The sequence below is a fragment of the Deltaproteobacteria bacterium PRO3 genome, assembly GCA_030263375.1.
Taxonomy (GTDB): Bacteria; UBA10199; UBA10199; order DSSB01; family DSSB01; genus DSSB01.
Map to the genome: position 1 here is coordinate 57,672 of SZOV01000001.1, position 43,929 is coordinate 101,600.

A 43,929-nucleotide genomic window follows, 5' to 3' on the forward strand; every position below is an offset into this window, starting at 1 on the left:
AGGCGATTATTCGCATCGTCCCAGAATATCTGCGCGGCGTCCTGCGTGAGAAAACCGTTTACGTCACCGAACACCAGGCCGCCGGCGGCAAAGTCCGACGTGGGCCCCGTGAGCGGCCCGAGCTTGCGCCATACCCAGGTCAAGAACTCGTCCAGCCTTTTATTCGCGGTCTCCGGCGGAGTGGGCATCTTAGGCAACTCGCACCTCCGGCTGATAGCCCAGGCCGGTTATGCCTGGGATATACTCTTCGATGCTCATCAGGTAGCCGTTGATGTTCTGGAATTTGAACTGGAAGTACCGTCCGGTCAGGCACTCGACGCCGCTTTGCGTGGCGAGTTCAACCTGCGTGAAAGACGTTCCACCGCCACCATATTTTACCTGGCCGTAAATTGAGCCAGTGCCGTAGAGCGTGCCGGAAGAATTTATCTGCTGGTCTTTTTGTCCGGTGTTTTTGTCCGTGGTGACGGTGACCCGGATCTGCCCGGCGCTCCCGGCCGTGGTAATGTGGAGGTCGTTCAACTGCTTCTGCAGGACCGCATTGCCGAAGGCTTCCTTCTTGGACTCCCAATAGGCGTCGATCTTCGCTTCTTTGCGGGCGATGCCGTTTCCGGAGCTGGCGTTGCTCGCGGTCTGGGCGTAAGTGAAGGTCGTCGAGGTCGGCGCCGTCGCCACGGTGAAGGTGCCGTTAAAGCTCGAATCGGTCACGCCGGAGACAATTACCTCATCGCCGACCGCGAAGCCGTGGGGGGCCGATGTCGTGATCGTCACAACGTTCGAGGTCCGCGATGCGCCGGAGCCCGTGATCTGCGAGGCCTTCACCACGTCCCGGTTTCCGGTATCGAGGCGCACCACCCAGCCATCGACCGTCCCTCCGAAGGGCTCTTCTTTGTTCGAGTGGTCCATGATCGCCATGCAATTCAACGCCTGGCCCTTGTGGAGGAGCATGGTCGACTCGAACTTTCCGTCGGGAGCGGGGTCCACGCCATCCAGGAAGTAGTCGTAGGCGATCAGCCGATCGTGCGCCGACCCGGATCCCGAGGTATGCGTCACCATGTAATGGTTGTAGTTTTTCAGCACGACGCCCGAGGTATAGGGAGCACGGGCCGAGTTGTAGGTCTCGAGCAGGTTGTCGATGGGGTCTGAGATCCGGATCAGGTCCTTGGTGCCGTTGAATCCGATCAGCTCGCCGCGGCGGTTCATACCGATCAAGATATTTCCGTAGCGCCTCGAGATAACCTCGCGCACCGAATATCCCGAAGCGAATCCCTCGCCAGTGGCGATGCTCTGGACATACCCATCCAGGGCCGACTCGCCGCTAAACAAGAAGAACATATCCTCTTTGCTGATAACGAGAGTATCCCCGAGGGTGCCAAGGAAAGTGATGTCGTTGGTCGAAATCCCACGAGACTTGAACTTTAGGACCCAATTCAGGGAGTCCCAGCTCTCGCCGTTCAGCAATCCGGAATGGTAAACGAACTCGCCTACGCTGCCCCATAACCTGTTTTTATGGAGTAGGAGGTATTTGAAATTGCCTGGAGGTGTCCCTCCCAGCGCAGCGATGTTGCCTGTGCCGGTCCACTTCCAATTTCCGTTGACGCCATTCCCTCCGACCAGAATGTCGTTGTTGCTGCCATCTTTGATCGTGGCGAAGCTGTAGAGATTGTTCGCGCTGTCGGTGACCGTGAAGGCTCCTGTGATGTCGGAAAGGACCCCGCCGGCGGTCATGGAATAGACCTTCGTCCCGCCGGTGACGACCCGGACCACCGTGGTCCCCAGGACGGCCTGGATGATGCCGGTCACAGCCTTGGCGGCCCCTCCTTCAATGAGTTGCGTCGTGGAGTGCAGCACGTCCCCGAGCCGGCAGTCGATGCGCTCCTGGGTGAGGATGACGTTTTGGAGGTCGGCGGCCTCACGCTGAGCGAGCGAGATCTTGCTGAGCTTCGTATTGAGCCCGCGAAACGAGGAGAAGCTGATCGGATTGATGAACTGTTCCTGCATCACTCCCTCGGGTAGTTGCCCGGTAAATCGTCGTCGTCCAAAAGGCCGCTCGGGTGGTAGTCCCGCATCACGGTTTGCATCTCGGGCCCGGCGTCGTCCTCGACGGCCTGGGCTACGACCTCGTAAAACTCCGCCTTGGCCGATGCCGCGCTCTGATAGTCCTTCTTGAGCCTGAAGCCCCGCCACTCACAAAAAAGCTCGATGGCCTCGTGGTAGGCCTCGGGCATCAAAGAAAAATCGTTATCTGCCACGAGCGGCGGCAGAGCCATATAGCCGTCGTAGTAGATCGTCTCGACCCCGCTCGGCGTCGGGTAGAAGGTGAAGACCGGGAACATGCCCTGGCGGTTCCTTGGGCTGTAGACCGCGTTGGTCACTGCCCCGCCGTTGGAGGTCATGGTGATCGTGCCGGCCGTGAAGCCGCTGAATCCCACCCCCAGGATCTTCGAGTAGGTGAGCGAGGTCGCGACGACGTTCGTCCCGTTGAGCGCCTTCTCCTCGCTCTGCAAGACGCCCGAGGCGCTCAAGCCCTCGATCTTGACGGTCGCTGTATCGCCAGCGCTGGTGGAGACGAGGGATAGGAGGCTCGCCGAGGTCGGCTGGTACTGCACCGGCCAGAAGCCCATCAGGCAGGCAATGGTCGGGAGCCCTGTGCTCAAGGTTGGGTCCTGGATGCGCTCCAGAAATTCCTGGCGCGGCAAAACCCGGATGACCCGGACGTTGCCCCCGCGGACCGTGAACTTGATCGTCTTGGCCAGGTCCAGGAGCGGAGACATGGCGTATTCGCCGGCGTTGGCGGCGGTCGCAAAGGTCAGGTTGCTCAGGCGCAGCCAAGAGAACCTATGATCCGCGGCGCGGATAAAGGTCTTCTGCGCCCGGTTCGCCCAGCGCTTAAACAGGGTGTCGATGTTGGTGGCTGGGTTGACCGTCGCTTTGACGTTAGCCACGATCTCCGACAGGTTCATCTAAGCCCCTCTTTTTGCCCTTCTTGGGCTCCTCGGGTTTCGGTTGAGAGGCGGCCTCCAGCTGGGCCTTGGTCGCCTCGAAATCGGCCTTATCCTGGGCGAGCTTGGCGCGGTCGGCCTCGAGCTTTTCCAGGGTGTCTTCCTCCTTGGCCTCGACGGGCGGCTTCCAGAAATCGCACCTAGGCGGCATCGAAGCTATATCGGGCGGAGGGTCTTTCATGAAGTCGATGGGCATTTTGTACCTCTGGTTTAGGAATGGGGGCCCGAAGGCCCCCTTCCCGGTTCACGATTGGGGGAGAATTACGCCGAAGCCCCGAGCTGGAACGCCATGCCGCAGAAGAGCTTCATGGGCACCTTTCTGCGCACGGTGTCGGAGGTCACGCCGTGGACGGCATACCCGAGCCGCAGCTCGGCCGCCGAGGTCGAGCCGTCGGTGACGAGGTTCGTCCCGGCGATGAGCGACTTGCCGGCCGTGATAGCGGTACCGGCGGCGACGCAGGTCACGCCGGGATGGTAGCCCGCGAACTGGACCCAACCGTAGTAGTACTGCGGTTGAGCCACAATCGAGACGCCAGCCACCAAGGCCGCCGTGTTGCCCGCCGCGGTATCGACCACCGACCAAGGCAGTTCTACCCGGAAGGTATCGCTGGAAGCGGTCGCCACACTGAACGGCGAAGCCGGATCCAAGGTGATGACCGTGGCCGAGTTCTTGGCGATCAGACCGACCTCGCCCTCGGGAGCCGCACCGGCGGCGCCGGCGTCGTCCAAGCAGCGGATGATCCCGCCGGCGAGGACGCCGTTCCCGGTGTATTCGCCGGTGGCGAAGCCTGAGCCGTTGACGGTGTTGACCGTCCCGTTGCTCGTGGCCGAGACCGAGACGAGCCCGCGGAACGCCACGGGGTTATCCGCACCCGCTCCGCCGGACTGGTCGAAGCGGCAGTACATGAACCACCGAGGCCCGAGCACTTCGTCGTGGGTGACCCGGATCGCCCCTTTCTTCTCTTTTGGAGTAGCATCGGAGGCGTCCAGGGTGGTGTTCCAGTTTTGCATCCCGACGTTGGGAGGGCTGTAAAGGATGATGTTTGCGAGACTCATATTTTTTCCTTTCCTTGAGATTCTTGGCTTTCGGTTGCCCGATTAGGCCGAGAAACCTCCCAACACGCCCTGCAAGGCGCAGTTGCTGACGGTGAGCTGCATCGCGGTCCGGATCTTCGCGACGATCTTGTCCTCGTCGGCCGGCTCGATGAATTTCCCCGTCACGAAGTTGCGGTCCTTGTGGATGCGGATTTTCAGGTAGTTGTGGTTGAGCACGTACTTGCGATCGTCGGGACACTGCGAATCGAAGATGTAGTCGATACCGTCGATTTTCAGAGCCTTGAAGCCGAGGCCGGCCAGCTCCGGGTTGTTGAACTGAGCCCGGCCGTTGGCGCGGCTCAGCGCATACCCGAAGATGGTGGATCCCGAGACGATCAGGGTCGGCATGTCCGTGCCGCGGGTGCAGTTGCGGATCATGGTCTCGACCGCCTCGAGGCCGCCCGTGGCGTAGGACCCGACGGAGGCATTGACCTTGTTTCTCCAGAAGGAGAAATTTGCCCGGTTGATGCCGCCGAGGATGCCCGTGGTGGGCGCGATGTCGACGATGGCCTGCAAGCCGAGGATCGCCTTGCCGCCCGAGCCGGTGCCGTCTCCGAAGATCGCGGCGCCCGCCTTGTTCTGCATGGTGATCTCGGCCTGTTTGGTCCGAGCCTCGAGGATCGACTGCTGCTTCTCCGGTCCCGAGTTGCGCACCTCTTCGGCGCCATCGATGACGACGGTCGAGTAGAGGTACTTCCAGTTGAACTCGGCGGCCGAAAGTCCTTCCGGCTTGGCCGTGTTCATCTTGTCGGTCGCGGGGTCGTAGAAGTCGCCGTTCCCTTCGGCGTACATCAGCTCTTCGAGGATCGTGTCCCCGCCGCTGATTTTTTCCATCCCCTTCAGCTTCATGAATTTCCAGAAGGGAATGTGGGTACTGACGTTGTCCGCGAACTTGCCGCGGTAGTTTTTGAGCGTGGTCGATGCCACCGCATCAAAACTGGAATTTGCTGAGGCCATTTTTAAGCTCCTTCAGGAGCCGGACCCGTTAAGCAGTGTGTTCCTGGAGCGCGGCGTTGTAGGCGTCCGAGAAGGATTTGATGGGGGTTTGGCCTTGCTGCGGGGCGGGACCGCCAGGTTGGGCGACCTGAGCCGCCTCCTTGGTCTGCTGGGCCTGGTAGGCCGCGTCCTTGCCTCGCTGGAAGGCTTTTTCCCCCGTCACCGCGTACCAGGCCTTTTCGAGAGGCATCCCGTACTTGGTGACGAGCTCCATCGTCTCCTTGCCGTGGTCCTTCCATTCGTCGCCGAAAGTCTCCTTCCCCTTGGCAGCCAGGTGGTTGAACAACGTCATGGCTTGCGTCTGGTTCAGGAGGGCTTGCGCTTGTTGGAATTCCTGCTGGACAGGTCCGGCTAGTGCGTTGAAGGCGGCCATGATTTCGTTCGCACCCTCTTGGCCGAATTGCTCAACGAGCTTTCCGTAGTTGGGCGGGGGCATGAAGCCTTGGGCCGGCTGCATCCCAGGGACTTGGGGACCTCCTACAAAACCCCCTGGGGCCTGCCCGGGGACAAACCCCTGCGGCGGTCCGTATTGGTTTTGCGGTGTGGAATTCTGCCCGTATCTCTGGGGGTAGGCTTGGCGTTCGGCTTCAAAGGCCCTTCGCTCTTCCTCGAGGGCGCGGCGTTCTGCCGCCAGTTGCTGGGTTTTGTTGTAGTAGTCGGACTGCTGACTAGGCGTCATGCCGCCCGGGCTACTGGCCTCAGCTGGCTTCCCCGACCCGTTAGGTCCCGCAGCACTAGCGGGCTGACTACTGGCGGTCGGATTAAGTTCGTCGGCCATTGGTTCGCTCCTTAATTAGGCAAAGCCCCTTCCGGGGCGGGTGAAGGTACCGGCGGGGGCGAAACGGCCCGACCGGGTTGCGGACCTCCAGGGAGAGGCGCATTGCTCCCCTGGGGAAGTCCGCTGACTGCTTGACCAAGAATCCCGGACGGTCCCTGGGCGCCTGAATTGGGCGCGGCGCCGACCATCGAGGACTTTTGGATGAAACTTTCGAGAAGCTTGTGCGCCATGAGGTGCGCGAGGAAGGCCGGAGTGTTGTTGTTCTCCAGCTGGTGCGCGGCGATATGCGAGGCGTGGTCCTCGCCAAGCATCGGCATGACGGGGATCCCGCGCTTAAGGAGCGCGTTCTCCTGCTCGGGGCTCTTTGGGTCGATGATGATCCGCTTGTTGTCCAAGTGGAGGAGCTTGGCGAACTCCTTGAGGGCCTCTTTGGGGTCGAGGGCTGCGGCAATGGTCTGGTTTTTCCCGGCGGCCTCGAAGAGCTGAAGCATCTCCTCCTTGCGCTGGCCCTCGTTGACCGGCATCGCCGAGCCGGCCTTGATCCGGACCTTCATCTGTCCGACAAGATCCGTCCCGACGAAGGAAAGGAACGGCTTGGCCGCGGTGCCCATGACCGAAGAGTTTTCCAGGCCCTTCACCTTGTCCTTGAAGCCCAGGAACTCCGCCTCTTCCATGCCGGTCATGGCGATGACGCGGGTCGCGTCGTAGAAGTGCTGGATGAGCCAGATGCACTTCTGCAAAATCCTTCCGATGAAATCCTCGACGATCCCCGCGCGGTAGGACACCACGTCCTGGGCCTCTTGGTAGATCGCCATCGCCTCGCGGGCCGTCTTCTGGGCTTGGGGGAGGCCCTGCTTCTGCTCGTTTAAGCCGCTGATGACCGCCTGGTCTTGGCGGGTCGACTGCTCGCTCGCGTAGACCTCCTGACCAAGCTGGGCGTGCTGGAAGGGGGTGACGGTCGTCCCGGGCTGCAACTCGACAACGATCCCGTCCTTGTAGGACGTGAGGTCGTTCTTCTGCTTCTCGGTGAGCTTCTTGCCCTGCGAGATGTACTTCGAGTTCAGCTTTCGGCGGTGGTTGGCCTGCTGGGTCTTAATCTCGGCCAACTCGAGGAGCTGCTTGCGCCAGAAGTGCACGTCCGGCTTGGTGTCGAGCTTGCCGGGGATGTCGTTCCACTCAAGCTCCTCGTACATGGAGTGGAAGCCGTAGCGCATCTCGTAGGGCTTCACAGCGAAGCGGTCCACGCCCTCGATGATCACCATGAGCTTGTGGTTTAGGCGGTCCTCGATCTCGTGATAGGTCCCGTACTGGAAGTCCTCCTTCTCTTCTTCCTCGAGGTTCTCTGGCTGGCAGGTGTCCTCGATGACCGTGGGCTTGTCGTCTTCCCGGAGGTTGAACTTCTCGCGGATCTCGGCGATGGGCGCCGTGACCATGTGCGAGACCCACCGCGCGGCGCGGAAGCTCCTGGCGTTGGGCTCCACGATCAGGTGCTCGCGGTCCACGAAGTCGATTGAGATCTCGTTGGTGGGCCGCTCCCCGACGTACTGCCGGGCGATCTTGTCCTTGTCGAAGACGAAGGAGATCTTTGCGTAGGATCGGCCTTTGAGCTTGGTGCCCTTCACGCAGGCGCAGGCCGTGGACTCCAGGTTCCAGGGGCCGTTGATCTGGGTGTTGACGACGCGCTCGAGGACTTCGGCTTTCAGGTCGGCTTCTGGGGTCTCTGGGTCGATGAAGGCGTAGGGGTTTTGGGAGTAGAGCTTGGGGACGGAGGAGCGGACATCAACGTACTGGAGATTGACGCTGACGAGTTGTTCCGAGAAGTCCGACTTTTTGGGGTTTAGGATCTTTCCTTCGTAGAAGTCCTCGCTCTCCTTCCAGTCCAGAGCCTGATCTTGGAGGCGCTTCTTGCCGGCCAAGACTCGGTTTTTCCACAGGCGGTATTGGTCCTGAAGGGATTGCTTGGGCACCCCGCGAGTTTACGAGGGCCTCGAATTTTTCAGCAGACGGCGTTATAGGTTCATCTCGGGTCAACCAAGATTTCCCCGAGCCATTGGTAGAAGGCCATGCGCGGGATGACGACCTTCCCCTGTTTCTTCTCCGTGGTCTTCTGGAATGGGATCCGCTTTCGCTTTCGGTGGTACCGCTTCAGAGTCGAAACGCTCAACCCGGACTCCAGGGACAGCATGTCCCAACCGATCAACAAAATTCTCACCATAAATCTACACCCTCCCCGGCCTCGCGCTCTGCTTGCGCCTCGGCGGCTTCGTAGTTGTCCCGATACTTCGGGGTTGTCGTCGTGAAAATCGGCGCCCTGGACTGCAGGCCGAGCCGCAGCGCGTCGGCCGGGTGGTCCTCGGCCCCGTCGGCCACGTCCTCCACCTTGATGTCGTCGTGGACCAGGGCCGGAAGCGTGCGGATCAAATTCTTGCAGTCCCGGGAAATGTGGAGCATCGCGCTTTGGGCGCCGCGGTATTCGATGGGCCGGAGGTACTCCCGGACTTGTCCCCATCCCGGCACGCGCTTATTGTCGCCTTTAATGATCGTGAATCCCTGGGGCCCTTCGGCATAGATCTCCCAGCGCTCAGCGAAGGGGCGCGAAGAGAAGCCCTGGAGGCTGTCGGCTGGGATGCGGTTCCAGAAGCTGATCGGGTCTCCAACGGTGTACTCGATCTCCTCCTGGGTCCCGTCTGGGTAGACGGAGAGGCTCGCCACTTGGTCCCGGTACTCGGTGTCGGTGAGCCGGTTGCGGTAGAACTCGCGGTACACCCAGACATGGTTATCGGGCCCCACCGCGAACCACAGGCAGCAAAAGTGATCCGAGTATCCCCAGTCGATGGCCCGGAAGCGGCGCCACTCCCGGGGAATGGGAAAGGGCTCGTAGACATGGATCGCCTCGTTCCAGGCGTCGAAGAACTGCCCCTCGAAAACATCCCAGTTGCCTTCGAGCCAGGCGGCGCGGAGCTTGGGCGGCAAGCCACGCAGCCAATTAACATAGGTCGGATCGCGCTGCATCAGGGTCGGATTATCGTCGACCCGGGCCGGGATGTAGACCCGCCACCGGCCCGTGGTCGGGTCCCGATAGGGTTTCATGGCGCCATGCTTCACGAAGCGATTTTTGACCCAGATATGGCCGGCGTTGCCCGGGTTGGTGGTGGCGAAGACCTGCGGGGTAAGGCCAGGGACGGTGCTGCGACAGCTCGATACCAGCTTTTCGTAGGACTCCTCGGATGGGATGAGGGTCATTTCCTCGATCAAGATTTTTTGGTACTCGTGGCCGATGTACTGCTCGAAGGCGTTCTTATCCTTGAGGTTGCCGGTGCGGCCCACGGCTCCCGACGGAAATCGGATCTCGCGGCCGATGACCTCCGCCTTGAGCGGCGAATACATCCAGCGGGCCCGGTCCAGCCAATCGTCGAGGTCTTTGGCGTTCTTCCGGACGACCAAAAAACGATAGCGCGGGTTGAAGACGTACTTCGGCTCGATCATCACGACCAGGCCGCACTCGGTCTTCCCGCCCCCGCGGGCCCCGCCGTAGAGGATCTCGAACTCACTCCGCCGGAGGGCTTCCGTCTGCGGTCCCGGGTGGGCTTGCCAGAAGATCTTCTGCGCTGCTGCTGTTTGCAATGGGTATCTGCTCCAGGTGTTTTCTCAGGTCCTCGATTTTTTTAGCGATGATGTCCGTCGAATAAAACCAGCCGTCGGCGGGGCTGATAATCTTTTGAATGCCGAACTCGGTGCGGTTCCTCGACCCTACCTCCCTAGCGATGCGTTCAGCGACCTGAAGCGCTTGGATGGCCGCCGTTTTCATATCCTCAGAAATGAATTGCACGTTTAAACCTTCTATTACGTTCACGCCTCACCTTCCTTTTTCTTTTCTGGGTACATGATTACGCCAGGGAATGGGTTGTCCGGGTCATTCCCGAGCTTTAGGCTTTCGCCGTACTTCTTCGGCTTGAGTTTTCCAGCGATCCACTTCCTGGTGTCGACACGGAGCCGGGAGCGGGCGATGTGCTCGTGGTCGACCTTATGCTCCCCATCGTCGTCTTCGTAACAGTCTCGGGTCGAGTCGTCGGCGATTTCCAGGATCTCTTCGGCCAGGTAGTCGGCCTGTTCCTCCTTTGCCTTCGCGTACTTCTGCCGAAACTCTTCGTTTTTTCGAAGCGCTGCCATGACGTTGGTATAGGTTGGGTACCTGCTGGGGTTGCGCTTCAATATGCCTACCAAAGACTTGCCCTGGGCAATCTGCGCGCAGATCTCGTCCATTTTTTGAGAGTTTAATTTTGATGGTCTTCCGATCTTCTTTACCATAATCAACTCTAAGATTAATGAACCTCTTGACTCTCCTCAAGGCTCTCCGCGTCAAGAAAGCTCTTGATGATCCTCCCGGCGATCATGCCCGAGTAGTTGGCGGTCTTGAGCTTGGAGACGATCCAAGAGTAGATGTCGTCCCGGAGCTCGAGCCGCTCAGCCTCTTTCTGCGCGTCGAGGACTTGCCGGATCTCCTCGGCCTTGAGCTGAAAGTCGAAGCTGCTGCTCTCTGGGTGCTGGGCCAAGATGGCCTTGAGAATGACGAGGGTCCCCGAGCGACCTTCAAGGCCCTCGGAGGCGGGTACGATGTTGACGATCTTCATTGTTCCTCCCGGTAGGCCAAGACGTGCTCGGCCTTAAGAATTAGGTAGTAGTTTCCGGCCATCTTGACCGAGTGGCCGCTGAATTTGTTATGAAAAACCTTGGCGCCGACACCGAATGGCCAGGGCTGCTCCCGATCTCGCTCAATGGGCGGATCTCCCAGGGCCATTACCTCACTCTCGGTAGGCAGTGGTTTGGAGCGGTCGAGCAGGACAATCCCGCCCGAAGTCTTCTCGGGGGCCTCAATGACCTTGACGAAGAGCTGGCCGCGCAGGGGTTTTACTTTTCGGTGTTCGTCGTATTGCATAGAGTCCTTAATGGTAAAGCTGCTCTTTCCCCATCGTACCGCAATAGCTGCACTTGAAAGTCGCCCTCTCAGGAAGTCTGGTAAAGCCGCCGCATTGTGCGCATTTTCTGTCGACCTCGGGGCCCAGTGAAGTGCTAGCAAGTGTCACGTATGGTGGCGGAACGAGTCCAAGTATAGGCGGAGCGCACATTACTCCACCTCCTCAAGCTCGACTTCCTCGACCACCTCCACGTCATCATGTCCAACGTATGGGCTCTCGACCCAGCGATGTAGTTTAAATCTCTTCCTCTTCGACTCCTGCTTAACCTCTCTCGCGGCCCCGCAGATCAGGCAGAGCTTGATCTTCCCCATGCCGCCCATTTCGATCTCCTCGAATTCGTGCTCGCCTGGGCATATCGATGGAAATCCTTTCGCAGGTCTAGGCATCTCCACCTGCTCCGCCGGGAGTTCGAGGGTTATCTCGTCCCACAGGGGGTGAACACGGTTTAATACCTTCTGAAGCTGCTCCCTCTTCACCGTGACTTTGACTGTTTTCATTTCTCTACCCCGTTGAGGATTTTTTCGATTACTCCAAGAATGTGCTCTTTGTTGTGTCCGGTGTAAGATTCCATGATAGCTTTAATTATCTCCACCGCCCTCGGGAGTTCGGTGAGGGCCTTAAAACAAAGCCCACGTGTTTGCTCGTCAATCAGCCAACACATAGATATATCGCGTTCGTGGGCCTCAAACAGGAGACCGTCTTTCGCCTCCTTATCAAGCCGTTCCATTTCGGAGAGCCATTCGTTCAGTGTCTTCGCCACAATTCACCCCATCAAAGTTGAAATTCTAAGATCACCCCACCGCCGAGAAGAGGTTGTTCTGGGTTTTTTCGGCGGACTCGATTGACTCGGCCATACTCAGGTTTTTTATCGCCTGTCGGAAATAACTGGTTTTCAATTCCACCCCGATCCCCTTTCGACCCGCCATAACCGCTGCGTAAACCTCTGACCCAACCCCCATGAATGGGGTCAAAATCGTCTCACCGGGATTGGATCGGAGCGCTATAACCCTGTCGATTACGTCCAGCTGTAGGGGGTGCACATGTTTCTCGTCGTCTGGGTCTTTACAGTCCTGGAACGGAAGCACGCGATCCATCCGAACATCATCCCAAATACAAGATGCATACCGCCGCCAAATCCAATGAGAAAAGCGGTTCTCAATCTGCTTCCCCTTCCAGGCTTTATACTTTTCCAGGTCCTCTGGGATGGGGCTTTCTCCGGCGTAGGAATGAAGTCCGGTAGGGTGAGAAATCGGCACCTTGTTTCCTCCGCGCTTCCGAAACACTAGGAGATAATCCCCCGAGGCGACGCCGGCGAAGGCCGAATCGTCCACGATGGTCTTGTGGGCAAGGTTTTTCGCAAGGGTCCTATTGCGCACCCAAAGCGGCTCTTTCCATATCGTATGCCGGGCGATGAATTTAAAACCTTCCCGCTCATGAAGGCGGATGATGTCTCCGGGGAAGTCGGTCAGGTGGTCGGATCCGCTGTTGCCGGATGGGATGTCGGTACAATGGACCGCCGTAATCCGCCCCGAGAGTGTTAGCCGATATAGCTCCCGAACCACGAAAGCATAGTGCTCGAAGAATTCCTCGTAACCTGAGCAATTTGAAAGGTCCCGCTCACTCGACGAGTAATGATACAGTCCGCCGAATGGTGGGGAGTAAATCGAAAGGTGGACCTTATCCGCTGGGAGGCTTTGCATTACCTCTACGCAATCTCCGTTATAAATTGCATATTTTTCGGTGATGATCTGATCTTTCACAGCCACGACGGAACCTCCTCGGTCTTGGGAAAACGCTCCTTAATTTTAATAGCCAGCGATTCGTTCATTTCCTGAACTAAATTTGAAAACATCTTGTCGGCCGCCATGGCCTTTCGCCGCAGATTTTGCATGACTCTTTTCTCTCCTTCAGTGAGGACGAGATCGACCACCACCGGGCGCTCTTGGCCGAATCTCCAACATCGCCTTATTCCTTGGTAGTATTGCTCATAAGAATGACTTGGGAATGAGACAACATGGGCGCAGCGTTGGAAGTTTAGACCCCAAGCACCGATTTTCGGTTTTGTGACGAGCACCCGGATTTTCCCATCTGCGAAACCCAGGAAGCGCTCTTCCTTCGCCTCATCGCTATCGGACCCGCTCACCTGGACTGCGCCGGGGATGATCTCCTCTAGGAGGTCCCCCTCCTCGTTGAGCTGGCACCATACGAGAACTTGATCTTTTCCGCTCGCCAACGCCGCTGCCTTTTCGCATCGCTCCCGGATGGTCCGCTTTTTCTCCTCGCGCTGCTCCCGGAGCGTGACGGCAGGCATGTTGAAAAGCATCCCCTCGGGTGGCCTGGTCGCTCCGACAATGTGCTCCCTTTCGATGAGCTCCGGGAGTTTAAATCGCCCATCATCGAATCCAAGATCGCTCGGCTTCCTACATGCCCGCGCCCAGGAAACCACCCAGCGCCAAAATGGGGTTTCGGCATGACCTTTAAATCTCCACTTCGGGGCCTCGCCAAAATGCCGCTTAAGCGAGGTATTGTTATTGTCGTTCTTGAAAAACCTGTTGAGCATGTCGATATGCCCGAGATACCCAAGGGCCTCACTTGAGGTGCCAAGCTCGATATAGTCATTCGGCGCGGCTGTCGCCGTGGCTAACAGGCGATAAGGCACCTTGCGCATAAAGTCGGTGATTTCCTGGCGCCGCGCTCCATCGAAGCTCTTAAGTATCGAAGACTCGTCACAGATCACCCCGGAAAATTCCGAGGGCGAGAATTTCTCAAGCCGCTCGTAATTGGTCACAACGATCCGGCCCTTAACCGATCCGTCCTGGGACCTAACGGCCTCAATCCCAAATTTCTCCCCCTCTCGGATGGTCTGGGAAGAGACGGCCAAAGGGGTGAGGAGTAGCACCGGCCTCCCTGTGGTACGGGCGATATTGTCGCCCCATGCGAGTTGAATCAGCGATTTTCCAAGCCCACAATCGGCGAAAATGGCAGCTCGCCCCTTTTTGACTGCCCATTCGGTCAAGGCCTTCTGGAAGTCGAACATCTGCGAGGGTAAATCGGCATCGGTGAAACCGAATCCAGCACCCTTATGGGTTTTTGATTCTAAAAATTCCTGGTATTCCATTCTTCCCAAACCTTCTCGAAAAGATAGTAAACAGCAGAGCAATACGGGATCAGAAACAAGGCAAAAGGGGTAACGTGCCAATCACCAAACCAGACCCGAGCCGCGAAAAGGGTTGAGGCGAAGCTGACGCAACGGAAGATAACCGTTTTCCGAACCACCCTCACGCCGCCCCCTTGAGCCCGTTGGAGAACAGGAGGGTCTCTTTCCGCTTCTCCGGCCTCTTCTGTTGCATCGCCTTAAGTCTGTTAATCTCCGCAATCAGCTTCCGAATGCACCGCGCCCGGAAGCTGATGCCTTGGCCTAAAGTCTTTTCGATGTGCTTTAAATCTTCTTCGCTCAAACAAGCGCCCTCTTAACCTGCTTCAGGATCCACGCCTTCGAGATGGCGGTGTTATTCTCCACGCACTCGCAGACGACGTTATAAATATCGTGAGCGATGGAGCGATAGATGTCGCGCTCCCTGTTCGCTCTGTTGCGGTCCTGCTCAAGGTCTTTAATCCTTTGCCGGTAGCGGTACTCGGTTTCTTTTTTCACGAGGTCTTCTCCTCCTCCCCCTGCGCGCGGATGGCCTTTAGTATTCCAGTTAAAATTCTATCTAAGTGCAGCATCGACTGAGTCTTGGTTTTATCCGCCAAAGTCAAATCCCCTGTAGTCGGGCGGCGAGCCTCTAACATAGCTTCGACCCTATCCCTCTGCTCCTCCCGCCCGGCTGCGCGGGCCAGATGGATCAGTTCAATCCAAGAATCTCCGGCGCATTCTACCCAAACATTTTCAGGATCGCTGATGATGCCTCCATTAGTACGTCTCCACTCTTCGAAGATCTCTTCATCCGTCGGGATTTTATTTTGAGTCATGTTAGTGCCCTTCCATATAACATCGCCTGCAAACGTCGCCACATTCCAAACAAAAATATCGTTCCCAAATCGGGAACACTTCGCCGCAACCATTACAAATAAAATTATTATAGATGTCCGCCCATTCACTCATTTGCGCCGCCCCACCTCTTTGTTGCTCCAGAACTTCCATTCTTCACCGTCCGCGCCGCCAACGGGGTTAAGTTACTTTCTCCTCGTCTTTAATCACTCCAATCTCTCGCAAATCTTTTTCTCCGACAACCTTCGCCCGGAAGAGCCGAAATTTCCCATCGGTTCCTATAGGAATGGCCGCTATGTCCTTAGCGGTAAATTCGAGAACTAGGATTCGCCAGCCTTTCTTGTAATTCTTGATGCACCAGTCTAGGGTGGCTACGTTGATTCCGGCCGCGCAATGTTCAGTTTCGTCCGTGTTTGCGTCCGCGACCTCGTAACTTTTGCCGACTTCATAAATAATGCCCCCGTTGAACGGGGCGAGCCCGTTCTCCTTTACCAGCTTGTAAGCGCGGATCGGGCCTGTCTGGTCCAAAAGCATCATCAGCGGCGTCGAGCGGTAACGGTCGACGCCGCGCGCCCCGTAGAGGTTCGCCCCGGAGAGGTCCGCCCTGTAGAGGTCCGCCCCGTAGAGGTTCGCCCCGTAGAGGTTCGCCCCGGAGAGGTCCGCCCTGGAGAGGTCCGCCCCGTAGAGGTTCGCCCCGGAGAGGTCCGCCCTGGAGAGGTCCGCCCCGTAGAGGTTCGCCCTGGAGAGGTCCGCCCCGGAGAGGTTCGCCCCGGAGAGGTCCGCCCCGGAGAGGTCCGCCCCGGACTTGACGGCGGCCTCAACTGCGAGGCGCAGGCTACCGATCTCGATCTCGAATAGGACCTCTCCAGTCCAGCGGTGCTTGATCTCGAATTTAGCCATTCATTCCTCCTTAAGGTTTTTGAAAACTCGCGTGCCGTCCGGTGCGATAAGCGTCGGTGCTCCGGCAAGGGATTGCTCATGCTGCCTAAGCATCGTCAGGATCATCTTCAGCACCCCATTGCCGGGCCCTTCGAGCGGGACGCTCCAATTCACGTTCATCTTGTCGCCGGCCATAGTGACATCGAGTTGAATACCTAGCCCGGCCAGGAGCGCCTGGAGCAGCCTCGCGTTGTTCATGAGACCTGATGAGAATTTATTGAATTCCTTCTCCAGGCTCTCGATCCGTTGGGAAATGTCTTCGCTCAAGCCTCACCTCCAAAATATTGTTCAACCGAACCCCTGAAATATCGTTCGACCACGCCTCGAAATTCGTCGAAGGTTTTGCAGACCTCCACGTGGTAACCCTTGGCGCGAAGCACCTCGATCATTCCCCGCTGGTGCTTGGTAGGTCGCCCGTCCTCCCGCTTCATCTCCACCCAAAGCCCGGGGCGACCACGAAACGGCTCGGGGATGAAGAGATCCGGTATCCCAGCCAGGACCCCTTGGGCTTTGAGCCTCACGGCCTCCAGGACGTTTCGCTTGCCGCCGTTGGGTATCGCGAAGATCAGGCGCCCCGGGTAGCGCAGGCGAAACCATTGGACGCATGTCGTTTGCAGCGACTCCTCGATGTGGCGGGGGCGACGTCGTGGCTTCACAAGGTTCATGAGGCCCCCTCGTATATCTCCCCGGCACCCAAGGACTTCCGGTCCGTCGCATCGGGCCACGGCTCCCTTCTCTGCTCCTCGAGGTTCTCGAACAACCCGAACTCGTTGAAAAACCTGAGACGCGCCGTCCCGAGGGGGCCGTTGCGCTGCTTGCCGATGATGATTTCGGCGACGCCCTCGTCTTCGGAATTTCGGCGATAAACCTCGTCGCGGTACAGGAAGAGAACGAGGTCCGCATCCTGCTCAATACTCCCGCTTTCGCGCAGGTCTGAGAGCTTGGGGCGCTTGTCGTCGCGGGACTCGAGGTTGCGGTTGAGCTGGGAGAGGGCCACCACCGGGAGGTCAAGCTCCTTGGCGAGCGATTTAAGCGAGCGGCTAATGTCGCCGATCTCCCTCTCTCGGTTTTCCCAGCGCGCGCTTTCACCGCGCATCAGCTGGAGGTAATCGACGATCACCATCCCAACCTTGTGCTTCTTGACGATCCGGCGAGCCCGGGCGCGGAGCTCGAGCGGGGAAAGGCTGCTCGACTCGTCGCAGACTATGTTCGCCTTAGAGAGTGCCGAGGTCGCCTTTACCAGGGCTTGCCAATCCCGGCCGTCGCAAGATCCGGTCCGGATCCTCCCGAGGCTAACCCTGGACATGGCGGCCAGCATCCGGAGCGCCAGGGAGTCGTTGCTCATCTCTAGGCTGAATATTGCCGTCCCCTCCTGGGAGAGCTTGGCGACGTTCAGCGCGAGGTTGAGTGCGAAGGCGGTCTTGCCCATCGAGGGACGGCCCGCGACTATGACCAGGTCTTTGCGCTGTAACCCCGCCGTGAGGCGGTTGAGATCGGTGAACCCGGTATCAAACCCCACCAGGCCCTTCGAGGTCTTGAGCGACTCGATTTTGTCGAGAGCCCTCTTCGCGAGGCTCTTGACGCTCTCCGTGGCCTCCTGAGCGTTTTCGTCCCCGAGTTGGTGGATCAGGCCTTCCGCCCGGTCGAGCACCTCGCCAGCGCCATCCTCGCAAGCCAAGGCGGCGTTTCTGATCTCCTCCGCAGTCGCGATTATCCGCCGGCGCAAGGCCTTGTCGCGGATGATAGCCGAGAGGGTCGCGGCGTTGACGCTCGTGCCGGCAGCCGAGGCTATGTCGGCGAGCACGCCATCTTCGACCTTCTCGCCCTGCCGCTTGAGTTCCTCGGCAAGGGTAATTACGTCGATGGGCTCCGATTTTTCGTACAGTCCGAGGGCAGCGCGGTAAATCCGACTGTGCTCGGGCCGGTAGAAATCCTCGGGCCTAAGCCGCGGCTCGAGGTCGGTGATGAGGTCGTCGCCGAAAAATAAGCTCCCCAGGAAGGCGCGTTCGGCTTCGATGGCGTTGGGCATCATTGGCCAAGACCCTCCGCGACCATGCGAGCCAGTACTTGCCGGATCGGCACGGGCTCCCCGTCTCTTTTTTCTTTTTTATTTTTTTCTTTTTTATTTGAAGATGAAGATGAAGAGGAAGATGAAGAGCCAGGCATTTCCAAATTTTCGCCAGGCGTTTCGCCAGGCGTTTGCCAGGCATCTTTCCAATTTATTCGTTCAGCGCCCTTGGAAGAATTGCAGTAATTACAAAGTGGTTGGATGTTTTCAATGCTATCGCTTCCACCTTGATAAATCGGGACGATATGGTCTTTGACTATCCTTCTTCCCGAGGTTTTGCAACGCGGGCACACCCCACCGAAGGACAGTTTTAACGCCTCCCATTCATCTTTGGTGTGTGTGCCTTTTGCCCTAGCCTCCTGCAGTCGCTGACTTCTTTTAAGCCCGCTTATATTTCCGTTATTCATCCATTTGCTTTTTGCTCCTTCCTGCCCGGAGGCTGATTTGGACTTTTTTATTGCCAGTCTATTTTCGGCGTCACGGACCATGCGTCTGCTGTAGATAGCACCTCTGCGGGTGCGACCGGGAACCCCGGCGTCTTCAAGCTCTTTAAACAACCGCTCAAACTCCGCCGGATCGCAACCGCACTGCCGCGCGATCACGTCGTTTGGAATTGTTTTGCCGTTGCGCTCTAACACGCCATAGGGCTCGCAGTCGTGCGCAAGGATCATCATACGCAGCCACAATCCTTGGGCCGCCAGGGAACACCCAGCCACGTTGTCTCGCAGCCAGTCACCCGGATAGAATTGGAAGCTAGGATTTTTCACCTTCACTCCACTTCAAAATCATCTGAATCGTCTCCCCGATGCACCGCTGAGGCTCATGATAGACCTCGCTTCCGGTGAAACGGACCACGTGAAAACCTTCCCTCTCGATGGCACGTTCACGTTGACGGTCCTTTTTGACCTGCTCCTTGGTCTTCTCGTGCCAATGCCCGTCGATCTCGACGACGATCTTTGTCCCGTCGATGAGGAAATCGACGAAATATTTTCCGATCTGAAACTGGGGTAAAAGTTCGTGGTGCTTGTCGGCGCGCAGGTATTTCCACCAGGCGAAGAAGAGTTGTTCGACAGGACTCTCGATCCCTAGGCGTTGGAAGTCGAGGATCAAGTGAGTAACCCAGAAGGCGGCTTTTACCTGGCCGATCTGATTGAGCTTCTGCAGTACGCCGGCGGCAACATCCTGGTTTTGCTCTTCCTCGATCTTTGGGCTCATAAATTCCTTAAAGAGGCCCTATCCCTGCCGTGGCTGGCCTTGTCACAGCCCTTTGGACTCGGCGTGGAAAGGTGGCATCGTCTTTTCGGTCGGAAGCAGGAGGACCGCGCCCTAAGGCCGCCTGTACCGCTTAGTCACCGACTTAATCTTCCGGAGCCACCCTTTTCGGGCCAATTTTTACTGCTTCCCCAGGTCCAGCGGGGGAGGATTGTTGCGGAGGCCAGGGTCGAACTGGCGACCTCCACCTTATCAGGGTGGCGCGATACCGCTTCGCTACTCCGCAGGTTTCGTTCGCGGCACCCGCCGCAGGCGCTTCCTCATCGGCGACTCGCTCAAGCCGTCGCCGTGGCGCACATAAGAGCGCGAGTGCAGAATGCTCCCGGCCCAATTCCCGGGACGCTCGGGGTGACACTTGCTCTTGCGGAAGTGAGCCGAGCTGCGCTGCTCGCCGCAGTACGTGCAAAATCTCTTCATCCCTGAGCCTTTCTCGTCGGGCCCACAGGCACGATCACGACGCTCTTCAAGGTCAAATCGCTCACCACCCACCACCGCCCCTTAAGGGGGAACTTCTCGCCGAGACGGAAGACCGCGCGCTGCATCTCTTCCTCGGTTAGGCGGCGGTCGTCAGCACCGCCCGGAGTTTTTTTACGGATGAGATTTTTCAGCTTATTGAAAATGTTCATAATAATCCCGGGCCGCTGCCTTCCAACCTACGGCCCGGGTTACCCGGAACGGCTTGAAGTTTACGTTTAGTTGTCAGGCGGACTGCGCTTCTCGCAGGTCCGCTTTCAGTTCATCAATTCTTTCGTTGAGACGCTCGATTTCCGCTTCGGCTTCCTCGACCTTTTCATGTTCACGGTCGAGCTTAGCTAAGGCGTCACAAGCCGGGCACTCGTCTTGATCGTTGTAGACACACTCGTCATGCCCCTGATCTTCGCATTTTTTCATTCACCCACCGCCTTCCCGGCCTCGGCCAGTCCCTTGCCCGAAATACCCTTGAGGAAGTTGACGCGCCACGCATTGAGGTCGCGGTTTTTCAGCTGGTCGAGCCCAGCTTGTAGGTCTTCAAGCCGCAGCGTGGTCACCTCTTCCCAACTCTTGGTTCCGAAGACTTCCTCGAGCAGGGCGATGCGGGCCTTTTTCGCCGGGATCCCAGTACCGTCCAGATCAGCCTCGACGAACTCGCTTTTGATGAGATCGAGGGTGATCTCGGTCTGCTTCTGCCGTCGGGCCCAGGAATGGTCCGTGGACTCGAATAGATCCTCCGAGGTCGTGGACGTGTCGAGGCCCAGGTGGTCGCCTTTGATGTTCAGGAAGTTGACCACCGTGCGGAAGTCCTTGTACTTCGGATAGTCGATCCACTTCCCGTTCATGGTGTTGGTGCGGTCCTTAAGCACCGTGCAGCGGTTGATGAAGCCCTTCCCTTCGGCGGGGATCCGCTCCATCTCGAGCGAAAGACTGGGCTCATACCCGAATTCTCCCTCGGCCTTCATCTTTGTTCCGGTCTTGACTAAGTCCTTCTTGCCGCTCTCATCCTTTTCGAAGTCGTACTCGTAGCCAGCTCGACCGCAGATGATCGCGTGCAGACGGGCGTTGAGATACAGATCGGTAAAGTGCCGCCACTCGGCCTTGATCGGGCCCCAATCTTGGAAGAGCAGCCCGTTTTGGCGGTTCTTCTTGCGCTCGTAGGCCTCGCGCAGCTCCGTCCAGACATGCGAAATCGAGTCGATGATGGCAACCGAGCAGACCTGCTGCGCCTCCTGCATGAAGGTGATAAGGTCCTTAAAGGCCCGGCCCTTGTGGACGAGCAACTGGATGCCTGCCGCAGTGAAACGGCTGATGACATAATCGGACCCGGTTTCGGTGTCGAAGAAAGCTACCGGTTTCCCATCCCCAATTTCCTTGCTCAGCCCGATGGCTAGCTCGGTGGCGGTAAAGGTCTTGCCGGAGCCAGCGAAACCGTGGATGCCGGCCTTCAAAAAAGCGGTCGTGTTGACGGCGGGTTTCAAAAGTGACAGCCCTCCGAGGTTGACTTTTTTTTGTTCCTGGGTCATAAAGAAGCCTCCATTCTCAAGTTTACAAAACCAGCCCCGAGTTACAGCTCGGGGCTTTCTTTTTCAGATTTCGCAAATCCTCTGATTCACCACCGCCATCGGCTCCTGGACGACCGCGCCGTCCGGCTCGTTGATCGGCGCATCCATGCTCGGGCAGGAGGCATGATAGAAGCGCCAGTCGCCGTCCGAATCCTGCTCGGCGTCGAAGGCCTCGCGGTTCTCGATGGGCTTCCCGCAGTCGGCGCACTCGCGGCCGTCCGGCTCGGGGATCTCCTGCCCCATGCAGACTTCGCAGGTGCAGACTCCAAACATGCTCATGCTGTGGTTGCTCATCCCGTCTTCCTTTCTTGGTTTTTACCCGGAACCAAAGACGACCGAAGATCAAAGCCCCTGTCCTCTGCCACCCAGGCCTCGAGCTTCTCTTTGACGAAGCGCCAGCGCGCCCGGGCCCCGAGGCCCATCCGCTTCGCCGGCATCCCGGCGGCGATCAGGCTCGGCAGCGCGTCGCGGAACGACTTGACGTTCCGGTATCGGAGGAGTTTCGCGGCTTCCTGAGTGTTGAGGATCTCCATTCAAACCTTGCCTTTGCGTCTTTTGGGCGCCCCCAAGGAGGCGGTAGACTTTAGGCAGCCTTTTCTTTTTTGAGGTCATCGACGGGGCAGCCAATCGCCGCGGCGAGAGCCTCGATCCAGGCAAAGGGGAGAGACTTCCAGCTTCGCACCGTCTTCTCCCATTTGCAGATCGTGGCATCGTGGAAGCCGTTGGGGTGGTCATCAGTCACCGCCAAGGCGGCCACCTCTTTTGCGGTTTTCCCGGCCCGCACCCGCATCAACCTCAAGTTTTCGCCAAAAGTGAGTTCCATAACTTTGATGATAGCCAAGTTATGCTTTATCAACTCAGCTGTCAACTGAGTTTATGGATATAAAATTAGTTATTGGCTAAGTATTTGCCATGATTGAGAAAAAACCTTCGCCACTTCTTCAGAAGATTTTCGAGGTTCGAAAGGCGAAGGGGATTACCTTGAAGCAACTTGGCAAAGTCATTGGAAATATTAGTGAATCTGGCGCAAGCTCCGTGGAGAACGGAGATGTGCCGCTGAAGGCCGAATATTTACCGGCCGTCGCCAAGTTGCTTGGGGTCAAGGTTTGGGAGCTATTTTCTTCCTATGACCCGAGAGACCTCGGGCCACTTCAAGATGAGGAGAAATCCCTTGTACTGAATTTTCGCGGCATTGACTCCCCAAAAAATCGGAAGATTATTTTGGAGACGGCTGAGGAGTTTGCAAAAATTGGGAAATAGCATGGTTGATTACCTCCCTCTCCCTACCCTTGGGTTGATGTTGAGGGAGCGGGGCTAGGATGAATAAAAACCTTTTGGCAATTCTGATTGTGGTCCTTCTTGGGTTTATTTGGTTTGGCGCCAGGCCATCTTATATCCGCCATATGTGTGAAGGAGAGAGCGATCAACATATTGCTAGGCTGATGACCAAGATTCCCAAAAACGATTCATTCCCTGCCGCAACACGTCAGTTTATTTTGCAGGAAAAATCCTTGGCTTATCTTAACTGCATCAGATTCAACGGACTCAAAGAATAACGGGTAAGGAGAAAGGAAAAACCATGCTCCGCACAGCACTCATCGCCTCCCTACTCCTGCTCGCCGTCGCCGCCGAGGCCGGCGAGCCCAAGCAGTACCAGAAGGCCCGCCTCCTCGACATGGGCTACCAAACCCAGGCCATCACCTCCTACTGGAACACCGCGACCGTGAACGCCTACGGCAACACGGCCACGGGCTACGGCTCCAGCGCCCCGATCACACGCCGGTACAAGGAATTCAATTTCATCGTCGCCCTTGATGGGATCCTCTATCAGACCGAGTATTCGGCGAAGTACCTCTGGAGCCACAAGCCGCAGTGGATCGTTGGGGACGAGATCGAGGTCCGCCTGGACAAGGACAAGATGTTCCTGCGCAAGCCCGACGGGAAGGAGTTGAAAACCTCCATCGTGCAGCGGGTCCGCATCCCGGCGCCGCCGATCGCGCAGCATGAGACCGGGAATCCCGGTTGAACTCACAAGGATTTCTTAAGGGTTCAATGACCAGAATAAACCGTCTTTTTAACGGTTTCCCGTGAAACTTTATTTTTGGGCAAGGCTCTCCCTGTGACGGTGATCGGCCCCAGAATTTGGGGCTTTTTGGATCAGGCAGCGAAATAAAAAAAAAGCGCGGGTCTGAATTTCGCCGGACATCTATGGTCTGAGAGAGTGAGAAGGACGCGATATAGCGCTGGATGCGTTTTTAGAGTGTCGCCAGCACTTTTGGGTATCACCGCCGGCCTTCGCCGGATCCAGCCTTGTCCCTTTCGGAGGATGTCTAAATCTTACTCGGGCGGTCGAGGGTCGGGATTGCTCCCGCGAAAAAGCCGCCGCGGCATCCTCACTTCCCAGGGTCTCGAGATTTTTCCGCCCTTTCGGTTCTCGTCGCGGTGGGTGCGTTATCGAGGGGCCCCCAAGATCTCATCTCTTGCGAGACCCCTTCTAAAATTCACATTTTTTGGGCCGGTTCAGCAGGGTATTTTTTTACCCACGTAATAATGCGGTATCATCTATATATGATATTTCTTTGCCTGGTTTATCCTGGCTTATTTTTTTATTGGCGAAGGCTCAAAAAAAATGTCCTGAATTCGAAGTCCATCCTAACAGCTCATAATAATTCAAGAAAATATTGGTGGTATTTTTTAACCCATCTCGTTATTGCTATTTTCCGCGATAAATGCGATAAGGTGGGTACTCACTTCCCAGTGATAAACCCAAAAAGGTTTGACCCCGGCAATGCGTCGGGGTTTTTTATTTTCCCAGCGACCGCACGGCCTTCTTGAGGCTCTCGCCCAGCGAGTGTGCGTAGCGCTCGGTCGTGGTGGACCGCGAGTGTCCGAGGAGGGTCTGCACCGCGCGCAGGTCGCCGGTGTTCTTTAAGACCTGGGTCGCGAAGAAATGCCGGAGGGCGTAGGGGAAGGCGCCCTTGACCTTGGCGCGTTTCGCGGCCTCGCGGAAGGACTTCTTGAAGGACAGGACGTGGCCGCCGGCTCCGTTCGGGAAAAGGTAGTCGTTGGGGCCCTTGCCTTTTTTGAGGAGGCCAAGGGTCAAGCGAAGGCAGGGATGGATCGGAACGACGCGGAAGGTCTTCGTTTTATTCGAGCGGACGATAAGCCCGTCTTTGGTCACGTCCCGGACCTGGAGGGCGACGCCCTCGCCGGGGCGCATGCCGGAATAAGCCAGCAAAAGGTAATATTGCTTCGCCGCCCCTGAGAGCTCCGCGAGGATCTTCTCGACGGCCTTCGGGTCGGCGGCCCGCGGCGGGAGCTTTTCGACCTTCGGAAGCCTGGCGTCGAGGATCGGATTGTGCGAGAGGTAGCGCCGCTCGACGGCGAACTTGTAAGCGCCGCGGAGGGCCTTGGCGACGTTGTGGGCCGAATAGGCCTTGTACCCCTTGGCCGCGAGGTATTTTTCCAAATCCCGGCCCGTCAGCTCGTTGATGAGGGCATCGCCGAAGGTCTTCTCCCCGAAGGCCTGCCGGCAGAAGTGCTCGAGCAGCTTTTCCTCGCGGTCCACGGTGTAGGCGCCTTTCGCTCCGCGAATATCCTCGATGTAGGCGTCGCAGAGCCGACGCAAGGTGATGCGGTGGGCGGCGAGGGGAAGATCGAGGCGGAGGTAGTTGCGGTCGGTCTCGTAGCGCAGCAGGACGGCCTTGGCCTCGGCCTTGGAAATCCGGCCGAGCTTCTTCCAGACTCGCTCGCGCTTGTCGATGAGGACCCAGCCGGTCTTGCGGTAGAAAATAAAAGCCATGGGTTGCAGGAGGGTTGCACCGGAAATGGCATCCGGTGCAACCCATTGAAATCATTGAGCGGGAAACGGGATTCGAACCCGTGGCCCTCAGCTTGGGAAGCTGATGCTCTACCAACTGAGCTATTCCCGCAGGTGGTTTTCGGTCTTATTCCAGCGCCTTTTCCCTGTCAATCACCGGCTTTTTCTCGACCCTGGACAAGAGCCCGTGCTATCGGCGTACAATACTCGGAACATAATACAGGTTCAAGGAGCCGCTCCAAGCTATGTTTTCGCCACGGAAGTCGTTGTTGCCTTTATTTCTTATTTTACCCCTCCTCACGACCCAAATCCCCGATCAAGCCCTGGCCCAAAGCTCCGGCGGCAAGTCAGCCAAGGCCAACGAGGCGCGCAAGACCGGCTTCGTCGGCGACCCCGCCCGCAAGCGCGGCATCGAGATCGGCTACGACCTTGGCAAAAAGGCCGGCAAGGCCGACCTCGAGCAAAAGCTCAAGCCCGACCCCAAGCGCCACGAGGCCTTCAACAAACCCGAAAAATACTTCCGCAGCGAATACGGCTCGCAGGCCAGCTTCGTCTCAGGTTTCAAAAGCGGATTTTTGGGCGGATACCAGGCCGGCCAGGGAAAGAAGGTCCCCCTCTCCGCCACCGGACTGAGCGGCGACAAGACCAAGGCCACGACCGGCGCCCCCGTCAAGCAGCCCTCGGCCGGCACCGCCTCCGACGCACTCTAGGTACCCAAGATGTCTACCGAATATTGATTGCGGCCCCACCGCCCGGGTGCTAGGGCCCCTGCCCAATGAAACGCCTGCTTTGCCTATGCCTCCTCGGCACCCTCGGCCTGCAATGGGCCTCGCCCGCCCTCTTGGCCGCCAAGGAGGCCGCCCAAGACCCCGCCCCGGCCGCCGAGAGCGCCCCCGACATCCAGTTGTCGCCTCAGGACACCGAGTTCGGCGAAAGATCCGCGACCGCCGGGAAGTTCGTCTTCAAAGAGATTCCGCGGGACCTGGGCCTCAGCATGAAGGAGTCGTTTTGGGGCTGGGGGGGCCTGGCCTTCGGCCTGGGCATCGGCTTGACGGCCGGGTTGCACAGCGTCGACGACGACCTGCAAAATAGTTTTCAACCCAACGCCCTGTTCGGCGACACCGGCAACGACATCATCGGCTGGACCCTCTCGCCCTACACCATCGGCGGCGTCTCGCTGATCACCTGGATCGTCGCGGCCAACACCCATCATCCCAAATTGGCCGTCACCAGCCGGGCCTTGACCGAGGCCTTGATCCTCTCCATGGGAATAAGCACCATCGCCAAATTCTCCTTTCGCAGAGAAAGGCCCGACGGCGGCAATTTCGGTTTTCCCAGCGGACACGCCACCGCGGCCTTCACGGCGGCGGGGGTGTTGACCACCTTCTACGGCTGGAAGGCGGGGGTGCCTTCCTATGCCCTCGCTTCCTTGGTTTCGATCAGTCGCGTGGACAGCTATAAGCATTTTCTTAGCGACGTCGTCATGGGAGCGGTGCTCGGCACCGTGATCGGCGTCGGCACCGCGAAATTTCACAAGAAGGAACATCCTAACTTTTTCCTGACGCCCCAGGTATCCGGTAAAAATGTCGGTCTCGGATTCACCTACCTCTACTGAAATCCAGCGCGAGCTGAAGCGGAAGTCGCTTCACCTCCCGGGCCTGCTCGCGCCCTTCGCCTTTCATTATTATCCCAGGGTTTCCACCGCGGTAACGGCTGTGGTCTGCGCCCTCTATTACATCGCCGAGCTGCGGCGCCTCTCGCAAAAGCCCTCGCTGCCGATCATCGGCTACTTGAGCGAGCGCCTGACCCGCTCCTCCCACATGGACTTGGCGCCGATCTTCCTCGCGGTGGGGCTGGGGATCTCCGCGCACTTCCTACCCTTGCGCGCGGCCTTCGCGGGCGCCCTGCTCGCCTGCCTCTGCGACGCCTTCGCGGCGCTGATCGGGATGAAATTCGGCGTGCGGCGGATCTTCTTTCTGAAGAAGACCTACCTGGGGACCTTCGCCTTCTTCGTCTCGGCGGTGGTGGTGTTGATTCCGCTACTCGGGCCGCAAGGGGCGCTGATCACGGCAATGGTGGCCTCGCTCATCGAGGCGTTGTCGATCGAGGGCGTGGATAATTTGCTGCTGCCGATCTTGGGCGGGGTCGTGGCGCGATATTTTCTGTAAGGGCGAACCTTGTGTTCGCCCCTACAGCGGCTCTATCGCCTCCAGCGCGTCCGGATTCTCCACCGACGACAGATCCCCCAAGGGCTTTCCCAAGTACCGCTTCTTGATCGCCCCGCGCACGATCTTGGCCGAGCGCGTCTTCGGCAGGGCGGGAACGAAGATCACCTTCTCGGGCCGTAGCGTCTTGCCCAGAACCTCGCCGACCTTCTCGGACAATTCGGCCGCCAGGGCCTCGCCTGCGCGGTAATCCCCCTTCAAGACGACGAAGCAGACGATGCCCTCGCCCTTGATCTCGTGCGGGACGCCGATCGCCGCGGCCTCGGCGCAAGCGGGGTGCCGCAGCAGCGCCGCCTCGATCTCCGCCGGCCCGGTGCGCCGGCCCGAGACCTTGATCGTGTCGTCGGCCCGGCCCTGCAAAAACCAAAAACCGTCCTCGTCGACGATCGCCCAGTCGCCGTGAAACCAGAGATTCGGCCACTTGGAAAAATAGGTCTCGAGGTAGCGCTCCTTGTCGTTCCAGAAACCCTTCGTCATCGAAGGCGCCGGCTTCTTGCACACCAAATAGCCCACCTCGCCGCGCAGCGGCTTGCCGTCCTCGTCGAAGACGTCGACGTCCATGCCTAAGCCCGGACCTCGCAGCGTCGCGGGCTTAAGCGCCGTGATCGGCAGCGGCGCCAAGAGACAGCCGACGATCTCGGTGCCGCCGCTGATGTTGATGATCGGGCAGCGGCCGCCGCCAACCTTGTCGAAAAACCAGCGGTAGGACTGCGGGTCCCAGGGCTCGCCGGTGGAACCCAGGATGCGCAGCCGGCTTAAATCGTGCCTCTTCACCCAGGACTCGTCCGACTTCATCAGCAGGCGGATCGCCGTCGGCGAGATCCCGAAGATGGTCACACCGTGGCGCTGCACTACGTCCCAAAGCCGGTCTGGCTGCGGGTAATCCGGCGCCCCCTCGAAGATCACGAAGGTCGCTCCCAGCGCGGTGGTGCCGATCATCTCCCAGGGACCCATCATCCAACCGATGTCGGTGACCCAAAAAAAGACGTCCTCCGGCTTGGTGTCGAAATAATAGGCGACTTCCTTCGTCATCTGCGCCAAGCAGCCGGCGTGCGTGTGGACCGTGCCCTTCGGGAGGCCCGTGGTCCCCGAGGTGTAGATGATCATGCAACGGGCCTCGGCGTCGAGCTGGGCCGTCGGCACCGGGGGATGCCCCGCCTTCAGGAGCTCGTCGAACCACAGGTCGCGCCCCTCCTGCCAGGGGACCTCTTTGAACAGGCGTTTCGCCACGACGACGTGCTTCACCGAGGGCACGTCCTTCAGCGCAAGGTCGGCGCTCTGCTTGATCGCCACCTCCTTGCCCCGGCGCAGGGAGCCGTCGGCGGTGATGAGGACCTTCGCCTCGGCGTTTTTCAGGCGCACCGCGAGCGGCTCGGGCCCAAAGCCGGAGAAGATCGGGATGACGATCGCGCCCAGCTTGAGGCAGGCGAAAAAGCTCACCACCATCTCGGGGATCATCGGCAGGTACAGCCCGACGCGATCTCCCTCCCCGACCCCCAGCGCCTTCAAGGCCGCGGCCAGCTTGCCGACCTGATCCTGCAGCTCGCCGTAGCTGAGCTTCTTCACGGCGCCGCAGTCGCCCTCCCAAATAAAGGCCGTCTTGGCGCCGTGTCCCAGCTCGACCGGGCGGTCGAGACAGTGGTCGACGATGTTCAGCTTTCCGCCCAGGAACCACTTGGCCCAGGGAAATCCCTCGGAGGCATCGAGCAATTTGTCGTAGGGGCGCTGCCAGCGGATTTGGAGATCCTTCAGGCATTCTGTCCAGAACCACTCGGTGTCCTCGCAGGAGCGGCGGATCAAGGCGTCGTAGTCGGCGATCCCGTGCTTTCGCATAAACCGGGTGATGTTGGATTTTTCCAAATAGTCGCCGTAGGGTTTCCAGACGATCTCGGACATGGCGCGCTCCCTAAAAAAGGATAGGTTTCGGGTCGGAAAACTGATATCTCATTGTCCAATAGCTTCAACAAAAATATCCCTATGCAATTAGCCGTTCCCCGCTATTCCCAAAAGAGCTTTCCCAAGTACCGCTACGTGCCCAGCGTGCACCCGCATCCCGTCATCGATCCCAAGGGGCACAGTTACAAAAAAGAGGAAGAGAAGCCCGAATACCTGCCCCACGAAAAGTGGAAGCAGAACGACCTCTACCTCTACGGTGTCGACCTCTTCAACAACGGTTACTGGTGGGAGGCCCACGAGGCCTGGGAGAGCATCTGGCTGACCACTCAAAAAAACGACATGGAGGGCCAGTACCTCCAGGGCCTCATCCAATTTTCAGCGGCCCTGCTGAAGCTTTTCTCCGGCAACCGAAAGGGCTTCGAAAGCCTGCTGCGCGAGGCCACCAAGCGCCTGCAGTTTTGCCTCAAAGAGATGGCCCAGCACAAGATGCGGCACCTGATGGGCCTCGACCTCGAGGACTGGCTCAAAAAAATCGAAACCTTCTGTTCCTGCCTCGAGCCCGGCGAGGGCGAGGCCACCGACGCCCTGCATTTCACCAGCTTCCCCGCCCTCATCCTCGAATCCTAAGCCATGCGCCTGATCAAAAAGCTCCTCCGCGTCGGCGTCACCCTCTTCCTGCTGGTCCTCTTGGCGGTAATTCTAATCCTCCGTTGGCCGATGGAAGACCCGTCCCTCTCCCCTGCCGCCTTCGCGCCGCGGCCGGCCTTCGACAAGCTGCCGAAACTGCGCCTCCAGGTCTTCGAGACGGGCTATTCCGAAGCGCCCGAGGCCTACGCCGTCCGCGGCGGGTCCTTTTTCGCCAAACGGCGCATGACCCACGGCGCCGTCCTGATCGAGCACCCGCGGGGCCGGGCGGTCCTGGATTCGGGACTGGGAACGGGCTTCGCGGAAGAGAACGCCAGGGCGCCTTGGATCCAGGGCCGCTTCGCGCAGTGGTTTTTCACGCCGACCCTGCCCCTGGCGAAAAACCCCGAATTTCCCCCGCTGGATCCCAATCGGGACTTCTTCCTGCTGAGCCACCTGCACTGGGACCATGTCGGTGGCACCCTGGATTTCCCCGACATCCCGGTCAAGGTGCTCGAAGCGGAGCGGGCCTTCGCCCTCGACGCCGCGCGTTCCGAGGCCCACGGCGTCTACCCACACCATATTTCGGCCTTGGGCGAGCGCTTGCAGGGCTTAAGCCTGCAGGACAAGCCCTATGAAAACTTCCCGCAAAGCCTGGATCTCTTCGGGGACCAAAGTATCGTCCTCGTCTCCTTGGACGGCCACACCCCCGGCTCCTTGGGGGTCTTCGTCAATTTGCGCGGCGGCAACCGCTTCCTCTTAGTCGGCGACGCGCTGTGGTCGGTGGACGCGGAAGGCCGGCCGGAGGCCCGCTCCCGGCTGGCCGAATGGACCAGCGACCTGGACAAGGCCCGGGCGCGCCTCGTCCGCCAAAGGCTCGCCGAGCTGATCGCCCACAGCAATGAGGTGACATTGGTCCCGATTCATGATTCAAAGGCCTTGGAGAAGGTCCGAAAGGCGATGGAAAAAAGCTTGTGACCTTTGCCTTTCCGCACAGTCTTAAAATAAAACCGGTGGAGCGATTATGAAACGCCTATTCCTGATATTGTTGGTGATTTTTGGAACAACCCAATTCTGCCCTCCCCTCGCGGCGGCCGAGAGCGGCAACGGCAAGACCGTCGAGCAGGACGCCAAAGAAGAAAAGCCGGTCGGCGGCGAAAGCGGCAAGAAGGGCGGCATCTACGTGGTGGGGCGCGGCTTCAAAACGGCGGGCAGCGAGATGGAAAAGGGATTCAAGGCAGCCGGGCGCGGCATCGTCAAGGGTGGCAAGGCCACCGGGCGCGGCTTCAAGAAGGCCGGCGGGGCCATCAAGAATTTCTTCACCGGCGAGACCGGGGATAAGAAAGAATCGAAATAAGCTTCAAATCAAGTGGGAGAACAAGTGCCGCAGTATCGGAGTTGGAAATTTCGCCAAGGTTTTTCCCGAAAAACTTAGACACCTCGACACTTCGGCACTCCGACACTTGGCCCGACACTTGAATCAGTAATCAATCAAACTAAAAACCGGATAATCCCCCAAGGCCTTGCGGCCGTTGAGGAAGGCCAGCTCGATGACGAAGGCCAGCTCGGCGACCTTTCCGCCCATCTTCTCGACCAAGTGCGCGGCGGCCGCGGCGGTGCCGCCGGTGGCTAAGAGGTCGTCGACGATCAGGACCCGCGAGCCCTTGGGGATGGCGTCTTCGTGGAGCTCGATGGTGTCCTCGCCGTATTCCAATTTATAAGTGTAAGAGACGGTCGTATAGGGCAGCTTGCCCTTCTTGCGCATGATCGCGAAGCTCTTGCCCAGGACATAGGCCAGCACCGACCCAAATAAAAAACCGCGCGACTCGATGCCGACGATCACGTCGACCGGCTTTTCGCGGTAGCGCTGCACAAAGCTGTCGACGATGTATTTAAAGGCCTCGGGATTTTGCAGAAGCGGCGTGATGTCTTTGAAGACGATCCCGGGCTTGGGGAAGTCGGGGATGTCGCGGACGATTTTTTTGAGGTCCATGGTATTTCCCGTGTTGAGGGTGATGCTCAGACGCTGATATTGCCTCGATTGACAAAAATCCACCTCAAAATCGCCCCAGCCGCGCGGGGCCAAAAAAAAAAGCGGTTCCAGGCCGACGGCCTGGAACCGCTCTACCCTATCCGTAACCCCGGAAATCCCGGCGCTGCCCGCTACTCCGGGAGGCCGAACATCACCAACCTTCCGGGGTCCTGTAAAAATCCCGTCCCCACATAAACGCGCCCGTTCACAATGGTTGCCCCGGAAAGGCTCATCGCCCCCAGGGGGGCGCTCCAAAGCAGCTCTCCGCTGCGGGCGTCGAAGGCATGGAAATTGGGAACCGGAGGCAGCTCGGGCCAAAATCCCATGATAAATCTGTACATAGGAGCCGCCGGCGCGAGGGCCGTCTGGTACACCACGCCGTTGGCCGAAGAGGGCGGGCCCAGGTAGGGATTGAGAGGGACGAGGCTGGCCTCGGGAAAACCGAAAACGAGGGCCGGATCGAGATACGAGTAGGGATCGGTGGCCTGCCATTCGTAGGCCCCGCTGGAGGGATCGAGAGCGGAAAGGCACCCGCCATGCGTCACCGCCCCGGCCGCCGGGCCGGCCCGCATCGTCCAAGCCCGCGAGGTCAGTCCGCCCTGGCTGAAGTCGAGGTGCGGCGTGTTCTCCGCGTTGACGAAGAGGCTCTTGCCGTCGAAGGCCAGGCCCGAAAGGCCGATCAGCACCGGCGGCCCCACTTGAGTGTCCCAGACGAGCTGCCCGGTCTTAAGCTCCACGGCGAAGGCGCGTCCGTCCTTGACCTTGCCGACGGCGAGGTCGAGGTGGGGCTCGGGACGTCCGTTCCCATCGGTGTCCAGGCCCGCGGCATTGGCCACGTTCCGCAACAACAGGGGCCCGGCGGAGATATTGTAATTCGGCCCGGCCGGATGGGGGCAATTATGCGGATTGCCGATCCCCGGGATGCAGGCGAAAGTCCAAAAATCCTGCGGCACCGCCTGCTGGACCCACACCTTCTCCCCGCTGTCCATGTCCAGGGCCAGCATCGCGTCGATCGGGAGGTCCATGGGCGAGACCGAGGCGGGATCGATGGAATTTCCGCGACGGTAGGCGTCTCCCGTGGCGACGATCACGAGCTTGTTCTTCGGGTCGATCACCGCGCCCGGACTCGCGTACACCGTCACGCCGCTATAACCGTCGGCCACCAGGTGCGGGGCGATAAGCTCGGTGCTCCACACCACCGATCCGTCGCGAAGGTCCACCTTCACGACCTTTCCCACGGAATTGCAACAGGTGTAGCCCGGAAAAAATCCGGAGGCCTCCTCCTCGTAGGAGGTGGTGCCGATGTAGATGTGATGACCGTCCACCGTCGGCGACGACTGGACCCCTTCGTAGAGGTGGTCGGGATCCGTGATCAACGAAGTCCAACGGCAACTGCCGTCGTTGGTGTTGAGAGAGATCAGGTATCCTGCGGGAACGAAGCTGGGATAAAATGGAAAATTGGTCCCGCTGGTCCCGACGATAACTTGATCGCCGAACAAAGTGGCGGCCGTCTGCACCATCAGCATAGGCATGGGGGCGCCCGGGTTGCATTCGGCGAAGACGTCTTCGATCTTCCTTTTCCAAATCTCGTTGAGATTTTTGTCCAGCTTATAGACGTAGGAGCCGTAATCGTCAAAGGAGGCCGGGCCTTGCGGCCCCATGCCCGCCACGTCTCCGTCGCCGTTGATGTCGTTGAAGGCCTCGGCGAACAGGTCGGTGAAATACACGGCGTCCTCCGTGACGGTCGGGCCCTTGATGATCGAGCCCGAGGCCTGGTAGGAGGCCAATTCGATCAACTGGCCGACATTTCCGGGCCCGATGAGATCCTCGTCGGGCTGGTGGCGGGTGCCGTTGCGATCGCGGTCATGGGTTTTCCAGCTGATCGCGCCCGCTTCGGGCGCGGCCCAGGCCGCGATGGCCAAGATCGCCACGAGGCAAAACAGCGCCTTGGTGAAAGTTTGCTTCATAACATCACCCCTTTTCTTGGATGCCGAATTTTTTGGAGTGCTCTGACAAGGGGAAAAGCAAAAAATGTACCACGAAGTATTTCGTAAAAATAAAAGTAAAATCAATTAGTTATAGAATAGGGCCGTATGCCCGGACACATGCGCGCATGATGAGTCCTATCAATATGAGGACGCTTCAAAGCCCGGCCCCGCGCGCCGCGAGAGAAAAACGATATTTTTTCGCATTTCAAACTCGGGACGCCCCGAAGAAGTTCCCGTCAGGAATATGACAATGGGTGGGTGATTTTCGCCGGGCTATTTATTGGAAGTATACCGCCGCTCCGGCAGGAAGTCCTCGGGATCGTAGGTCCCGTTCTCGTCGCGGATCTCGAAATGCAGATGATCGCCGCTGGCGTTGCCGGTGCTGCCCATCTTGGCGATGCGCTGCCCCTGCTGGACACGATCCCCTTCGTCGACGAGATTTTTGTCGTTGTGCGCGTAGGCGGTGAAATAGCCGTCGTCGTGCTTGATCACGATCAAATTACCATAACCGCCGAGCTTGCCTTCGTAGACCACCGTGCCGGACGCCGCGGCGACGATGGGGTCACCCTCGTCGCCGCCGATGTCGATGCCGTCGTGGGGGCGCCCGTTGCGCTGTCCGTAGGGAGAGTTGACCGGCCCGTCGAAGGGCCAGATGAACTTGCCCGCCGCTTTGCCGCGCGCGTAGCCGGAAGGGTGTTTTTTTCGTTTTTTGATGCCTTTGTCCGGGGATTTGCCGGGTTTTCCGTTGAAGACGGCGCGGAAATCGCTGCACTGGGGGAGCGCCACCAGGCAGAGCAACATCACCGCGATGAGCTTACGAGGGCTCGAAGCCATGCTTTCCCTTCAATTTGACGAAGCGGCATCCGGAGAGCGTTCGACTGCGCCACTCCCCGGCTTCTTTGCGGTACAGCACCAGTTCTTGCGCAAACTCTCCGCCGACCGGGAGGATAAAACGGCCCTGCTCGCCGCTCTGGTCTAGGTAAGGCCGTGGCACTTGGGGGGAACCCGCCGCGACGACGATGGCGTCGAAGGGCGCCTTGTCGGGCCAACCGAGGGTCCCATCGCCCAATTTGAGATGGATGTTGCGGTAGCGCAGCTCTTTGAGGGCCTTCCGCGCCTTCAGCAGCAGCTCGGGCAGGCGCTCGATGGAATAGACCTGCGCGACCAACTCGGCCAGCAAAGCGGTCTGATAGCCGCAGCCGGTGCCCACCTCGAGCACCCGGTCGGTAGGCCTCAACTCCAGGGCCTCGAGCATGGTCGCGACGATGAAGGGTTGGGAGATGGTCTGCCCCTGGCCGATCGCCAGCGGATGGTCGTTGTAGGCCAGGGGCCGCAGCCCCTCCTCGACGAAGCGGTGGCGCGGCACCTTGAGGAAGGCCGCCAACACCCGCTCGTCGCGGACGCCGCGGGCGATCAGCTGGTCGCGCACCATGCGCTTGCGAGAGATCGCGTAATCGCCGTCGAAGGCCGCCCCGCCCGGTGGGGTCGCCGGCTCGACTCGGGGCTTTTTCCATGAGAGGGCGCCGGCCATCTTATACCTTCCAGCTGCGGATCTTCTCTAAAAAGGGATAGTCGGTCATATCCACCTTGATCGGGGTGATCGAAATCTTGCGCTCGAGGATCGCGTTGCAATCGCTGCCGGGGATGTTTTCGTAGCCGATCTCGTCGCCGCCGATCCAGTAATACTTCTTTTTTCGCGGGTCGAGCTTTTCGACGATGATGTCGCTGTAGTTGCGCTTGCCCAGCTTGCAATAGGCGTAGCCCTTCAGGCTGTGCTGGGGGAGGTTGGGGACGTTGACGTTGAGGACGATGCCCTTGGGCAGGCCTTCCTTGTGCACCCGGCGCGCCAGCTTGGCGGCGAAGTTGGCCGCGGGCTTGAAATAGGGCCGGCCGTCGCGCAGCACGAGGGAGACGGCGATGGAGGGGATCCCCATCATGGCGCCCTCGAGGGCGGCGGAAACGGTGCCCGAGTAGTGGACGTCGTCGCCCAGGTTGCCGCCGTGGTTGACGCCCGAAACGATCAGGTCGGGCTTCTTGCGATCCAAGATCTCGTTGACCCCTAAGTTGACGCAATCCGCGGGCGTGCCGGTGACAGCGTAGAAATTCTTCTTGGTCTCGAGGATGCGCAGCGGTCGGTGCAGAGTGAGGGAGTGACTGGCGGCGGACTTTTCGCGGTCCGGCGCGACCACGATGACGCGCGCGATCTTCTTTAGGGTTTCGGCTAAGACTTGGATGCCTTCGGCGTAGATGCCGTCGTCGTTCGAGACCAGGATGAGCATTGCCGGCACCATAGCGGATTCCCCGGATTAAATCCATAGAATTTCATAAGGTTTCCGGCCTTGACGGCATTATTAAAAATTAATAGTATTGTTATTAATCATTCCTATGGAAAAAAGCACGATCACCAGCATTTCCCTACCCGCCTCCCTGGACAAAGAGCTCACCCGAGAAGCCAAGCGTGAGCACCGGACGAAAAGCGGCATGATCCAAGAGGCGATCCGCTTTTTCCTGGAAAGCCGTAAGTGGAAACTCCTACAACAGGACATCTCCCTCCGTGCCAGCCGGCTCGGTATCGGGTCGGACGACGACATCGAAAAGCTGATCGACGAGATCCGTGAGTGAAGATTGTCCTGGATACCAACGTATTGCTTTCCGCCCTCGTCTTCCCGGGAGGGCCGCCGGAAAAAATCCTGACCATGGCAAGACTGAGGGAGCTGAAACTTTGTATTTCTCCGGATATTTTCTCGGAATTACGAAAGGTGCTGCGCCTAAAATTTAAATATACGGAAGAAGAGGTCGAAGATTTTATCGAGCGTTTCAGGGCCTTTGCTCAAATGGTCTATCCGGAAGATCGCTTGGATCTCATTACCCGAGTGGACGCCGACAACCGTATTTTGGAATGCGCGGTTCATGCCAAGGCCGATTTTTTGGTTACCGGCGACAAACGAGATATCCTTCCCTTAAAGAAAATCAGGTCCACGATCATCGTCAACCCAAGTCAGTTTTTGGATTATTGGAGCCGTAAAAAGGCATAAAAAAATCCCCCGGCTGATCTCTCAACCGGGGGATCTTGGTCGGGGCGACTGGATTTGAACCAGCGACCACTCCCACCCCAAGGGAGTGCGCTACCAGGCTGCGCTACGCCCCGATGTTCCGTCTGGGGATTATTCGACGGAAAATACTAAATTCCAGCAGCCGAGGCACTTCGGCCCCTACATGCTTTCCAAGATCTTCGCAAGCTCCTGGAGCTTGCTTTTGATCTCCCGCAGCCCTTCCTCGTTCGTCTCGCCCACGGGCAAGGCCAAGGCCAGCTGCGGCGCCCCCGACTCTTTTCCGCGCGGCTTGCGGGCCAGCTCTTTGAGCCGCTTGCGCGCGCCCTCGATGGTGAACTTCTCTTTGTAAAGCAGGTCGCGGATCCGCAGGATCAATTCGACCTCTTTGCGCTTGTAGAGGCGCTGCTTGCTCTTGCTCTTCCCCGGCGCGATGTCGGGAAACTCGGTCTCCCAATAGCGCAGCACGTAGGGCTTGACCCCGACGATGTCGGCAACCTCGCCGATCTTGAAATACACCTTGTCGGGGATGACCGAGGCGTAGGGGTCGCGCTGTGGGGAGGATTCCTTCTTCATAAAAAGATACCCGCGGCCTTCATACCCCGAAGGCATCCCTCGCTGTCAAGGAATTGCGATAATTCCTGGACTTAGACTATTCTTTATTAAGTGCTTGTTTGAGGACTTGAGAGGGCCGGAAGGTCAAGACCCGGCGCGCCGAAATCTCGATCTCTTGCCCGGTCTGGGGATTGCGCCCCATGCGGGGACGCTTGCTGCGGACCACGAAGTTGCCAAAGCCGCTGATCTTGATCTTTTCGCCTTTTTCGAGCGTGTCCTTCATCGTGTCAAAGATCATCTCGACGATGTCCGAGGATTCCTTTTTGGAAAACCCGATCTTTTCGTAAATCGATTCGACCAGATCCGCTTTGGTCATAACAACCTCCTATAAACTCAGCGCAGCGAAACGCCGATTTTCTCTTTCAAATTTTCCAACAGCCGCTCGCGCGCCTGGTTGACCTCGTCGTCGGTCAGGGTACGCTCGGGACTGCCGTATTCGAGCGTGAAGGTCATGGCCTTCTTCCCCTCTTCGAGGGGTTTCCCTCGATAGAGGTCGAAAAAGACGGCCTGACGCACCCAGGGCCCGCCGTGGGCCCGAATCTGCCCCAGGATTTCGCCGTGGGAGACGGATTCGTCGACGATTAAGTTGAGGTCCCGCCAAATCGAGGGAAACGGCGATACCTCTTGAAATTTTACAGGATTTTTCGATTCTGTCAAAAAGAGATCTAAGGAAATTTCAGCCAGGGCCACCGGGACCCTCAGGCCCAGCTCCTCCCCCAAGACCGGGTTCAGCTCGCCCAATAGGCCCTCCTCGCGCTCGGCCGCGCCGGCTGGAGCCCAGCGGAGGGTCGCCTGGCGCTTGGGATGCAAAAAGCCCTGGGCGCAGGCCCCCTCGAGGAGCACGCCGGGGCCGGCCAGGCCGAACAAGGCCTTCAAGTAACCTTTGAGGTCTAGGAAAGAAACCCCTTCTTCTTTCTCAAGAAAATGCAGGCCACGGCGCGACCCGCTGAGCCCCAGACAGAGGCGCCAGCGCTCGGCGAAGGGGGGCGAGGTCTCGGGCTTAGGCAGGTAAACCGGGCGCAGCTCGAAGAGCTTCAGGTCCTTGTTGCCCCGATGGACATTCGACTGGAGGGTCTGAACCATCTGCGGCAGGAGGCTGGGCCGCATCACCGCCAGCTCCTCGCTGATCGGATTGAGCAGCGTCATGGCCTCGGGGGCCTCGAAGCCGAAGCGGCGCAGCAGCTGGGGCGAGGTAAAACTGTAATGCAGGACCTCGGAAAAACCCCAGCCGACCAAGGCCCGGCGAATCCGGTCGAAGGGATGCTCGCGGGGAGGGGGCAGCTCGTGGAGGGAGATCCGGGGGTATTTCGTGGGGACCCGGTCGTAGCCGTAGAGTCGGGCGGCCTCTTCCACCAGGTCGATCTCACGGCTCAAGTCACCTCGGTAGCTGGGAACGGCGTAGGTCGCGGCCTCTTCCGTGGCGCTTTTTTCTTCCAGACCGAGAGCCCGGAAGGAGCGGCGGATCGTCTCGGCGGGGATCTCGTAGCCCAAGGTGCGGCTCAGGGTTTGGCGCCGCAGAGGAATCTCGCGAGGGAGCACCGGCTGGGGATACATATCGACGACGTCCGAGCTGGCCGCTCCGCCCGCCCATTCCTGGATGAGGGCCGCGAGGCGGTTCAAGGCCTCGAGGCAGCCGTTGGGGTCAACCCCGCGTTCGAAGCGATAGGAACTCTCGGTCTGCAGCCCGACCCGCTTGGCGGTCCTGCGCACGGCGTCGGGCGCGAAATAGGCGCTCTCGAGGAGGAGCTCTTGGGTGTCCGGCTCGACGCCGGAATCGGCGCCGCCCATGACGCCGGCCAGGGCCAGGATGCGCTCGGCGTCGGCGATGACCAGGTCGCCCTCCTGCAGGGGGCGCGGCTTGCCGTCGAGGGTGACGATGGACTCGCCCGCCTGGGCCCGGCGGATCTCGAGGCGGCCCTGGCGGATCTGCCTTAAGTCGAAGGCGTGCAGGGGCTGTCCGGTCTCGAGCATGACGTAATTGGTGGCGTCGACGACGTTGTTGATCGCGCGAATCCCGCAGGCCTCGAGCCGGCGCTGGGCCCAGCGCGGCGAGGGTCCGACCTTGACGCCGCGGACGAGGCGGCAGGTATAGCGCGGGCAGAGGTCGGGGGCCTGCAGTTGGACGCGGATATTTTCTTCTAATGAAAATCCTTGCTGAAGGGGCCCTTCGCGCTTGTCCCCCGATAAGGGGGGGCCGGCCCCTACGGGCGCATCGAAGGCGGCGGCCACTTCCCGCGCCAAGCCCCGCATCGACAGGCAATCGCCGCGGTTCGGCGTCACATTGACCTCAAGGATGGTGTCGTCCAGGCCCAAGGCCTCGGCAAGCGGGACTCCCTCGGGCGTCTCCGGGGGAAGAATCAGGATCCCCTCGCTCTCGGCGGCAAAGCCCAATTCTTTCTCGGAACAGAGCATCCCGCCCGACTTCACCTTGCGGATGACCGTCTCTTGGATCTCCATGCCGTTGGGCAATCGCGCCCCGGGCAGGGCCAAGGCGACCTTGTCGCCGGCCTTGTGGTTCTTCGCGCCGCAGACGATCTGGTGGACCTGCGCGCCGGTGCGGACCTCGCAAAGAGTGAGGCGGTCGGCCTGCGGGTGCTTATCGACCTTTAGCAGGGTCGCGGTCACGACCTTTTCGAGCCCCTTACCCTGCGCGTGCAGGCCCTCGATCTCGAGGCCGGCGCGGGTCAGGCGGTCGGCGACGGTCTGGGCGTCGGCCTCGACCTTGACGAATTCTTTGATCCAATTGACGGAGGCTTTCATGTTTTATTTCCGATGGGGAAATTTATTTCATTTCGGTGGATCTTAACTTTGTTACTTTTGCGTCTTTGCCGACTCCGTAGGGACCGTTCGCGAACGGCCCCTACGCTAAAATTGCTTCAAAAACCGAATGTCGTTCTCGAAAAACAACCTCAAGTCGTTGATCCCGAACTTGAGCATCGCCAGGCGCTCGAGCCCGATGCCAAAGGCGAAGCCCTGGTACTTGTCGGGATCGTAGTCGACGAATTTGAAGACCTCGGGATCGACCATCCCGCAGCCCAGCACCTCGATCCAGCCCGTGCCCTTGCAGAGATTGCAGCCCTTGCCCGCGCACTTGAAGCAGCTCATGTCGAGCTCAGCGCTGGGCTCGGTGAAGGGGAAAAAGCTGGGGCGAAACCGCACCTGGGTCGAGGCACCAAACAGGCCCTGGATGAAGAGTGACAGCACGCCCTTCAAGTCCGCGAAGGTGATCCCCTCGTCCACCCACAGGCCTTCGATCTGGTGGAACATCGGCGTGTGCGTGACGTCGGAATCGGAGCGGTAGACGGCGCCCGGCGCGATCATCCGCAGCGGCGGTCGCTGTCCCTTCATGACGCGGATCTGCACGGTGGAGGTGTGGGTGCGCAGCAGCCACTTTCGGCCCTGCAAATAAAAGGTGTCCTGCAGGTCGCGGGCCGGGTGGTGCACGGGGATATTGAGGGCCTCGAAGTTATGGAAGTCGTCCTCGATCTCGGGGCCGGTGCGGGTGACGAAGCCGAGGCGCTCGAAGAGCTCGCGGGCCATCTCCAGGATCTGGGTCACCGGATGGAGGTGTCCCAGGGACTCGGGCCGGCCCGGCAAGGTGACGTCGAACTTGTCGGCTTGGAGCTGGCGCTCGATCTGCGCGGCCTTGAACTTGCGCAGGGCGGCGTCGTATTCGCCCTCGAGAAACTGCTTCACCTCGTTGGCCGCGGCGCCCACCAAGGGGCGGTCCTCGGCGCCGAGCCGCCCCATTTCCTTCAAGACCTCGGTCAGCCGGCCCTTTTTTCCCAAAAACTCGGTTTTGACCTCTAGGAGCTTGGCCTCGTCGTCGGCCTTGGCGAGCGCGGCGGGGAATTCCTTCCGAAGCCGCTCCAAATTTTGCAGGAGGGAGTCTTTCATCCGGTCAGCCATTCGCCGGCGCATTTTGTGCCCGGCTCAGGGGAGATTATAGGGGCCCAATATCGTCCGGCACCGAGGCCGGGTCCGCAACCGCTTGGGCTGGGGACCGAATCGGCCGACGGCCTCGCAGGCTTGCGACTTCGACCGAAGCCCTTTGGGGTCGCCGCCGGTCGAAGGCCCAAGCCCTTGGAAAAGGCTTAAGCCTTCTTCGCAGCCTCGACGACCTTCGCGAAGGCCGAAGGATCTTCCGAGGCCAGGAAGGCGAGGACCTTGCGGTCGAGCGCGATCTTGGCCTTCTTCAGTCCGCCCATCAGCTTGCTGTAGCTGAGGCCGAGGGCCTCGGCGGCGGCGCCGATGCGCTGGATCCAGAGGCTGCGGAAGTCGCGCTTCTTGATGCGGCGGCCGACGTAGGCGTAGGACTGTGCCTTGTCGACGGACTCTTGGGCCGTACGGAAGAGCTTGCTGTGGCCTCCGCGGTAACCTTTGGCGGCCTTCAGGACTTTATTGCGACGGCGGCGGGCTTTAAAGCCCCGTTTGACTCTTGGCATGGTAAGCTCCTTGCTTCTCTTTCAAATGCTTTCGACGAACGCCCTAGGCCAACAGCGCGATGCGCAGGCGCTTCTGCTCGACCGCGTTGACCACGCGGTTGCGGCGCAGCTGGCGCTTGCGCTTGCGCGGCTTGTTGGTGAGGATGTGGCGCTTGTTCTGCTGCCCCCCCATCACCTTGCCGGTGGCGGTGACTTTGAATCGCTTCTTGGCTCCACGTTTCGATTTCAGCTTGGGCATAGTGTTTCCTATTCGGTTTTGGCCTGGGGCGCTTCCTTCGGAGCGCTCGTCGGCGGAGGGCTCTTCGGTTTCGCGGGCTCGTGTTTCTTTGCGGCCTTGGCGGCCATTAAAATCATCGTCATCTGCCGCCCTTCCATTTTGGGCGGCACCTCCACGACGGCCTTGTCCTGGAGCATGCCCAGGATCGTCTCCATCACCTTTTTGCCGCCTTCTCGGTAGCTCATCTCGCGGCCGCGGAACACGACGGTCGCCTTGACCTTGTGCCCCTCCTCGAGGAAACGCTCCATGTTGCGGACCTTGAAGCCGAGATCGTGCTCGTCGGTCACGGGCCGGAATTTCACTTCCTTCACCAGCACCACCACTTGGTGCTTCTTGGCCTCTTTTTGCTTTTTGGTCAGCTCGTACTTGTACTTCCCGTAGTCCATGATCTTGCACACGGGCGGATTGGCGTTGGGCGAGATCTCGACCAAGTCGAGACCCTGATCCTCGGCCATTTGGATCGCCTTGGAGGCGATGTAGACTCCGAGCTGCTTGCCTTCGGCATCGATCAACCGCACCTCGGGGGCGCGGATGCGTCGGTTGACGCGGACTTCTTTGCTAATAAGAGTAACCTCCGTTTAATGTGCAGGGAAACCTTGCGATCGCCCTCCGCTGCGGGGCGAACACAAGGTTCGCCCCTACAACCTTGTTTCGATCTCTTTCTGGAGCAAGTCCAGATACGCTTCGAACTTCATCGCGCCCTTGTCGCCCTCGCGGCGGCTGCGCAGGCTGACCTCGCCCGCGGCCTGCTCGTTCTTGCCCACCACCAGCATGTGGGGGATCTTGGCCAGCTGGGCCTCGCGGATCTTGTGGCCGATCTTCTCTTTGCGATAGTCGGCCTCGGCGCGAATCCCACGTTCTTTCAGGGATTGCAAGAGCCCGGCCACGTAGTCGTTCTGCTGGTCGGTGATCGGCAGCAGGATGGCCTGCACCGGCGCCAGCCACACCGGGAAAGCGCCCGCGAAATGCTCGATCAGGATGCCGAAGAACCGCTCCAAGGATCCCATCAGGGCCCGGTGCACCATGATCGGGCGCCGGCGGCTGCCGTCCTCGGCCACGTAATGGATGTTGAAGCGCTCGGGGTTGTTGAAGTCGACCTGCACCGTCGAGCACTGCCACATCCGGCCGATGGTATCCTTGATTTTCAAGTCAATCTTGGGACCGTAAAACACCCCTTCCCCGGGGTCAACCTTAAAGGCCAGGCCCTGGGCCTCGAGGGCGCCGCGGAGGGCCTTGGTGGCCAGGTCCCAATTTTCGTCGCTCCCGACCGACTTTTCGGGACGGGTGGAGAGGAAGAGCTCGAATTCGTTGAAGCCGAAGGTGCTTAAGAAACGCAGGGTCATCTTCAAGACCTGCTCGACCTCGCCCTGCAACTGGTCGGGGCGGCAGAAGATGTGGGCGTCGTCCTGGGTGAAGCCCCGCACCCGCAGCAGGCCGTGGAGGACGCCGGAGCGCTCGAAGCGGTAGACCGTGCCCAGCTCGCCCAGGCGCACCGGCAGCTCGCGGTAGCTGCGCATCCGGCTGTTGAAGATGCGCACGTGGAAGGGGCAGTTCATCGGCTTGATCTCGTAGTCCTGCCCCTCGACCTCCATCGGCGAGAACATGTTCTCTTTGTAGAAGTCGACGTGGCCGCTGGTCTTCCAGAGGTCCAGCTTGGCCATGTGCGGCGTGTAGACCAGCTCGTAGCCCTCGCGGCGGTGCTCGGCGCGCCAGAAGTCCTCGATGGCGCCGCGGACCCGGGCGCCCTTGGGGTGCCAGAGGATGAGGCCGGGGCCCTCCTCTTCCATCATCGAGAAGAGGTCCAATT

58 protein-coding genes, 3 tRNA genes and 1 pseudogene (1 of these 62 cut by a window edge) are annotated in these 43,929 nt (G+C 59.4%); 11 read left to right on the plus strand and 51 right to left on the minus strand.

The features are described from left to right. The 34 genes and pseudogenes from FBR05_00230 to FBR05_00395 form a co-directional block, all read right to left on the minus strand. Positions 1–188: the 5' portion of a hypothetical protein gene (locus tag FBR05_00230; protein MDL1870615.1), read on the minus strand. Its footprint begins 1,006 nt before the window's first position; 188 of the gene's 1,194 nt are visible here — the first part of the coding sequence; it begins with the start codon at positions 186–188; its stop codon lies off the left edge, out of view. Position 189: 1 nt separating this feature from the next. Continuing rightward, on the minus strand, positions 190–1,998 hold the full coding sequence (locus FBR05_00235; protein MDL1870616.1) for a hypothetical protein: 1,809 nt from the start codon (positions 1,996–1,998) through the stop codon (positions 190–192). Then, positions 1,998–2,942 (minus strand): hypothetical protein, encoded by a 945-nt coding sequence (locus tag FBR05_00240; GenBank protein MDL1870617.1) that lies wholly within the window; start codon positions 2,940–2,942, stop codon positions 1,998–2,000. Before FBR05_00240 ends, FBR05_00235 begins: the two co-directional genes overlap by 1 nt. Beyond that, positions 2,935–3,195 (minus strand): hypothetical protein, encoded by a 261-nt coding sequence (locus FBR05_00245; GenBank protein MDL1870618.1) that lies wholly within the window; start codon positions 3,193–3,195, stop codon positions 2,935–2,937. Before FBR05_00245 ends, FBR05_00240 begins: the two co-directional genes overlap by 8 nt. Before the next feature lie 65 nt (positions 3,196–3,260). After that, a complete protein-coding gene (locus tag FBR05_00250; protein MDL1870619.1) occupies positions 3,261–4,055 on the minus strand; it encodes a hypothetical protein in 795 nt (264 codons plus the stop codon). A gap of 42 nt (positions 4,056–4,097) precedes the next feature. Beyond that, positions 4,098–5,051, minus strand: coding sequence for a phage major capsid protein (locus tag FBR05_00255; protein ID MDL1870620.1), 954 nt, complete (start codon positions 5,049–5,051; stop codon positions 4,098–4,100). 28 nt (positions 5,052–5,079) lie between these two features. Beyond that, positions 5,080–5,769 carry a hypothetical protein gene (locus FBR05_00260; GenBank protein ID MDL1870621.1) on the minus strand — a complete coding sequence of 230 codons (690 nt, stop codon included), beginning with the start codon at positions 5,767–5,769 and terminating at the stop codon, positions 5,080–5,082. A gap of 110 nt (positions 5,770–5,879) precedes the next feature. Further along, positions 5,880–7,835 carry a hypothetical protein gene (locus FBR05_00265; protein ID MDL1870622.1) on the minus strand — a complete coding sequence of 652 codons (1,956 nt, stop codon included), beginning with the start codon at positions 7,833–7,835 and terminating at the stop codon, positions 5,880–5,882. Positions 7,836–7,885: 50 nt separating this feature from the next. After that, complete coding sequence (locus tag FBR05_00270) at positions 7,886–8,083, minus strand: hypothetical protein (protein MDL1870623.1); 198 nt, start codon at positions 8,081–8,083, stop codon at positions 7,886–7,888. After that, positions 8,077–9,492, minus strand: a complete 1,416-nt coding sequence (locus tag FBR05_00275) for a hypothetical protein (GenBank protein MDL1870624.1) — start codon at positions 9,490–9,492, stop codon at positions 8,077–8,079. The genes FBR05_00270 and FBR05_00275 overlap by 7 nt, the downstream gene beginning before the upstream one ends. A 225-nt stretch (positions 9,493–9,717) precedes the next feature. Beyond that, positions 9,718–10,176, minus strand: a complete 459-nt coding sequence (locus tag FBR05_00280; GenBank protein MDL1870625.1) for a hypothetical protein — start codon at positions 10,174–10,176, stop codon at positions 9,718–9,720. Between the two features lie 14 nt (positions 10,177–10,190). After that, on the minus strand, positions 10,191–10,499 hold the full coding sequence (locus FBR05_00285) for a hypothetical protein (GenBank protein MDL1870626.1): 309 nt from the start codon (positions 10,497–10,499) through the stop codon (positions 10,191–10,193). Next, positions 10,496–10,804 carry a co-chaperone GroES gene (locus tag FBR05_00290; GenBank protein ID MDL1870627.1) on the minus strand — a complete coding sequence of 103 codons (309 nt, stop codon included), beginning with the start codon at positions 10,802–10,804 and terminating at the stop codon, positions 10,496–10,498. Before FBR05_00290 ends, FBR05_00285 begins: the two co-directional genes overlap by 4 nt. 189 nt (positions 10,805–10,993) lie before the next feature. Then, positions 10,994–11,341, minus strand: coding sequence for a hypothetical protein (locus FBR05_00295; GenBank protein MDL1870628.1), 348 nt, complete (start codon positions 11,339–11,341; stop codon positions 10,994–10,996). Further along, on the minus strand, positions 11,338–11,604 hold the full coding sequence (locus FBR05_00300; protein MDL1870629.1) for a hypothetical protein: 267 nt from the start codon (positions 11,602–11,604) through the stop codon (positions 11,338–11,340). Before FBR05_00300 ends, FBR05_00295 begins: the two co-directional genes overlap by 4 nt. 31 nt (positions 11,605–11,635) lie before the next feature. After that, the gene (locus FBR05_00305; GenBank protein ID MDL1870630.1) at positions 11,636–12,604 is read right to left on the minus strand and encodes a site-specific DNA-methyltransferase; all 969 of its coding nucleotides are present in this window, start codon (positions 12,602–12,604) and stop codon (positions 11,636–11,638) included. After that, positions 12,601–13,962, minus strand: coding sequence for a helicase (locus FBR05_00310; GenBank protein MDL1870631.1), 1,362 nt, complete (start codon positions 13,960–13,962; stop codon positions 12,601–12,603). The genes FBR05_00305 and FBR05_00310 overlap by 4 nt, the downstream gene beginning before the upstream one ends. Before the next feature lie 336 nt (positions 13,963–14,298). Further along, a complete protein-coding gene (locus FBR05_00315) occupies positions 14,299–14,496 on the minus strand; it encodes a hypothetical protein (GenBank protein ID MDL1870632.1) in 198 nt (65 codons plus the stop codon). Continuing rightward, the gene (locus tag FBR05_00320; GenBank protein ID MDL1870633.1) at positions 14,493–14,816 is read right to left on the minus strand and encodes a hypothetical protein; all 324 of its coding nucleotides are present in this window, start codon (positions 14,814–14,816) and stop codon (positions 14,493–14,495) included. Before FBR05_00320 ends, FBR05_00315 begins: the two co-directional genes overlap by 4 nt. 1 nt (position 14,817) lies before the next feature. Continuing rightward, complete coding sequence (locus FBR05_00325; GenBank protein ID MDL1870634.1) at positions 14,818–14,988, minus strand: hypothetical protein; 171 nt, start codon at positions 14,986–14,988, stop codon at positions 14,818–14,820. A 417-nt stretch (positions 14,989–15,405) separates the two neighbouring features. Further along, positions 15,406–15,735 (minus strand): annotated as a pseudogene (locus FBR05_00330) (pentapeptide repeat-containing protein). Continuing rightward, positions 15,736–16,041 (minus strand): hypothetical protein, encoded by a 306-nt coding sequence (locus tag FBR05_00335; GenBank protein ID MDL1870635.1) that lies wholly within the window; start codon positions 16,039–16,041, stop codon positions 15,736–15,738. Continuing rightward, a complete protein-coding gene (locus FBR05_00340; protein MDL1870636.1) occupies positions 16,038–16,439 on the minus strand; it encodes a VRR-NUC domain-containing protein in 402 nt (133 codons plus the stop codon). Before FBR05_00340 ends, FBR05_00335 begins: the two co-directional genes overlap by 4 nt. Continuing rightward, positions 16,436–17,806 carry a replicative DNA helicase gene (dnaB, locus tag FBR05_00345; protein MDL1870637.1) on the minus strand — a complete coding sequence of 457 codons (1,371 nt, stop codon included), beginning with the start codon at positions 17,804–17,806 and terminating at the stop codon, positions 16,436–16,438. Before dnaB ends, FBR05_00340 begins: the two co-directional genes overlap by 4 nt. After that, the gene (locus FBR05_00350; protein MDL1870638.1) at positions 17,803–18,516 is read right to left on the minus strand and encodes an HNH endonuclease; all 714 of its coding nucleotides are present in this window, start codon (positions 18,514–18,516) and stop codon (positions 17,803–17,805) included. The genes dnaB and FBR05_00350 overlap by 4 nt, the downstream gene beginning before the upstream one ends. A 79-nt stretch (positions 18,517–18,595) precedes the next feature. Beyond that, positions 18,596–19,057 (minus strand): DUF559 domain-containing protein, encoded by a 462-nt coding sequence (locus tag FBR05_00355; protein ID MDL1870639.1) that lies wholly within the window; start codon positions 19,055–19,057, stop codon positions 18,596–18,598. 208 nt (positions 19,058–19,265) lie between these two features. Beyond that, positions 19,266–19,340 (minus strand) — tRNA-Ile (locus FBR05_00360). Next, the gene (locus FBR05_00365; protein ID MDL1870640.1) at positions 19,331–19,531 is read right to left on the minus strand and encodes a hypothetical protein; all 201 of its coding nucleotides are present in this window, start codon (positions 19,529–19,531) and stop codon (positions 19,331–19,333) included. The genes FBR05_00360 and FBR05_00365 overlap by 10 nt, the downstream gene beginning before the upstream one ends. Beyond that, on the minus strand, positions 19,528–19,740 hold the full coding sequence (locus FBR05_00370; GenBank protein MDL1870641.1) for a hypothetical protein: 213 nt from the start codon (positions 19,738–19,740) through the stop codon (positions 19,528–19,530). The genes FBR05_00365 and FBR05_00370 overlap by 4 nt, the downstream gene beginning before the upstream one ends. 73 nt (positions 19,741–19,813) lie before the next feature. Continuing rightward, the gene (locus FBR05_00375; GenBank protein ID MDL1870642.1) at positions 19,814–20,005 is read right to left on the minus strand and encodes a hypothetical protein; all 192 of its coding nucleotides are present in this window, start codon (positions 20,003–20,005) and stop codon (positions 19,814–19,816) included. Then, positions 20,002–21,111, minus strand: coding sequence for a hypothetical protein (locus tag FBR05_00380; GenBank protein ID MDL1870643.1), 1,110 nt, complete (start codon positions 21,109–21,111; stop codon positions 20,002–20,004). The genes FBR05_00375 and FBR05_00380 overlap by 4 nt, the downstream gene beginning before the upstream one ends. A gap of 63 nt (positions 21,112–21,174) precedes the next feature. Continuing rightward, the gene (locus FBR05_00385; GenBank protein MDL1870644.1) at positions 21,175–21,444 is read right to left on the minus strand and encodes a hypothetical protein; all 270 of its coding nucleotides are present in this window, start codon (positions 21,442–21,444) and stop codon (positions 21,175–21,177) included. Continuing rightward, on the minus strand, positions 21,441–21,683 hold the full coding sequence (locus FBR05_00390) for a hypothetical protein (protein ID MDL1870645.1): 243 nt from the start codon (positions 21,681–21,683) through the stop codon (positions 21,441–21,443). Before FBR05_00390 ends, FBR05_00385 begins: the two co-directional genes overlap by 4 nt. A 50-nt stretch (positions 21,684–21,733) precedes the next feature. Further along, complete coding sequence (locus tag FBR05_00395; protein ID MDL1870646.1) at positions 21,734–21,991, minus strand: helix-turn-helix domain-containing protein; 258 nt, start codon at positions 21,989–21,991, stop codon at positions 21,734–21,736. Positions 21,992–22,062: 71 nt separating this feature from the next. Here FBR05_00395 and FBR05_00400 point away from each other — a divergent pair, with 71 nt between their 5' ends. The 3 genes from FBR05_00400 to FBR05_00410 are packed head-to-tail and all read left to right on the plus strand — an operon-like array spanning position 22,063 to position 23,176. Continuing rightward, complete coding sequence (locus FBR05_00400) at positions 22,063–22,410, plus strand: helix-turn-helix domain-containing protein (protein ID MDL1870647.1); 348 nt, start codon at positions 22,063–22,065, stop codon at positions 22,408–22,410. A gap of 59 nt (positions 22,411–22,469) precedes the next feature. Then, positions 22,470–22,706, plus strand: coding sequence for a hypothetical protein (locus FBR05_00405; GenBank protein ID MDL1870648.1), 237 nt, complete (start codon positions 22,470–22,472; stop codon positions 22,704–22,706). A gap of 23 nt (positions 22,707–22,729) precedes the next feature. Further along, entirely contained in the window at positions 22,730–23,176 is a 447-nt protein-coding gene (locus FBR05_00410) for a hypothetical protein (protein MDL1870649.1), read from the plus strand. A 777-nt stretch (positions 23,177–23,953) separates the two neighbouring features. Here FBR05_00410 and FBR05_00415 read toward each other — a convergent pair. Continuing rightward, positions 23,954–24,952, minus strand: coding sequence for a hypothetical protein (locus tag FBR05_00415; protein ID MDL1870650.1), 999 nt, complete (start codon positions 24,950–24,952; stop codon positions 23,954–23,956). Positions 24,953–25,006: 54 nt separating this feature from the next. Then, a tRNA-Gly gene (locus FBR05_00420) sits at positions 25,007–25,082 on the minus strand. Positions 25,083–25,215: 133 nt separating this feature from the next. Here FBR05_00420 and FBR05_00425 point away from each other — a divergent pair. The 3 genes from FBR05_00425 to FBR05_00435 all read left to right on the plus strand — a co-directional run bounded on the left by FBR05_00425 (position 25,216) and on the right by FBR05_00435 (position 27,138). Beyond that, the gene (locus tag FBR05_00425) at positions 25,216–25,680 is read left to right on the plus strand and encodes a hypothetical protein (protein ID MDL1870651.1); all 465 of its coding nucleotides are present in this window, start codon (positions 25,216–25,218) and stop codon (positions 25,678–25,680) included. Positions 25,681–25,745: 65 nt separating this feature from the next. Next, positions 25,746–26,585 carry a phosphatase PAP2 family protein gene (locus tag FBR05_00430; protein MDL1870652.1) on the plus strand — a complete coding sequence of 280 codons (840 nt, stop codon included), beginning with the start codon at positions 25,746–25,748 and terminating at the stop codon, positions 26,583–26,585. Then, positions 26,554–27,138, plus strand: a complete 585-nt coding sequence (locus tag FBR05_00435) for a hypothetical protein (protein ID MDL1870653.1) — start codon at positions 26,554–26,556, stop codon at positions 27,136–27,138. Before FBR05_00430 ends, FBR05_00435 begins: the two co-directional genes overlap by 32 nt. A 21-nt stretch (positions 27,139–27,159) precedes the next feature. Here FBR05_00435 and FBR05_00440 read toward each other — a convergent pair whose 3' ends face one another. Continuing rightward, complete coding sequence (locus FBR05_00440; GenBank protein MDL1870654.1) at positions 27,160–29,091, minus strand: AMP-dependent synthetase; 1,932 nt, start codon at positions 29,089–29,091, stop codon at positions 27,160–27,162. Positions 29,092–29,172: 81 nt separating this feature from the next. On the opposite strand from FBR05_00440, the gene FBR05_00445 reads away from it, so the two are divergent. The 3 genes from FBR05_00445 to FBR05_00455 are packed head-to-tail and all read left to right on the plus strand — an operon-like array spanning position 29,173 to position 31,072. After that, a complete protein-coding gene (locus FBR05_00445) occupies positions 29,173–29,718 on the plus strand; it encodes a DUF309 domain-containing protein (GenBank protein MDL1870655.1) in 546 nt (181 codons plus the stop codon). Between the two features lie 3 nt (positions 29,719–29,721). Continuing rightward, a complete protein-coding gene (locus FBR05_00450; protein MDL1870656.1) occupies positions 29,722–30,693 on the plus strand; it encodes an MBL fold metallo-hydrolase in 972 nt (323 codons plus the stop codon). Positions 30,694–30,739: 46 nt separating this feature from the next. Further along, positions 30,740–31,072 carry a hypothetical protein gene (locus FBR05_00455; protein ID MDL1870657.1) on the plus strand — a complete coding sequence of 111 codons (333 nt, stop codon included), beginning with the start codon at positions 30,740–30,742 and terminating at the stop codon, positions 31,070–31,072. Positions 31,073–31,195: 123 nt separating this feature from the next. Here FBR05_00455 and FBR05_00460 read toward each other — a convergent pair whose 3' ends face one another. From FBR05_00460 to surE, 5 genes are all read right to left on the minus strand, one after another. Next, positions 31,196–31,708, minus strand: a complete 513-nt coding sequence (locus FBR05_00460) for an adenine phosphoribosyltransferase (GenBank protein MDL1870658.1) — start codon at positions 31,706–31,708, stop codon at positions 31,196–31,198. A 170-nt stretch (positions 31,709–31,878) separates the two neighbouring features. Next, positions 31,879–33,714: a hypothetical protein gene (locus FBR05_00465; protein MDL1870659.1), complete on the minus strand. Its 1,836-nt coding sequence runs from the start codon at positions 33,712–33,714 to the stop codon at positions 31,879–31,881. A 294-nt stretch (positions 33,715–34,008) separates the two neighbouring features. Continuing rightward, positions 34,009–34,569, minus strand: coding sequence for a M23 family metallopeptidase (locus tag FBR05_00470; GenBank protein MDL1870660.1), 561 nt, complete (start codon positions 34,567–34,569; stop codon positions 34,009–34,011). Continuing rightward, positions 34,550–35,266, minus strand: coding sequence for a protein-L-isoaspartate(D-aspartate) O-methyltransferase (locus tag FBR05_00475; GenBank protein MDL1870661.1), 717 nt, complete (start codon positions 35,264–35,266; stop codon positions 34,550–34,552). Before FBR05_00475 ends, FBR05_00470 begins: the two co-directional genes overlap by 20 nt. 1 nt (position 35,267) lies before the next feature. Then, a complete protein-coding gene (gene surE, locus FBR05_00480) occupies positions 35,268–36,014 on the minus strand; it encodes a 5'/3'-nucleotidase SurE (GenBank protein ID MDL1870662.1) in 747 nt (248 codons plus the stop codon). A gap of 106 nt (positions 36,015–36,120) precedes the next feature. Here surE and FBR05_00485 point away from each other — a divergent pair, with 106 nt between their 5' ends. Both FBR05_00485 and FBR05_00490 read left to right on the plus strand, forming a co-directional pair. After that, positions 36,121–36,357 (plus strand): ribbon-helix-helix protein, CopG family, encoded by a 237-nt coding sequence (locus FBR05_00485; protein ID MDL1870663.1) that lies wholly within the window; start codon positions 36,121–36,123, stop codon positions 36,355–36,357. Continuing rightward, entirely contained in the window at positions 36,354–36,770 is a 417-nt protein-coding gene (locus FBR05_00490; protein MDL1870664.1) for a putative toxin-antitoxin system toxin component, PIN family, read from the plus strand. Before FBR05_00485 ends, FBR05_00490 begins: the two co-directional genes overlap by 4 nt. A gap of 36 nt (positions 36,771–36,806) precedes the next feature. On the opposite strand, the gene FBR05_00495 is transcribed toward FBR05_00490, so the two are convergent. The 9 genes from FBR05_00495 to thrS form a co-directional block, all read right to left on the minus strand. Next, positions 36,807–36,883: transfer RNA gene (locus tag FBR05_00495), tRNA-Pro, on the minus strand. 64 nt (positions 36,884–36,947) lie between these two features. Further along, complete coding sequence (locus FBR05_00500; GenBank protein ID MDL1870665.1) at positions 36,948–37,361, minus strand: MerR family transcriptional regulator; 414 nt, start codon at positions 37,359–37,361, stop codon at positions 36,948–36,950. A 76-nt stretch (positions 37,362–37,437) separates the two neighbouring features. Beyond that, complete coding sequence (locus FBR05_00505; GenBank protein MDL1870666.1) at positions 37,438–37,716, minus strand: integration host factor subunit alpha; 279 nt, start codon at positions 37,714–37,716, stop codon at positions 37,438–37,440. 17 nt (positions 37,717–37,733) lie between these two features. Continuing rightward, positions 37,734–40,160, minus strand: a complete 2,427-nt coding sequence (locus tag FBR05_00510) for a phenylalanine--tRNA ligase subunit beta (GenBank protein ID MDL1870667.1) — start codon at positions 40,158–40,160, stop codon at positions 37,734–37,736. Positions 40,161–40,265: 105 nt separating this feature from the next. Next, entirely contained in the window at positions 40,266–41,309 is a 1,044-nt protein-coding gene (gene pheS / locus FBR05_00515; GenBank protein ID MDL1870668.1) for a phenylalanine--tRNA ligase subunit alpha, read from the minus strand. Between the two features lie 185 nt (positions 41,310–41,494). Continuing rightward, a complete protein-coding gene (rplT, locus tag FBR05_00520; protein MDL1870669.1) occupies positions 41,495–41,845 on the minus strand; it encodes a 50S ribosomal protein L20 in 351 nt (116 codons plus the stop codon). Between the two features lie 43 nt (positions 41,846–41,888). Then, positions 41,889–42,083: a 50S ribosomal protein L35 gene (gene rpmI / locus FBR05_00525; protein ID MDL1870670.1), complete on the minus strand. Its 195-nt coding sequence runs from the start codon at positions 42,081–42,083 to the stop codon at positions 41,889–41,891. A gap of 8 nt (positions 42,084–42,091) precedes the next feature. Continuing rightward, a complete protein-coding gene (locus tag FBR05_00530) occupies positions 42,092–42,685 on the minus strand; it encodes a translation initiation factor IF-3 (protein MDL1870671.1) in 594 nt (197 codons plus the stop codon). Between the two features lie 75 nt (positions 42,686–42,760). After that, a partial coding sequence (gene thrS, locus FBR05_00535) for a threonine--tRNA ligase (protein ID MDL1870672.1) occupies positions 42,761–43,929 on the minus strand: 1,169 nt, incomplete at its 5' end.

Coding starts and splice junctions, on each gene's coding strand:
- dnaB (MDL1870637.1), bottom strand. CDS start 17,806: ATGATGCCCAACGCCATCGAAGCCGAACGCGCCTTCCTGGGGAGCTTA.
- FBR05_00405 (MDL1870648.1), top strand. CDS start 22,470: ATGAATAAAAACCTTTTGGCAATTCTGATTGTGGTCCTTCTTGGGTTT.
- FBR05_00425 (MDL1870651.1), top strand. CDS start 25,216: ATGTTTTCGCCACGGAAGTCGTTGTTGCCTTTATTTCTTATTTTACCC.
- FBR05_00465 (MDL1870659.1), bottom strand. CDS start 33,714: ATGAAGCAAACTTTCACCAAGGCGCTGTTTTGCCTCGTGGCGATCTTG.
- FBR05_00325 (MDL1870634.1), bottom strand. CDS start 14,988: ATGGAAGTTCTGGAGCAACAAAGAGGTGGGGCGGCGCAAATGAGTGAA.
- FBR05_00500 (MDL1870665.1), bottom strand. CDS start 37,361: ATGAAGAAGGAATCCTCCCCACAGCGCGACCCCTACGCCTCGGTCATC.
- FBR05_00365 (MDL1870640.1), bottom strand. CDS start 19,531: ATGAAGAGATTTTGCACGTACTGCGGCGAGCAGCGCAGCTCGGCTCAC.
- FBR05_00430 (MDL1870652.1), top strand. CDS start 25,746: ATGAAACGCCTGCTTTGCCTATGCCTCCTCGGCACCCTCGGCCTGCAA.
- FBR05_00455 (MDL1870657.1), top strand. CDS start 30,740: ATGAAACGCCTATTCCTGATATTGTTGGTGATTTTTGGAACAACCCAA.
- FBR05_00290 (MDL1870627.1), bottom strand. CDS start 10,804: ATGCAATACGACGAACACCGAAAAGTAAAACCCCTGCGCGGCCAGCTC.
- FBR05_00295 (MDL1870628.1), bottom strand. CDS start 11,341: ATGAAAACAGTCAAAGTCACGGTGAAGAGGGAGCAGCTTCAGAAGGTA.
- FBR05_00410 (MDL1870649.1), top strand. CDS start 22,730: ATGCTCCGCACAGCACTCATCGCCTCCCTACTCCTGCTCGCCGTCGCC.
- FBR05_00260 (MDL1870621.1), bottom strand. CDS start 5,769: ATGACGCCTAGTCAGCAGTCCGACTACTACAACAAAACCCAGCAACTG.
- FBR05_00355 (MDL1870639.1), bottom strand. CDS start 19,057: ATGAGCCCAAAGATCGAGGAAGAGCAAAACCAGGATGTTGCCGCCGGC.
- FBR05_00320 (MDL1870633.1), bottom strand. CDS start 14,816: ATGACTCAAAATAAAATCCCGACGGATGAAGAGATCTTCGAAGAGTGG.
- FBR05_00255 (MDL1870620.1), bottom strand. CDS start 5,051: ATGGCCTCAGCAAATTCCAGTTTTGATGCGGTGGCATCGACCACGCTC.
- FBR05_00390 (MDL1870645.1), bottom strand. CDS start 21,683: ATGGAGATCCTCAACACTCAGGAAGCCGCGAAACTCCTCCGATACCGG.
- FBR05_00415 (MDL1870650.1), bottom strand. CDS start 24,952: ATGGCTTTTATTTTCTACCGCAAGACCGGCTGGGTCCTCATCGACAAG.
- FBR05_00340 (MDL1870636.1), bottom strand. CDS start 16,439: ATGAACCTTGTGAAGCCACGACGTCGCCCCCGCCACATCGAGGAGTCG.
- FBR05_00380 (MDL1870643.1), bottom strand. CDS start 21,111: ATGACCCAGGAACAAAAAAAAGTCAACCTCGGAGGGCTGTCACTTTTG.
- pheS (MDL1870668.1), bottom strand. CDS start 41,309: ATGGCTGACCGGATGAAAGACTCCCTCCTGCAAAATTTGGAGCGGCTT.
- FBR05_00310 (MDL1870631.1), bottom strand. CDS start 13,962: ATGGAATACCAGGAATTTTTAGAATCAAAAACCCATAAGGGTGCTGGA.
- rpmI (MDL1870670.1), bottom strand. CDS start 42,083: ATGCCCAAGCTGAAATCGAAACGTGGAGCCAAGAAGCGATTCAAAGTC.
- FBR05_00370 (MDL1870641.1), bottom strand. CDS start 19,740: ATGAACATTTTCAATAAGCTGAAAAATCTCATCCGTAAAAAAACTCCG.
- FBR05_00250 (MDL1870619.1), bottom strand. CDS start 4,055: ATGAGTCTCGCAAACATCATCCTTTACAGCCCTCCCAACGTCGGGATG.
- FBR05_00350 (MDL1870638.1), bottom strand. CDS start 18,516: ATGATGATCCTTGCGCACGACTGCGAGCCCTATGGCGTGTTAGAGCGC.
- FBR05_00235 (MDL1870616.1), bottom strand. CDS start 1,998: ATGCAGGAACAGTTCATCAATCCGATCAGCTTCTCCTCGTTTCGCGGG.
- surE (MDL1870662.1), bottom strand. CDS start 36,014: ATGCTCATCCTGGTCTCGAACGACGACGGCATCTACGCCGAAGGCATC.
- FBR05_00285 (MDL1870626.1), bottom strand. CDS start 10,499: ATGAAGATCGTCAACATCGTACCCGCCTCCGAGGGCCTTGAAGGTCGC.
- FBR05_00435 (MDL1870653.1), top strand. CDS start 26,554: ATGTCGGTCTCGGATTCACCTACCTCTACTGAAATCCAGCGCGAGCTG.
- FBR05_00440 (MDL1870654.1), bottom strand. CDS start 29,091: ATGTCCGAGATCGTCTGGAAACCCTACGGCGACTATTTGGAAAAATCC.
- rplT (MDL1870669.1), bottom strand. CDS start 41,845: ATGCCAAGAGTCAAACGGGGCTTTAAAGCCCGCCGCCGTCGCAATAAA.
- FBR05_00375 (MDL1870642.1), bottom strand. CDS start 20,005: ATGAAAAAATGCGAAGATCAGGGGCATGACGAGTGTGTCTACAACGAT.
- FBR05_00280 (MDL1870625.1), bottom strand. CDS start 10,176: ATGGTAAAGAAGATCGGAAGACCATCAAAATTAAACTCTCAAAAAATG.
- FBR05_00475 (MDL1870661.1), bottom strand. CDS start 35,266: ATGGCCGGCGCCCTCTCATGGAAAAAGCCCCGAGTCGAGCCGGCGACC.
- FBR05_00445 (MDL1870655.1), top strand. CDS start 29,173: ATGCAATTAGCCGTTCCCCGCTATTCCCAAAAGAGCTTTCCCAAGTAC.
- FBR05_00400 (MDL1870647.1), top strand. CDS start 22,063: ATGATTGAGAAAAAACCTTCGCCACTTCTTCAGAAGATTTTCGAGGTT.
- FBR05_00385 (MDL1870644.1), bottom strand. CDS start 21,444: ATGAGCAACCACAGCATGAGCATGTTTGGAGTCTGCACCTGCGAAGTC.
- FBR05_00510 (MDL1870667.1), bottom strand. CDS start 40,160: ATGAAAGCCTCCGTCAATTGGATCAAAGAATTCGTCAAGGTCGAGGCC.
- FBR05_00460 (MDL1870658.1), bottom strand. CDS start 31,708: ATGGACCTCAAAAAAATCGTCCGCGACATCCCCGACTTCCCCAAGCCC.
- FBR05_00270 (MDL1870623.1), bottom strand. CDS start 8,083: ATGGTGAGAATTTTGTTGATCGGTTGGGACATGCTGTCCCTGGAGTCC.
- FBR05_00485 (MDL1870663.1), top strand. CDS start 36,121: ATGGAAAAAAGCACGATCACCAGCATTTCCCTACCCGCCTCCCTGGAC.
- FBR05_00450 (MDL1870656.1), top strand. CDS start 29,722: ATGCGCCTGATCAAAAAGCTCCTCCGCGTCGGCGTCACCCTCTTCCTG.
- FBR05_00245 (MDL1870618.1), bottom strand. CDS start 3,195: ATGCCCATCGACTTCATGAAAGACCCTCCGCCCGATATAGCTTCGATG.
- FBR05_00470 (MDL1870660.1), bottom strand. CDS start 34,569: ATGGCTTCGAGCCCTCGTAAGCTCATCGCGGTGATGTTGCTCTGCCTG.
- FBR05_00505 (MDL1870666.1), bottom strand. CDS start 37,716: ATGACCAAAGCGGATCTGGTCGAATCGATTTACGAAAAGATCGGGTTT.